49 protein-coding genes, 5 pseudogenes and 2 riboswitches are annotated in these 50962 nt (G+C 50.0%); of the genes and pseudogenes, 41 read left to right on the top strand and 13 right to left on the bottom strand.

The features are described 5' to 3' along the window. The first annotated feature begins 158 nt into the window (after positions 1 to 158). A complete protein-coding gene (locus TJ79_RS04910) occupies positions 159 to 461 on the top strand; it encodes a hypothetical protein (RefSeq protein ID WP_052339279.1) in 303 nt (100 codons plus the stop codon). A 132-nt stretch (positions 462 to 593) separates the two neighbouring features. Next, positions 594 to 1547 carry an L-lactate dehydrogenase gene (locus TJ79_RS04905; RefSeq protein ID WP_040949172.1) on the top strand — a complete coding sequence of 318 codons (954 nt, stop codon included), beginning with the start codon at positions 594 to 596 and terminating at the stop codon, positions 1545 to 1547. Positions 1548 to 1616: 69 nt separating this feature from the next. Here the strand turns inward: TJ79_RS04905 and TJ79_RS04900 are convergent, their stop codons facing one another. Genes TJ79_RS04900 through TJ79_RS04890 form a run of 3 tightly spaced genes read right to left on the bottom strand, consistent with a single transcriptional unit; the run spans position 1617 to position 3063 of the window. Beyond that, on the bottom strand, positions 1617 to 1796 hold the full coding sequence (locus tag TJ79_RS04900) for a hypothetical protein (protein WP_155987776.1): 180 nt from the start codon (positions 1794 to 1796) through the stop codon (positions 1617 to 1619). A 20-nt stretch (positions 1797 to 1816) separates the two neighbouring features. Then, the gene (locus tag TJ79_RS04895) at positions 1817 to 2695 is read right to left on the bottom strand and encodes a hypothetical protein (RefSeq protein ID WP_040949170.1); all 879 of its coding nucleotides are present in this window, start codon (positions 2693 to 2695) and stop codon (positions 1817 to 1819) included. A gap of 29 nt (positions 2696 to 2724) precedes the next feature. After that, entirely contained in the window at positions 2725 to 3063 is a 339-nt protein-coding gene (locus tag TJ79_RS04890; protein ID WP_040949169.1) for a transcriptional regulator, read from the bottom strand. A 57-nt stretch (positions 3064 to 3120) separates the two neighbouring features. Here TJ79_RS04890 and TJ79_RS04885 point away from each other — a divergent pair, with 57 nt between their 5' ends. Next, complete coding sequence (locus TJ79_RS04885) at positions 3121 to 3867, top strand: NAD-dependent protein deacylase (RefSeq protein ID WP_040949168.1); 747 nt, start codon at positions 3121 to 3123, stop codon at positions 3865 to 3867. A 24-nt stretch (positions 3868 to 3891) separates the two neighbouring features. On the opposite strand, the gene TJ79_RS25710 is transcribed toward TJ79_RS04885, so the two are convergent. From TJ79_RS25710 to TJ79_RS04875, 3 genes are all read right to left on the bottom strand, one after another. Next, on the bottom strand, positions 3892 to 4578 hold the full coding sequence (locus TJ79_RS25710) for a phosphotransferase (RefSeq protein WP_052339278.1): 687 nt from the start codon (positions 4576 to 4578) through the stop codon (positions 3892 to 3894). Continuing rightward, positions 4551 to 4904 (bottom strand): phosphotransferase, encoded by a 354-nt coding sequence (locus tag TJ79_RS25705; RefSeq protein ID WP_052339277.1) that lies wholly within the window; start codon positions 4902 to 4904, stop codon positions 4551 to 4553. Before TJ79_RS25705 ends, TJ79_RS25710 begins: the two co-directional genes overlap by 28 nt. A gap of 83 nt (positions 4905 to 4987) precedes the next feature. Continuing rightward, positions 4988 to 5506: a bifunctional (p)ppGpp synthetase/guanosine-3',5'-bis(diphosphate) 3'-pyrophosphohydrolase gene (locus TJ79_RS04875; protein ID WP_202903290.1), complete on the bottom strand. Its 519-nt coding sequence runs from the start codon at positions 5504 to 5506 to the stop codon at positions 4988 to 4990. Positions 5507 to 5722: 216 nt separating this feature from the next. Between TJ79_RS04875 and ppk1 the strand changes: the two genes are divergently transcribed. Then, positions 5723 to 7831: a polyphosphate kinase 1 gene (gene ppk1 / locus TJ79_RS04870; RefSeq protein ID WP_040949167.1), complete on the top strand. Its 2109-nt coding sequence runs from the start codon at positions 5723 to 5725 to the stop codon at positions 7829 to 7831. Here the strand turns inward: ppk1 and TJ79_RS04865 are convergent. Further along, positions 7818 to 9347: a Ppx/GppA phosphatase family protein gene (locus TJ79_RS04865; protein ID WP_052339276.1), complete on the bottom strand. Its 1530-nt coding sequence runs from the start codon at positions 9345 to 9347 to the stop codon at positions 7818 to 7820. The two genes, ppk1 and TJ79_RS04865, sit on opposite strands and share 14 nt — an antisense overlap. A 185-nt stretch (positions 9348 to 9532) precedes the next feature. On the opposite strand from TJ79_RS04865, the gene TJ79_RS27695 reads away from it, so the two are divergent. The 5 genes and pseudogenes from TJ79_RS27695 (at position 9533) to TJ79_RS04845 (ending at position 14168) form a co-directional block, all read left to right on the top strand. Further along, the gene (locus TJ79_RS27695; protein ID WP_202903289.1) at positions 9533 to 9709 is read left to right on the top strand and encodes a hypothetical protein; all 177 of its coding nucleotides are present in this window, start codon (positions 9533 to 9535) and stop codon (positions 9707 to 9709) included. A 180-nt stretch (positions 9710 to 9889) separates the two neighbouring features. Continuing rightward, positions 9890 to 10366, top strand: coding sequence for a DsrE/DsrF/DrsH-like family protein (locus TJ79_RS04860; RefSeq protein ID WP_040949166.1), 477 nt, complete (start codon positions 9890 to 9892; stop codon positions 10364 to 10366). A 182-nt stretch (positions 10367 to 10548) separates the two neighbouring features. Continuing rightward, positions 10549 to 12057 carry an aminotransferase class V-fold PLP-dependent enzyme gene (locus TJ79_RS04855; RefSeq protein ID WP_052339282.1) on the top strand — a complete coding sequence of 503 codons (1509 nt, stop codon included), beginning with the start codon at positions 10549 to 10551 and terminating at the stop codon, positions 12055 to 12057. Positions 12058 to 12190: 133 nt separating this feature from the next. Continuing rightward, positions 12191 to 13154: pseudogene (locus TJ79_RS04850) on the top strand (substrate-binding domain-containing protein). Positions 13155 to 13338: 184 nt separating this feature from the next. Continuing rightward, positions 13339 to 13471, top strand: a riboswitch (cyclic di-AMP (ydaO/yuaA leader). Position 13472: 1 nt separating this feature from the next. Continuing rightward, a complete protein-coding gene (locus TJ79_RS04845; protein ID WP_052339275.1) occupies positions 13473 to 14168 on the top strand; it encodes a CAP domain-containing protein in 696 nt (231 codons plus the stop codon). Between the two features lie 71 nt (positions 14169 to 14239). Here the strand turns inward: TJ79_RS04845 and TJ79_RS04840 are convergent. Next, a pseudogene (locus TJ79_RS04840) lies at positions 14240 to 15558 on the bottom strand (MFS transporter). A 28-nt stretch (positions 15559 to 15586) separates the two neighbouring features. Continuing rightward, positions 15587 to 16096, bottom strand: a complete 510-nt coding sequence (locus TJ79_RS04835; RefSeq protein ID WP_040949165.1) for a PH domain-containing protein — start codon at positions 16094 to 16096, stop codon at positions 15587 to 15589. Between the two features lie 416 nt (positions 16097 to 16512). Here TJ79_RS04835 and msrA point away from each other — a divergent pair, with 416 nt between their 5' ends. Beyond that, the gene (gene msrA, locus TJ79_RS04830) at positions 16513 to 17493 is read left to right on the top strand and encodes a peptide-methionine (S)-S-oxide reductase MsrA (protein WP_040949164.1); all 981 of its coding nucleotides are present in this window, start codon (positions 16513 to 16515) and stop codon (positions 17491 to 17493) included. A 254-nt stretch (positions 17494 to 17747) separates the two neighbouring features. Then, on the top strand, positions 17748 to 19379 hold the full coding sequence (locus TJ79_RS04825; protein ID WP_040949163.1) for a formate--tetrahydrofolate ligase: 1632 nt from the start codon (positions 17748 to 17750) through the stop codon (positions 19377 to 19379). 265 nt (positions 19380 to 19644) lie between these two features. Here TJ79_RS04825 and TJ79_RS04820 read toward each other — a convergent pair whose 3' ends face one another. Beyond that, entirely contained in the window at positions 19645 to 19959 is a 315-nt protein-coding gene (locus tag TJ79_RS04820) for an MTH1187 family thiamine-binding protein (RefSeq protein WP_040949162.1), read from the bottom strand. Between the two features lie 246 nt (positions 19960 to 20205). Beyond that, positions 20206 to 20305: riboswitch (purine riboswitch) on the top strand. Between the two features lie 64 nt (positions 20306 to 20369). On the opposite strand from TJ79_RS04820, the pseudogene TJ79_RS04815 reads away from it, so the two are divergent. The 8 genes and pseudogenes from TJ79_RS04815 to TJ79_RS04780 all read left to right on the top strand — a co-directional run bounded on the left by TJ79_RS04815 (position 20370) and on the right by TJ79_RS04780 (position 31653). Further along, a pseudogene (locus TJ79_RS04815) lies at positions 20370 to 21806 on the top strand (NAD(P)/FAD-dependent oxidoreductase). 80 nt (positions 21807 to 21886) lie between these two features. After that, complete coding sequence (locus TJ79_RS04810) at positions 21887 to 23020, top strand: aldo/keto reductase (protein WP_040949161.1); 1134 nt, start codon at positions 21887 to 21889, stop codon at positions 23018 to 23020. Between the two features lie 246 nt (positions 23021 to 23266). Continuing rightward, entirely contained in the window at positions 23267 to 25102 is a 1836-nt protein-coding gene (locus TJ79_RS04805; RefSeq protein ID WP_337588924.1) for an LTA synthase family protein, read from the top strand. 567 nt (positions 25103 to 25669) lie between these two features. Continuing rightward, complete coding sequence (locus TJ79_RS04800) at positions 25670 to 27685, top strand: acyltransferase family protein (protein WP_040949160.1); 2016 nt, start codon at positions 25670 to 25672, stop codon at positions 27683 to 27685. Positions 27686 to 27841: 156 nt separating this feature from the next. Continuing rightward, positions 27842 to 28912, top strand: a complete 1071-nt coding sequence (locus TJ79_RS28505) for a GNAT family N-acetyltransferase (RefSeq protein WP_081756707.1) — start codon at positions 27842 to 27844, stop codon at positions 28910 to 28912. A 135-nt stretch (positions 28913 to 29047) separates the two neighbouring features. After that, complete coding sequence (locus TJ79_RS04790) at positions 29048 to 29773, top strand: DUF4199 domain-containing protein (protein ID WP_040949159.1); 726 nt, start codon at positions 29048 to 29050, stop codon at positions 29771 to 29773. 211 nt (positions 29774 to 29984) lie between these two features. Beyond that, positions 29985 to 30509, top strand: a complete 525-nt coding sequence (locus TJ79_RS04785) for a sigma-70 family RNA polymerase sigma factor (protein WP_052339281.1) — start codon at positions 29985 to 29987, stop codon at positions 30507 to 30509. Next, positions 30496 to 31653, top strand: coding sequence for a hypothetical protein (locus TJ79_RS04780; protein WP_040949157.1), 1158 nt, complete (start codon positions 30496 to 30498; stop codon positions 31651 to 31653). The genes TJ79_RS04785 and TJ79_RS04780 overlap by 14 nt, the downstream gene beginning before the upstream one ends. Positions 31654 to 31715: 62 nt before the next feature. On the opposite strand, the pseudogene TJ79_RS04775 reads toward TJ79_RS04780, so the two are convergent. The 3 genes and pseudogenes from TJ79_RS04775 to TJ79_RS27060 form a co-directional block, all read right to left on the bottom strand. Further along, positions 31716 to 32354: pseudogene (locus tag TJ79_RS04775) on the bottom strand (cyclase family protein); the annotation flags it as partial. A 51-nt stretch (positions 32355 to 32405) separates the two neighbouring features. Further along, positions 32406 to 32651 (bottom strand): annotated as a pseudogene (locus TJ79_RS28500) (hypothetical protein); the annotation flags it as partial. A gap of 9 nt (positions 32652 to 32660) precedes the next feature. Continuing rightward, positions 32661 to 32801 (bottom strand): hypothetical protein, encoded by a 141-nt coding sequence (locus TJ79_RS27060; protein WP_155987775.1) that lies wholly within the window; start codon positions 32799 to 32801, stop codon positions 32661 to 32663. Between the two features lie 283 nt (positions 32802 to 33084). Here TJ79_RS27060 and TJ79_RS04770 point away from each other — a divergent pair, with 283 nt between their 5' ends. The 22 genes from TJ79_RS04770 to TJ79_RS04665 form a co-directional block, all read left to right on the top strand. Continuing rightward, complete coding sequence (locus tag TJ79_RS04770) at positions 33085 to 33537, top strand: MarR family winged helix-turn-helix transcriptional regulator (RefSeq protein ID WP_040949156.1); 453 nt, start codon at positions 33085 to 33087, stop codon at positions 33535 to 33537. Positions 33538 to 33564: 27 nt separating this feature from the next. Beyond that, positions 33565 to 34083, top strand: a complete 519-nt coding sequence (gene paiA, locus TJ79_RS04765; protein ID WP_040949155.1) for a spermidine/spermine N(1)-acetyltransferase — start codon at positions 33565 to 33567, stop codon at positions 34081 to 34083. A 230-nt stretch (positions 34084 to 34313) separates the two neighbouring features. Continuing rightward, entirely contained in the window at positions 34314 to 35261 is a 948-nt protein-coding gene (gene trxB, locus TJ79_RS04760) for a thioredoxin-disulfide reductase (protein WP_040949154.1), read from the top strand. Positions 35262 to 35446: 185 nt separating this feature from the next. Beyond that, the gene (locus TJ79_RS04755) at positions 35447 to 36013 is read left to right on the top strand and encodes a GNAT family N-acetyltransferase (protein WP_040949153.1); all 567 of its coding nucleotides are present in this window, start codon (positions 35447 to 35449) and stop codon (positions 36011 to 36013) included. A gap of 75 nt (positions 36014 to 36088) precedes the next feature. Then, positions 36089 to 36286, top strand: a complete 198-nt coding sequence (locus TJ79_RS04750) for a hypothetical protein (RefSeq protein WP_040949152.1) — start codon at positions 36089 to 36091, stop codon at positions 36284 to 36286. Positions 36287 to 36323: 37 nt separating this feature from the next. Next, positions 36324 to 36677: an ATP-binding protein gene (locus tag TJ79_RS04745; RefSeq protein WP_040949151.1), complete on the top strand. Its 354-nt coding sequence runs from the start codon at positions 36324 to 36326 to the stop codon at positions 36675 to 36677. Further along, positions 36674 to 36997: a response regulator gene (locus tag TJ79_RS04740; RefSeq protein ID WP_040949150.1), complete on the top strand. Its 324-nt coding sequence runs from the start codon at positions 36674 to 36676 to the stop codon at positions 36995 to 36997. The genes TJ79_RS04745 and TJ79_RS04740 overlap by 4 nt, the downstream gene beginning before the upstream one ends. Before the next feature lie 40 nt (positions 36998 to 37037). Then, entirely contained in the window at positions 37038 to 37316 is a 279-nt protein-coding gene (locus tag TJ79_RS04735; protein ID WP_040949149.1) for a HesB/YadR/YfhF family protein, read from the top strand. Positions 37317 to 37489: 173 nt separating this feature from the next. Then, a complete protein-coding gene (locus tag TJ79_RS04730) occupies positions 37490 to 37999 on the top strand; it encodes a ferritin (RefSeq protein WP_040949148.1) in 510 nt (169 codons plus the stop codon). A 127-nt stretch (positions 38000 to 38126) separates the two neighbouring features. Beyond that, positions 38127 to 39302 carry a winged helix-turn-helix domain-containing protein gene (locus TJ79_RS04725; RefSeq protein WP_040949147.1) on the top strand — a complete coding sequence of 392 codons (1176 nt, stop codon included), beginning with the start codon at positions 38127 to 38129 and terminating at the stop codon, positions 39300 to 39302. A 26-nt stretch (positions 39303 to 39328) separates the two neighbouring features. Then, a complete protein-coding gene (locus tag TJ79_RS04720) occupies positions 39329 to 40336 on the top strand; it encodes an LLM class flavin-dependent oxidoreductase (protein WP_040949146.1) in 1008 nt (335 codons plus the stop codon). A 71-nt stretch (positions 40337 to 40407) separates the two neighbouring features. After that, positions 40408 to 41337, top strand: coding sequence for a manganese-dependent inorganic pyrophosphatase (locus TJ79_RS04715; protein WP_040949145.1), 930 nt, complete (start codon positions 40408 to 40410; stop codon positions 41335 to 41337). 119 nt (positions 41338 to 41456) lie between these two features. Continuing rightward, positions 41457 to 43016 (top strand): spore germination protein, encoded by a 1560-nt coding sequence (locus TJ79_RS04710; RefSeq protein ID WP_081756706.1) that lies wholly within the window; start codon positions 41457 to 41459, stop codon positions 43014 to 43016. 19 nt (positions 43017 to 43035) lie between these two features. Continuing rightward, on the top strand, positions 43036 to 44205 hold the full coding sequence (locus TJ79_RS25700; protein ID WP_052339272.1) for a Ger(x)C family spore germination protein: 1170 nt from the start codon (positions 43036 to 43038) through the stop codon (positions 44203 to 44205). 6 nt (positions 44206 to 44211) lie between these two features. After that, complete coding sequence (locus tag TJ79_RS04700; protein ID WP_040949144.1) at positions 44212 to 44430, top strand: hypothetical protein; 219 nt, start codon at positions 44212 to 44214, stop codon at positions 44428 to 44430. A 16-nt stretch (positions 44431 to 44446) separates the two neighbouring features. Continuing rightward, a complete protein-coding gene (locus TJ79_RS04695) occupies positions 44447 to 45562 on the top strand; it encodes a GerAB/ArcD/ProY family transporter (protein ID WP_040949143.1) in 1116 nt (371 codons plus the stop codon). Between the two features lie 308 nt (positions 45563 to 45870). After that, entirely contained in the window at positions 45871 to 46647 is a 777-nt protein-coding gene (locus TJ79_RS04690) for an ABC transporter ATP-binding protein (RefSeq protein ID WP_081756705.1), read from the top strand. 3 nt (positions 46648 to 46650) lie between these two features. Continuing rightward, a complete protein-coding gene (locus TJ79_RS04685) occupies positions 46651 to 47466 on the top strand; it encodes an ABC transporter permease (protein WP_040949142.1) in 816 nt (271 codons plus the stop codon). Next, the gene (locus tag TJ79_RS04680; RefSeq protein ID WP_238322794.1) at positions 47463 to 48404 is read left to right on the top strand and encodes an ABC transporter permease; all 942 of its coding nucleotides are present in this window, start codon (positions 47463 to 47465) and stop codon (positions 48402 to 48404) included. Before TJ79_RS04685 ends, TJ79_RS04680 begins: the two co-directional genes overlap by 4 nt. 138 nt (positions 48405 to 48542) lie before the next feature. Next, complete coding sequence (locus TJ79_RS04675; RefSeq protein WP_040949141.1) at positions 48543 to 49583, top strand: ABC transporter substrate-binding protein; 1041 nt, start codon at positions 48543 to 48545, stop codon at positions 49581 to 49583. 49 nt (positions 49584 to 49632) lie between these two features. Next, on the top strand, positions 49633 to 50514 hold the full coding sequence (locus tag TJ79_RS04670) for a nitrilase-related carbon-nitrogen hydrolase (protein ID WP_040949140.1): 882 nt from the start codon (positions 49633 to 49635) through the stop codon (positions 50512 to 50514). Between the two features lie 137 nt (positions 50515 to 50651). Further along, the coding region (locus TJ79_RS04665) for an aldehyde dehydrogenase family protein (protein WP_040949139.1) at positions 50652 to 50962 on the top strand (311 nt) is incomplete at its 3' end.

The following is a 50962-nucleotide window of genomic DNA, read 5'->3' as shown; positions in this document are numbered from 1 at the left end:
AAGCCTACGCTTCTTTCGAAGAAGAAGTGGAACGCCGCTGGAACGTATTGAAGGCGAAAAACGAAAATCCGTATCTGTAAGCGAAAGATCGCGGAAGGCACTTTCCTTAAGGGACAGTGCCTTCTTGTATGTTTTATCCACATTGAGCGGAGGGAGCGATGGAGATGCCCTATATTTTGCGGAAGCGGGCAACAGGAGAAGTGTTCACCCGGCTGATGCGGAATGTGTACGATTTGGAGTATTATGGCGCTGCGGCTTGGGAGACGAATGAGGCGGCGACTGCGGCATTAAGCGAAATGGAAGATAATGAGGATGCACCGGAGGCTTATGAACCTGTGGCGATTACTGACAACCAGTTGAAGCTATGCAACGTCAAGCTAAACAACAACCTGAATCTGCGGCTGTTTTTAGAGGATGATGGGAAATTGTCGGTACGGCCGGCAAATCTGGATCTTCACTAACGGATGATCGCATCAAGATTTTGGCAAACCTGCGGTTAATCTGGTACAGTAATCATGTGGCAGACGACATGCCTGCGCTTTACGCTTGACTCTATTTTTTTTATAAAAATACGCAGGGAGGAAATCTGCAAAATGACGCAATATGATGTTCGGAAAGCGGAAAGGGTCGTACTAATCGGCTCGGGAGCTGTAGGTGCAAGCTACGCGTTTGCTTTGCTTAATCAGGGTATCGTGGATGAACTGGTCATCATCGACAAAAATGCTGACAAGGCCATGGGAGACGCCATCGATTTAAATCACGGCATTCCCTACGCACCGCCTATGAAAATTTGGGCGGGCGATTATTCCGATTGTAAAGACGCGGACATCGTCGTCATTACCGCCGGAGCTAACCAAGCACCGGGAGAAACCCGGCTCGATTTGGTAGGCAAAAACTCGAAGATTTTCAAAGGGATCGTGGAGGACGTAATGGCCAGCGGGTTTCAAGGCATTTTCCTCATCGCAACCAATCCCGTAGACGTATTGTCTTACGCCACATGGAAATATTCCGGTTTGCCGCCGGAGAGAGTGATCGGCTCGGGGACGATTCTCGATTCGGCGCGGCTGCGATTCCTCATCAGCCAGCATTTCAGCATCGATGCCCGGAACGTTCACGCATACATAATCGGGGAGCACGGAGATACGGAGTTGCCCGTTTGGAGCCACGCTTCCGTAGGTGCGCAAGCTATTGCCGAATACTTACGGGGGACGGGAGGGTCTTGGGAAGACCTGGAGAAAATCTTCGTAGAGGTCCGGGACGCGGCGTACAAGATTATCAAGCTGAAAGGCGCCACCTATTACGGAATCGCCCTCGGACTTGCCCGACTGACGAAAGCCGTGCTGCGGGATGAAAATTCCATCCTCACTGTTTCCACGCTTTTGCGCGGTGAATACGGCCTGAACGACTTGTATATCGGAGTGCCGGCTATCGTATCCCGCAAAGGTATCCGTGACGTTGTCGAGCTGCGCCTCACCGGCGACGAGCATGCCAAGCTGAAGCATTCGGCAGACGTATTGCGAGACATCACCAAATCCATCGCTTTCTAAATAAAACAACCGGCCGATTCAGCGCTTGACGGGATTAATGCCCCTTTTGCAGCAGAACGGCCGGTTTTTTCAGGTAGATGGTTCAGAACGGTAGTCGATCGGCGTGAATGAAGTCTGATCGCCGAAATGTTCTTTTACCGCAGCGGTAAGCTGATCAATCCAATCCGGGTGAATCTCCGGACTGACATAAGAAGGAGCAGGAGGCGGAGCCATGGCGTCGCTTTCTTTCACAAAAACTTTACCCAGCATACGGTAAACAGTGTCGGCAGTCACCGCCAAGAGCTCGTTTTATCAAAAAGCAGATTTCCCGCAACCTCGGCTGGAATTTCATATCCGGTGAACGGACCGGCTTTAATGGAAGCTGTATCGTAATCGGCAACAGCTAGAACCGAACGGTTCTCAGCCGTATTGTGTTTCCAAATCGCGAACTGGCGGAGATCCGGCGAGATTTTCGCATCGATGATGGTTTCGTCGGGGTTATCAGTGGAATACAGGTTACGAATTCGCTCGTTGCCTTCAGGGAGCATGACCGCTACATTCGCCGTAGGCTCCGGGAAGACATGGGGTGTAAGCTGGAATAACATTGTTCTCTCGTCAGCCAGCACTTGGAAAAATTCGCCGCCGCAATAATTGATCTCTTGCCCGGTTTCGGCATCGTAGAGCACATAACCTTCCACGGAAGGATTGACGTGTCCCTCTACGATAAACTGACGGTTATTCCGCCAAGAGGCATCCATGAATTGCTCCCCGTATTGGTTTTTCACGGGAATGTCGAGGGTTAGGCCTTCATCAGGTGAGTAGATTCCCATCACCGGCTCCTGAGCCGGACCGGAAAAATAGCGGAACAGCAGTTTGCGGCCGTCCGGAGAGAAGCCGATGGTCAGCATGTCCTCGTCTTTGTTGCCAATCGCTTTAAAATCACCGGTCCCGCTTTGGTACCGGTATAGCCTTTTATTCACTTCCAGCAGGGCGAAGAAAGAGTCGGCGAGAACCGGCGCAGCGCTTGGCACGGAAGAGACAGATATGACAGAAGAAGATGAGGGAAGAACTTCCGCTGCTTTTGGACTGGAGAAACTGCCGCAGGAGGACAGAATAGCGGATAAGCTGATCAATGCCGTTACGCTTACACCTAACAAGCGTTTGTTCATGGAAAATAACCCCTTTTCTCCGGGCATCGTTAACCGATCGTTAACACTTCATGTTCGGCAGCAAGGTTGACGAATGCCTTCATCGTCGAGATTTCACCGGCGACGAGCTTATCTCCGAGGTCATAGAATTCGATACAGGTTTTGCAGGCAAGGACCGGAACGCCAGCATCATTCAATTCTTTTAGGTGCAAGGAAGCGAGAGAGCTTTCCGTCAGTGCAAAGACGCCACGGTTTAGGCAAAAGACGGCGGCAGGCAGCTCGTCTTCCTGCTTCAGAAGCACGAAAAAGGTTTCCAGAAGCGTTTCACCCAGTTCAGGCGCGCCGTTTCCAAGTTTATCGTTTGTTAGCAATATCACTTTTTTCTTCATCGGGCATCATCCTTATCTAGTGGAGTGGTATCAAATCGAGAAGCATGGAGGGTATTGATGAGAGAGTTGGATTTGCGAGAAATTTTGCAAAACGGGAAACGGATCGTTTTCTTCGGCGGGGCTGGAACATCTACGGAAAGCGGCATTCCCGACTTCCGCTCCGGAGACGGATTGTATAATGCCGATCATACATCCCAGTACACGCCGGAAGAAATTCTGAGCCGCAGCTTTTTTGAACGGTATCCCGAAGCATTTTATTCCTTTTATAAAGCGAAAATGATATATCCAGACGCCAAACCCAATGCAGCTCATCGAGCGTTGGCAAGGATGGAGCAGGATGGCCGGCTTTCCGCCGTCATCACGCAAAACATCGACGGCCTGCATCAGGCGGCAGGCAGCCAAAAGGTGTTGGAACTGCACGGCTCCGTGCACCGCAACCGATGTATACGCTGCGGGAAAGCATTTAGCCTCACCGAGATGCTTGCTAGAGAAGAGACGATACCGCTCTGCCCGGCATGCGGCGGCGTCATAAAGCCAGATGTGGTCTTGTACGAAGAAACTTTGAACATGGCGGTATTGGATAAAGCGATTCAAGCCATCGTAGCGGCAGATGTCCTGATTGTAGGCGGCACATCCCTCTCGGTGAATCCGGCTGCCGGGTTAGTCCGATATTTTCGAGGAAACCCGCTCGTATTGATCAACAAATCGGCGACTCCTTATGACAATTCGGCAGATCTCGTTATCCGCGAGGGAATCGGCAAGGTGTTAGAAGAAGCATACCCGCCTCCGACTGAAACAAGATAACGCCTTACTCTGAAGCGCACACGATCAGCAGGTTTCGAGCAGATGACGATCAAGGATATCTTGAAGCTCTGTGTGGTGATCCTCTACAAATCGGCACACTTGGGTGGAAAGATGCATTTGTTCCACTAAAACACCAATGGGATCAAGATCTGCGGAGAACCGTCCAAGAAAATGGACAAACACATCCAACCTCCTCAGCTTGACCAGATCAAGAAGATGATCCGTCTCAGCCTGAGTCAGCATCATCTTGCTGCCGTATCCGCAAACAAAGCGCTCGAAGTCATCCAGCAAATTGCCGCCTAGGTCTGCAAGCAATTCGCCCAAGCAAACCGCTAGCTCCATTGCCCTTACATCTACCGTTGCAAATTCGAGGTCAAGAATACCGGTAATCCGATGGCCGGAGGCTGCCGCATTGCTGAAATTGATATCGCCATGGATGATCTGGTGGGGGAGCCTGCTAATGGCTTCGGCAGTCGGAAGGAAGTTCCTCAGCTCTGCGAGCAAGTTTTCTGCCTCTTGCAGATTAGGATGACCCACTGCTTCTTTTTCGCATTTCCGTATAACGTCGGCCAATAGCGCATCATCCGGATATTCCAGCTGATAATAGGGGGGATAGGCGCAGACCGGCCCGTCTTCCTTGTTCATAGTGGCCAAGGCGGCAGTCAATTCTCCGGCGGCTTCGCCTAGCGATCGGATGTGACCGGATTGCATCTAGACGGCCGTTCGCCGGGGATATAGACGAATAAAGCAGCTAACTTCCCGTCGGCAGTCACAGTAAACGTTTCTCCATTCAAAGTACGAACGGCTCGCGGAACGGAGAACGAAAGGTCGGCTTGTGACAAGCCATCCAAAATGTAGTGCTCGAATCTGAGCTTGTTTTCGTCCCGATGGTTTTCATAAACCCGCAGCACATAAGTTTGACCGGCCGTATGAATAAACCGGGTTGTATTATTGAAGCCGGCGTCTTTTTCCTCCAGCGTCCAAGCTTCAATGGGATAGTTGGTTAGAATCTGTTGACATATCGCAAGTACATTCATCGTTGTTGGGCACATCCATTTCTATTGAATAAAAACCCCGGCCGCAAAGGGACCGAGGTTTTCCACTCATGCGTTCCATGTTTTTAAGCGGTTACTTTTCCGGCAGCGGCTTCTTCTTCAGCGGATGGAACAGCTAGCTCAGCATCGGCTGGAGCAGAGACGGCGGCGGAGTCCGAATAGCCTAACAAGACATCCAACGCATTGCTGTATTTCTTCAGCCGTTCCTTTTCTTTATCGTTCCGTTTTTTCATCCTTAATGCCGCCATGTTGTCCTGCAGATCCAGGATTTTTACGCGGCGAGCCAATGCATTCTGTTTAATGCGACGGATGAACTCTTCGTAGGATTCTTTTTTGCGGCGAGAGAGAGTGTCGATGGCTTCAACGATTTTTTCGCTGAATCCTTCCTCCCTCAGCTTGTCCAAAGTAAGTTCCGTCTCTTCTATGGTGTCGTGGAGAACCGCAATGATCTGCTCCTCCTCGGATAAGGCATTCATCATCAAACGTAAAGGGTGAAACAGGTAAGGTTGATTTCCCCGGTGACCGTCTTTTTGTCCGTCATGATACTTTGCAGCAAGTACAATTGCACGGGTGAGGCCTGCCATTTTCGATCATCCTCTCTCAGTTTCGAATCAACTTTCCAGCTTTCTATCATTTTCGCACATTCTCGTAAGAAAAGAAATTGAAGATATAAAAAAAAGTAAAGATTTTCAAATAATCCCTATTAAGTTTAAAAGCTTTTAACATTGGCTTAACAATTACGTGTCATACTAAATTTATAAAAAAAATGCGAAGACGCTAAACCGAAACGGGGAGCCGTTATGAAAACGGAAGACAATCTACAGGAATTAACCCGCTATATCAACAGGGATCTCAGTTGGATTGAATTCAACCGCCGGGTGTTAGAAGAAGCCCAGGACAAGGAAACGCCTCTCTTGGAGAAAGCGAAGTTTCTTGGCATCACTTCAACGAATTTGGACGAATTCATGAGCGTACGAGTGGCGGGCTTATTGGACCTGCAAAAGAGCGGCTACAATAAAAAAGATTTTTCCGGTTACGCGCCAGCCAGTCTTCTGCGGCGAATCTTCAAGCGCACGACGGGATTCGTGACCGAGCAGTATAAAGTGTACAAAGACATCGTACGCCAGCTTTCCAAGCATGGCATCCGGATACATAGCTACAACGAGCTTTCTCAGACTCAGCAAAAAGCGGCCAACCAGATCTACCATCAAATCGTCTATCCGGTGCTGACGCCCATGGCGATAGACCAAGCCCGGCCATTTCCGCTGATCACCAGCCTCGGTCTATATCTGGCAGTCGTATTGGTCCGTAATACGGATGCAGGCAAAGAGGATGCGCAATTGCATTTTGCCATTGTTCGCGTTCCCGCGAATTTTTCCCGGCTCGTTCAGGTGCCTTCACGAGGCGCGTCGAAAGCGCATTTCATTTTTCTGGAAGAGCTGATGAAAGAACATATCGTCACTTTGTTCAACGGCTATACACCGGTATCCGTTCACGCCTTCCGGCTTACCCGCAATTCTGACTTGACCCTGGACGAAAGGGCGGCAGAGGATCTGCTGGAGGAAATTGAAAAAGAAGTGCGCCGGAGAAGATGGGGAACGCCTGTCAGACTCGAAGTGGAAAAAGGCATTCATCCCTACGCTTTGGAGCAGCTGATCGAAGAGTTTGAAATATCCGGGTCTGTCTTTGAAATTGAGGGCCCACTTGATCTCGGATGCTTGACCAAGCTGCCCGATCTCATTCATGACAACGCGCCATTGAAATACCCGGAGGTTCAACCGGCTTATCCGCAAGAGTTTCTCGAAGAGGATTCCATGTTTGACGTCATCCGCAGACAGGATGTCTTGCTTTATCATCCCTACGAGTCCTTCGAAGCCGTCAATGACTTTGTTATCGAAGCGGCGGAAGATCCGTATGTACTCGCCATCAAAATCACTCTGTACCGGGTGAGCGGCAACTCCTTGCTCGTACGGGCGCTGGAAAGAGCTGCGGAAGACGGCAAGCAGGTTACAGTTGCCTTGGAACTGAAAGCCCGCTTCGACGAGGAACGCAATATCGCATGGGCGAAGCGGTTGGAAAAAGCCGGCTGCCACGTGGTTTATGGGTTGGTCGGATTGAAAACACACGCCAAGGTCACCCAGATTATTCGCCAAGAGGAAGAAGGATTGCGCCGGTACATGCACGTTGGCACCGGGAACTATAACGAAAATACAGCTCGCCTCTATACAGACGTCGGCTTGTTTACATCCGATGCAGAAATCGGAGAGGACGTATCGTCCCTTTTTAATGAAATAACCGGTTATTCGTCAGCGCCAAAAATGAATCAGCTGATTGCAGCCCCGACCTACCTCTCGGAAGAGCTGGCTCACCTCATTATGAGGGAAACGCTCAATGCTCGGCAGGGAAAACCGGCAAGAATTATTGCCAAAGTGAATTCCCTTTCCAATCAGGAGATAATCGATCATCTCTACGAGGCTTCCCAGGCCGGGGTGAAAATCGATTTGATTATCCGTGGGGTCTGTTGTTTGCGTCCGGGAGTACCAGGACTCAGCGAGACGATAACGGTGCGCAGCATCATCGACCGGTTTTTGGAACATTCTCGATTATTTTATTTTGAAAACGGTGGCGCGCCCGAGGCTTATTTGTCCAGCGCCGATTGGATGACGCGGAATTTGACTCGCCGGGTGGAAGTCATGTGTCCTGTACGCAATACGCATACCCGGGACACCCTTTTCAATATTTTAAAGCTCCATTTGAAGGATTCGGCGAAAGCGCGCCATCTTCAAGCAAACGGAAGCTTCACCCGTCCAGAAATTAAAACGACTTCATTCCGCAGCCAATTCGAGGCAGCGAGAATCAAGTCGTGGAAGAAAGTCGTAAAGAAAACCGATCCTCTCAGTAAGGACTGACGATAAATCGCAGGGGAAAATCCCAGCTTTTGCGGAAGTCGTCGGCCAAGTCTTTGGCCGCTTCCAGTTCTGTCGCCGGATGCTCTCTGCAGACGAGTTCGATAACCGGACTGTTGCTAGCGGAGTGGAGAACCCGGATCTGTTCGACCTGGTTTTGCCTTCCGGCATCAAGTCTCACTGCCAGTTGTAAAAGTGTACCTAACGCTACCGCCGCAGACAAATCCTCCTCATTTAACAAATCTTGATAGGGGAGATATGCTTTGCGGCTTTTCTTTTTCCCGGAATGAGCCGCGATCAAAGCGGCAAGGACGATCTCCCGGTGTTCCAGCCCGTTTAAGCCGGCATGGGTAATCCAATAGAAAGTATGCGCCGGGTAGGTATAATAATTGATGACCGTTCCCAGCCGATAGAGCCTGGATGCCGCATACAACGTTTTTCTTAAATCGTCGCCATAAGAATTACGTTCTTTCAAGCCCTCAAAGAGTTGCATCGCCAGTTGGTGAACCTGCTCCGTGTGAGGAGTGGCGGTTGATCCGGCATTATGCAGCAGGATCTCGGTGCTGTGAGTCAAAACGTGCTCTACTAACGGTTTATCCGGCTGTGCCGTCTCGTAGTATACGCCTTCCCGCAAGCCTGTGCCGCTGACAATGCAGCAGGTCGCTTCCGTATGCTGCAACGCGGTATGCAGAAGAATAAGACCCGGCACCAAAATATCGGCCCGGTCGGCGGAGAGGCCGTCCAGCTTTAACCGCTGCGCCAAACTCATTTTACTGAGGGAATCGATGGTTTCTTGAACCACTTCAGGGGTTATCCGATAATTATGAGCGAGAGGCAGGGAGTACGTCGCTTTCCTCTGGGATAGCTTGGCTAGGGATCGAATCGTTCCACCCAGCCCAATAAGGGGGAGACCGGGATGCTGCCTAAGCCACGGCTCTTGTTCAAACAACGTTTCCGCCATTACGTGAATGTCGCGGAGATTGCCGGAATTGAATTCTCCGTCCGGGGAAAAGCGCTTGGTGGTGTTAACAGCGCCAAATGGGAAGGATACGGAATGGACGATTTTACGGTTTAAAAACAGCGAGATTTCTGAACTGCCTCCGCCGATATCCATCAGAAAACCGTTGGCAACATCCATCGCGTTCATCACGCCGACAAAACCGTACCGGGCTTCGTCTTCATCGCTAGCAATTTCAATGGTCAAACCGGTAGCGGCCTCCAGCGCATCAACCACTTCCCGGGAGTTGGCTGCATTGCGGATGGCAGCGGTAGCGACCGATCGTATAAAATCGACGTGGTTGGCAATACATTGAACACGGAAATGATTTAAAGTCCGGATGAGCTCGTCCAGCTGATCCAGCGGCAAGCTTCCATCCTTGGCTACTTTATCGATAAGCCGAATCGTGTTCTTGCTTTCTTCTATAACGCGGTGAATGCCGTTTCCCGCATCTTCATACAGTACCAGCCGCACCGAGTTGGAGCCGATATCGATAATTCCGAAAAGTTGAGTGTTCATCATGCTGCAGCCTCCAGTCGACAATTCGATTCCCCTATTTTACCATGTACAAGCCACATACCCAAACAGGAATAATCTTAAACCAAATATTCTCTATCGTGTTGTGAAATAATTCACATTATCTAAAGCGAGGGTATGATATATTTCATACATAGAGATCAGCAAACAAACTTTGAGGAGTGATTACAATGACCGTTCAAACCGACACCGTAACCAGAAATTACCTTCAATTTTGCTATACTTGCGATGATGCCAGACATTGCGATAGTGAAGAAACATGCCGCAGCTGCTGGGCAGAACAAGGAATCGCTTTAGAAGACGAACGAAATGAAACGGAAATTTTGCTCCATGCTTATTATGAATAAATCGCTTCAGACAATCAAACCTTCGTAGTCACCTGCTTCAGGTGAGCGCGGAGGTTTTTTTGTTTTAACGGCTCTTTGCTGTATTCACCTGTTGCATGCATCACACTTCCGGCGAGAGTTGGTAAAAAAAATTAGTGAGGGGAGACTAAACGCGACTGTTTACAACCGAGGAGGATGGGAATGGGCAAGCGCGTGAATTTGCTGATGTTCAGCGGGGAGTACGATAAAGCACTGGCTGCGCTTATTTTAGCCAACAGCTCTAGAGAATTGGATGCTGAAGTGACGATCTTTTTCGCTTTTTGGGGCCTCATGCTGATTCGGGATCCCGAACGGATGAGCGATGAGGACAAAAGCCTTTATGAAAAAATGTTCGCTGCCGCTACGCCGAAAGGACCGGAGGAGCTGCCTCTGTCCCGGATGAATTTTGCCGGTATGGGGAAGAAGATGCTCATGAAGATGATGGAAGAGGAGGGAGCGCCGACTTTAGCGGATTTTCTTAAAGGTGCGCGAAAAAAACAAGTGCGCTTCTACGCTTGCAAGCTTTCTGTAGAAGTCATGGGCTTTCACCCGGAAGAGCTTTTACCGGAAGTGGAAATCGTCGACGCTAAAACCTATCTCAAAGATGCATTTGAATCGGATATTCAGCTGTTCATCTAGAATGCGGCGATCTCCCATAACCGTAGGCGCCTATCCTGCATACATTGGCTAGGTAGGGAAGGGAGAAGCGCGGTATGCCAGTGTTGGATCAATGGGGGGTCGACGCGGAATCCGGAATATCCGGCGTGTCCAGGCGATATGGAGCATGGGGCGCAAGGGCGATAATGTTGGATGGGCCGCGAATGGAGGAAGAGAGCCACAAAGATCTCAATGAAAACTTCAGGCCTGCAGGTGAATTGGAGGCCTATTTCGCTCCGTTTCGTCAGATGATCGCAGGTGCGGGTGCCCGTTTCCGTTCACCATGCGGCATTCAGCCGATCCTCTATGCAGATTGGGCAGCTAGCGGCAGGATGTACCGGCCTATCGAGGAAAAACTGCTGCGCGAATTTGGCCCCTATGCCGCCAATGTCCACAGCGAAGCAACCGCAACCGGCGCCGCTATCACTCTTTCTTACCGCGAAGCGAAAGACATCATCAAGAAGCACGTTCATGCCGGTCCGGACGACATTCTGCTGTTCTGCGGCAACGGGATGACCACGGCTGTGAACAAGCTGCAAAGAATGATGGGGCTGCGGTTGCCAGAAAAATGGAGAGAGCGCCTGTCTTTACAGCAGCAGGAGCGGCCCGTTGTTTTTGTGACCCATATGGAGCATCACTCCAATCACACCTCCTGGCTGGAAACCATTGCTGACGTTCATATCGTTGAGCCGGGGAAAGACGGACAGGTGGATCCCCGGAAACTGGCCGAGGCGTTGGAGCTTTACCGGGAGCGCCCGATGAAAATCGGCGCTTTCACCGCTGCCTCCAACGTCACGGGCATCCTGCCGCCGCTCCGCGAGTTGGCGGAGGTGATGCACAGGGCGGGCGGCCTCGCCTTCGCCGACTGGACCGCCGCCGCTCCTGTCAACGGCCTCGACATGCACCCGGCCTCCCCATGGGAGAAGCTGGACGCCGTCTATTTCTCCCCCCACAAGTTTTTGGGGGGACCGGGGTCAAGCGGCGTCCTGCTTCTCGACTCCCGTCTGTCCGCATCCGCCGTCCCGGATCATCCCGGGGGCGGCACGGTGCTGTGGACAGACCGTTGGGGAGGCCGTACTTATGTCGAGGACATGGAGGAGCGGGAGGACGGCGGCACGCCGGGCTGGGTCCAGGCGGTGAAGGCCGCCCTGTGCATCCGCCTGAAGGAGCGGATGGGCATCGCTGCCCTCGGCGACCGGGAGCGGGAGCTGACGGAGCTGCTGCTGTCCGGGCTTGGCGATATTCCCGGCATCCGCATTCTGGACGGCCATCGGAAGGATCGTCTTGGAATCGTGAGCTTCTATGCGGAGCATGTCCATTTTCCGCTCTTTGTTCGACTGCTGAACGACCGATTCGGCATTCAATCCAGAGGCGGTTGTTCCTGCGCCGGCACGTACGGTCACTTTCTTTTCGGCCTTAGTAAAGAGGAGTCGGATAAGATCCGCAAACAGGTCGAAGGCGGCATTCTTGATCGGAAGCCAGGCTGGGTTAGGCTTTCTATACATCCGGTTATGACGGACGCGGAGATTCGCCGCATCATTTTTGCCGTTCAAAGTATAGCGAAATACGCTAATCTGTGGGGGCGCGATTACCGGTATGACAGTAAAAACAACGATTATGTACATAATCGGGCAAACCCAAAAGGAGTTCCGATGCTTACTTTTGATATTTAATGCCGTTAACCACATACAACTCGCATCGAATAAAGTAATCTGAATGTGAGTTCGTTTATGGAAAAATGTGATAAACTATGAGAAGCTTGAAAGAATGGCGAAACATCGCGAATGATCGTAAAGGAGACCCCGCATGTCCCAGGATGTATCGTATACGACAGAGGAAATTGCCAATCTGTTGAAAATATCCAAGCTCACCGTCTATGATTTGATCAAAAAAGGGGAGCTCACTGCCTATCGCGTTGGCAAGCAAATGCGAATAGATGCCGCAGACTTGGAAGCCTACAAACAGCGGGCGAAGGGTTTATCGGCAAGCGAAAAAAAACGTGCAACCTTTGAATGAACCGACCATCTCTTACGGAGCCTCAATCCCATCGACCATCGCCGGCTTACGCCCCTTAGTGATCACCGGCCAAGATGTCAGCTTGGACATTCTCGCCAAGCATATCGAGAAAAACATCTCCGGTGTGCGGCCTTTGCGTGCCTATGTGGGCAGCCTTGACAGCTTGATATCCATGTACCGAGGTGAATCGGATATCGTCAGCACACATCTTCTGGACGGCGATTCCGGTGAATACAATATCCCCTATATCCGCAAGATACTCGTCGGCTTCTCTTATCTGGTTGTGAATTTGATAACGCGTCGGGCCGGGTTTTATGTTCAAAAGGGTAATCCCCATAATCTGAAAGGGTGGAAGGACCTGGCTACCTCCGGTTTGCGCCTTGTGAACCGCGAGATCGGATCAGGAGCCCGCATCCTGCTGGATGAGCAGTTGCGTTTAAACGGCATCCATCCCAGCCGATTGATAGGTTATACGGTCGAGGAATCCAATCATATCGGGGTAGCCGGCAAAGTGGCTTCAGGTGAGGCGGACGTCGGGGTGGGAATTGAAAAGGCCGCTTCCATAGTGGGCAATGTCGACTTTATTCCGCTGATTCAAGAGCGCTATGATCTTGTTTTACTGAAAAACCCGCAAAACCTAAAATGGATCGATTCCGTCCTGCGGATTTTACAATCCGAATCCTTTAAACATGAACTTGGCGTAATTTCCGGTTACGACTTGACGCAAACGGGCCGAGTCCTTTATGAAACCTAAACTCATCATAAAGCCGATTTGACGCATCTTGCCTTTAAGGCGAGGTGCGTTTTTTTGCGCCGAAATCCATATCAAAATAAAAAAATCTGCACGGCCAAAGCCTTGCTCCATGCGGACTTCAGTAAGCTTCATGGATTTACCAGGCCAAGTTAACATAATCCTGTGTTATACTGATCGGGTCAAAAAAATACGAAGGCCAAAGCCCGAACAGTGGGCACGGGGAAACCAATCCTTTGGGGTGAAATCGCCGTAAGGCGATCGGGGAACTCCCTCTCCGAATCCGACAGCTAACTCCGTAGGCCGAAAGGAGAAACATCAATGAAGAAAACCAATCTGTTGCTCTCAGCCGCTATTGCCGGTTCTCTCTTTGCCGCTCCTTTGTTTGGTGCAGGCACAACCCATGCAGCCACCGGATACACCGTCAAGGATAGCGATACATTGTGGAAAATCTCCGTCAATCAGGGCATTACCCTGCAATCATTGATTAATGCCAATCCGCAAATCGCCAATCCTAATATCATTTGGGCAGGCATGACGATCAATCTTCCGCAAAAAGCATCCGCACCGGCTGCGTCTGCTCCTGCGAAGACAACGACTTCGACTCCTGCTGCTTCGAATAACACGCAAAATACGACGGCTTCCGTCTCTAGCTACGCTCAACAAGTAGCCAGCCTAGTAAACACGGAACGGTCGAAGAACGGTCTGTCGCCTCTTACCTTGGACTCCGCTCTCAGCAATATGGCGCTGGTGAAGAGCAAGGACATGTACAACAACAACTATTTCGACCACACATCGCCGACTTACGGATCGCCTTTTAATATGATGACATCTTTCGGAATTTCCTATTCCTATGCCGGTGAAAACATTGCCAAAGGCCAACAAACCCCGCAAGATGTTATGACCGCCTGGATGAATAGCCAAGGCCACCGGGCAAACATCCTGAACGCAAACTACAATAAAATCGGCGTCGCTTATTACAACGGCGTCTGGGTGCAAGAGTTTATTAAGAACTAATCCCTGAAACTCCTCGCACAGAAAAAAACCGAACCCACAAGGTTCGGTTTTTTGTTTTAACTCTTATGTCTTTATGAATCCCCACCGATCTTGCGAATGGGAAACGAAGTGGCCAAAGCTGCTAAGCTTACAATCAAACCATATAAGAACAAATGACGGATCCCCAGCATAAATCCTTCCGCATGGGTGAGCAAGCTTCCCATGATGGTGACACCGACGGCTGTGCCGATATTCCGCGAAAAGATGACGATGGAGGTGGAAATCCCTTTCTGGGTACTTCCCACGAGCTCCTGGGAACCGATCGTCGAGACGGTGAAAAGCAGCCCGAAAGCGACGCCCTGTACGGTCATGGCCGTTGTTACATACAGATAGCTGCTGTCAGGCTGCAGACAAAACAGCATGATTCCCGAAAGAACAAGAAGACGTTGCCTACAACGGTCAGTCGGATATAGCCGTAACGACCGATCCATTTACCAGCGGGCACCGCTACCAGCATCCAGCCTGCCGATTGGCCAAGCAGGACAAGGCCGCTCAGAAAGGTGGAATACCCTTGATTTTGCAGGAAGAATGGAATATAGCTGGATGTCCCGAATAACGCCGCACAAGAGAAAAGAGCGTTCAGTATAAACCAAAGGATTGCCGGATTTTTCAACAGAGACAAAGGAATGATCGGAGAGCTGTGCCGTTTCTCGAATAGGACGAAAACGACCATGAACGCGAAGCCCCCGAGCAAATAGAAAAAAATGTCCGAATCCACAACGGTAGCAGTCAGCAACAGGCCGATCCCCGCTGTAAAAAGGATCGCTCCGCCGTAGTCAATGGATGACCGCTTTGGTACATACTCTTCCTTATACGAGTATAAAAACAGCAGGCAGAGGATGCAGATGGGCACATTGATATAGAAAATCCATCGCCAGGTGGCATAATCCGTGAATAAAGCGCCGAGCAGGGGGGCGATGACAGCTGAAATTCCCCACATAGTCGAGAAAAGCGCCTGAATTTTACCTCGTTTTTCCACAGGGAACAGATCCCCGGCAATGATGATCGGAAACGGATTCATGATACCTGCTCCGATGCCCTGTATCCCGCGGAAAATCACTAATTGAAGCATGGTGTGCGACAATCCGCAAAGCAGGGAGCCCGCCATAAAGAGAAGAATGCCGATGGCGAAAATCGTTTTTCTGCCATGGATATCGGATATCCTTCCGGCAATGGGCGCCATAACCGTTGACATGATCATGTAGCTGGCAAACGTCCAAGCGAAGAGATGAATTCCACCCAGTTCCTCGGAAATAATCGGCATGGTCGTATTCATTATCGTCTGATCAAGAGAGGCCACGAGCATAGCGAGAACAATACTGATCAGGACCTGGATTCTTTTTTTCTGCATGACTTGCAACACGAACTCCTATCTCTGTTTAAAGATTGATGTCATCCCGGTAAACGATTTTATGCATTGCTTTTTCTTCCCGCACAGCTTTACGGATTATATCTTTAACGGTTTGGACGTCTTTTACATCCTCCAAAATCAACTCGGGCGTACGCGGGTCATCGGATAAGATCGAGATATTGCCGACTCCGAATACCCGTTCCTTTATCGACTGTTGGATGGACAGGTCTTTTACCCGGACAAGCTCAATTTCTTCTACTTTTTTGCCAATTAAGCCGGATTTGCGGATGACCCTCTGGTTGGTAACGGTATAACTGGTCGTATTCAAATGGGCAATGTCTTTCAGTCGATCCTCAATGTCTGCAGGTTTACCCTCCCACAGTACGATCTCTTCATCAGGTTTCTGCTGGGCAGCCACCGGAACGGCTTGTGAAGGAGGAGAGGCGGTACGCTGCGCGCTATCCACCTGCGTCCCGCAGCCGCTGCAAAATTTGTCGCCCTCCAGAAGTTCTTTTCCGCATTGATAACAAAAGGCCATACTAAACACCCTTTCTGTTCAGATAAATTCAGATAAATGGAAGCGAGGGGTTCGTGTGAACGTTCACTATCTATGAACATGCCTAATGATTTCGGCGCCGAATAACCGAACCCGGACTGTTGGTACAAATGATCCGCCGGTACTTTTGCTAGCAGGCTTACAAAGGCCTTTGAGGCGCATGTTCACGTATTCCTGCGGAGTCGGAACGGCATTCATGATGACCACATTCACACGAAAATTACCCTTTCCCTTTTACGATCGGACTCCACCAGTATACACATCTTGCCTTCCTTGCGTAAACCAACCAATCGCTCGCAATTTTAATCCTTCATCGTTTGACCCAAACCACGTAGTGGTATACTTTAATATTAGAATAATTACGAAGAAAGACCAAATCGAAACGGAGGGAGCTTATAATGGAAACGACAAAGGACTCCGCTAAAGAAAAAAGAGAGCTGGCTACTTTTGCAGGCGGCTGTTTTTGGTGCATGGTAGCTCCATTTGAGGAGCAGCCGGGCATCTTTCAGGTGGTTTCCGGCTATACCGGCGGCCATAAACCGAACCCTACCTATGAAGAGGTTTGCTCCCACACGACCGGACATACGGAGGCCGTGCAAATCGCTTTTAATCCCGAAGTTTTTTCTTACGCCAAGCTAGTTGAGCTGTTTTGGCAGCAAATCGATCCAACAGATGCCGGGGGACAATTTCACGATCGGGGAGATTCTTACCGGACAGCAATTTTTTATCATAATGAAGAGCAACGAAAGACGGCAGTGGAGTCCAAAAAAGCGCTGGAAGCAAGCGGACGCTTTTCCCATCCCATCGTTGTGCCGATCCTTCCTGCGGTTACATTCTATCCAGCAGAAGAGTATCATCAAGATTTTCATCACAAAAATCCGACTCACTACAAACGCTACCGCAGCGGATCTGGGCGAGATGCTTACATCAAACAGCACTGGGACTATAAAAAGGATGAAGCGGACCTGCGCAATCGGCTGACTCCGATGCAATTTGAAGTCACCCAGAAGAACGCCACGGAGCCGCCGTTTCGCAATGAGTTTTTCGACCACCATGGGGAAGGGATCTACGTCGATATCGTTTCCGGCGAGGCACTCTTCAGTTCTCTCGATAAATACGATTCCGGCTGCGGTTGGCCCAGCTTTACGAAGCCTTTGCAAAGCGGTTCCGTTGTGGAAAAACACGACTACAGCCACTTCATGATCCGTACGGAAGTGCGCAGCCAGCATGCCGATTCCCATCTCGGCCATCTCTTCGAAGATGGACCTCAGGATAAAGGCGGATTGCGGTACTGCATCAACTCCGCTGCCCTGCGTTTCATCCCGAAAGCTGATCTAGAGAAAGAAGGCTACGGCGAATACCGTAAGCTTTTTGCTTAAGCCATCATTTCAGAGCCTGCAGAGACGCGGGCTTTTTTTGCTACATAAGGTTTAATAGGTTTGCCACTATAAATAGCCTTATTCCGCTACGGTAAGAGTCCCTCGTCCATCAAGGACGGCATTTGCCGTTTAACCTTGCCTATAACGCAGTTCATTGCTTTTCCCGATAAAGCTGAATATAATAAATCCTTGGATATTTTCGTCAATTCGACAAAAAACTCTTGTACTCGGCTGCAAGGAAAGGACATGACTGCATGAAGCCCATTAAGGAGATCGCCGCCATGCTTGACATTGCGGAGGATGAATTGGAGTATTACGGCAAATTTAAAGCGAAAATCGCTCCCGAAGTAATGGAACGGGTGAAGGAGCAGCCTGACGGGAAGCTGGTTCTTGTTACATCCATGAACCCGACTCCGGCAGGAGAAGGAAAGACACTAACCACTATTGGGCTGTCTCAGGCATTGAACCGGATCGGCGTCCGCACCATCGCCGCTCTGCGCGAGCCGTCCCTTGGTCCTTGCATGGGCATCAAGGGTGGTGCTACAGGGAGCGGACAGGCTCAGGTTATGCCGATGGAAGATATCAATCTGCATTTTACCGGCGATCTTCATGCCGTTACCGCCGCCCATAATTTGCTTGCTGCTATGATCGATAACCATCTGTATCATGGCAACGCCCTGTCCATCAACCCGTCCACGATCATCTGGAAACGGGCCATGGATATGAACGACCGTTCCTTGCGGCAAATCGTAACCGGACTTGGAGCCGGAAACGGCAACCCTAGGGAGGCAGGTTTTCTCATTACGGTTGCCTCAGAAGTAATGGCCATTCTGTGCTTAAGCGAGAACCTCGCAGATTTGCAGGAACGGATCTCTCGCATCATCATCGGCTACCGCTACGACGGACAGCCCGTTACAGCAGGGGATTTGCAAGCCGACGGCGCCATGGCTTTGCTTCTGAAAGATGCCATCAAACCCAATTTGGTGCAGACCATTGAAGGCACGCCTGCTTTTGTTCACGGCGGTCCCTTTGCCAATATCGCCCACGGCTGCAGCAGCGTCGCTGGCACGAAGTTGGCGCTTAAGCTTGCGGACTGCGTCGTTACTGAAGCTGGCTTCGGAGCGGACTTGGGAGCCGAGAAGTTTTTTGATATCAAGTGCCGGAAGGCGGGGCTCAAACCCGATGCAGCCGTTATCGTCGCTACCGTCAAGGCGCTGAAATATAACGGGGGAGCCGCATTAAGCGAACTTTCCGCAGAAAATCTCTCCGCTCTTAAAAACGGATTCGCCAATTTAGCTAAGCACATTGAAAATGTGCAAAAATTCGGCGTGCCGGTAGTCGTTGCTATCAATCGTTTCTTCACCGATACCGAAGCCGAATTGGCATGCGTGAAAGAGCTGTGCACGGCTGCTGGCGTCCAAGTGGAATTATCCGAAGTTTGGGAAAAAGGCGGAGCAGGCGGGGAAGCCCTTGCCCGCACACTCATTGGGCTTTTGGAGAGCGGAGCTTCTCATTATCAGCCTATTTACGCAACTACTTTGCCTATTAAAGAAAAAATAGAGATCATCGTGCGTGAAATCTATGGAGGCGCAGATGTTACGTATTCACCTGCTGCCGAAAAAGCGATCCGCAAAGCAGAAGATTTGGGCTTTGGCGACTTCCCGGTTTGCATGGCCAAAACCCAATATTCCTTATCCGATAGCCCGAAGCGGTTAGGCCGCCCCGAAGGCTTTACCATTCATATCCGCGAAGTCAACCTGTCGGCAGGTGCAGGATTTCTCGTAGCGTTCGCCGGCGAGATTATGATTATGCCCGGTTTGCCGAAAGTTCCAGCCGCCGTCCGCCTTGGCGTCGATGCTTCCGGTAACGCAATCGGATTATTTTAATCAAAATCGTTGCATGTTTGTAAGGAAAACGTCTATCGATGTACAATCAAAGAAGCCAGACCGCATTTCGATGTCGTTTTTCTTGCGATATCAGGATGTCGCTGCTGCGAAGTTAATCCTTTCTGATATCTTAAGGAAAGGACGCTTTTTCTCCTCCGGATGGGAGGGAAAAGAAGCGTCCTTTTTTATTGCGGGCATCTGTTAGAATCGCATTTGATTCAGTAAGCGCACTATGCTTTCGGAAGCTACGCGCTCCTGCGAGAACTTAGTCGAGTTCCTTCAATTTTTCTTGAACGGAACGGATTTTTTGCTCCATTGAGCCGGCGATATCCCGGCGGTCGTCGATGCGGATGGAGGTGGATACCCGCTCAGCCCCTTTGGTAAAGGGAACCTCATGCATCCGCCGAATCACGGCCAGAATATCGTTCAGATCTCCTTCGATAATGGTGCTCATGGGCGTCATTTGAAATTTGACGGCTTCCTCAGCCTGCTCCAAAACTTTATGAACCTCGGCCACATATCGGCTGACACTGGGCGTAGCGGTTCCAAGCGGGACAATGGTCACTTCGGCTATTGCCATGAATTACAGCTCCTTTATATGGAAGTACTTTAGCATAAGAATAGTACATTCGGCGTCAAGGGGCAAATGCAATACGAAACCACATGAGCAAAATCCGAACATTAACCACATTAATCATTAGATATCCCACTTGGTGATAAGCGTTTTTTTGAATCACTAATAAAATTTAGTAAATATCAGAAAAATAATGGGCTAAATCCGAACATTAAGTTTGACAAAAGCGCAGATTCGATGTAGGATCTAAAAGGTGACTTCACCACTAACGTTCGTATAGCCTCACAATTAGGGTTGAGGGTATCTACGAGAAGCCGTAAACTTCCCAGCTACGAACGGGCCGCCTTTGGCGTACCCGCAGAGCTGGGTTTTTTATCGTGTGCACGGATATTCTAATCTTCTAAGGGGATGACGGAATGCAAGAAAATCATTACGACCTGATCGTGGTAGGCGCAGGCCCTGCCGGAATATTTACCGCTTACGAGATGACGCTGCTGGCCCCGCAGGCCAAGGTGCTGCTGATCGATAAAGGGCATACGATTTATAAGCGAAATTGTCCGATATTGGATGAAAAAATCAAGCTGTGTCCGCCAGCCGCCGGCCGAAAGGAGTTTGCCGGATGTCTGCCGGCCTGTTCCATCACCGCCGGATTCGGCGGAGCCGGGGCATACAGTGACGGTAAATTCAACATCACCACAGAATTCGGCGGTTGGCTAACCGATTATTTGCCGCCCTCCAAGGTACTTGAGTTGATCCAGTACGTAGATGAGATCAACTTGAATCACGGTGCAACCGAACAGATCACCGATCCGACGACGGAATCGATCCGGCTTATCGAACAGAAAGCTTATGCGGCCGGATTGAAACTGCTGCGCGCCTAAGTTCGTCATCTGGGAACCGAACAAAACCTGATGATCTTGAAATCCATCTTTGAGTACTTGAACACTCGCATTGACATGCGCTTTGGCGTTGAGGTGGAAGATATCATCACAGAAAAAACCACCGCAGGCCACGAAATCAAAGGCGTTGTTTTGAAGAGCGGTGAATCCATTCATGCCGCAAACGTTGTGATCGCTCCAGGTCGGGACGGTTCCGTTTGGCTGGGGCAGATCCTCAAAAAGCGCCGCCTAAAGCTGCAAAACAATCAGGTGGACATCGGCGTTCGTGTGGAAACCTCCGATATCGTGATGCGCGAAATCAATGAGCATCTATATGAAGGGAAATTTATTTTCAACACGTCGGTTGGAACCCGGGTTCGCACTTTCTGTAGCAATCCGTCCGGGCACGTCGTCGTGGAAAACCACAGCGGAATCATGGCAGCCAACGGCCACTCCTTCAAGGACCCGCGGCTCGGTTCCCGCAACACTAATTTTGCGCTGCTCGTCTCCCACAAATTCACCGATCCCTTCGATAAGCCGAACGAGTACGCCCGCGAGATTTGTAAACGGGCTAACGATTTGTCCGGCGGGGGAGTCATTGTGCAAAAGTACGGCGACATCATCCGCGGCAGGCGGTCCACCGCAGGACGCATCAAAGAGGGATTTCTGGAGCCCACCTTGCCGGAAGCCGTTCCTGGCGATTTGGGCCTTGTGCTTCCCTATAATACAATGAAGAGCCTTGTGGAAATGATGGAGGCGCTGGAGAAAGTGACCCCCGGGATCGCTTCGGAGCATACGCTCTTTTATGGAGTGGAAGCCAAGTTCTATTCCGCCCGTCCCAAGCTCACCGAGAATCTGGAAACGGAAATCGTCGGGCTGTTCTGCGGCGGTGACGGAGCGGGCATCACCCGAGGCTTAGCCCAAGCCGGAGCAGCGGGAGTTCACATCGCCCGCAGCATCGCCGAGCGTTTGTGACCCATTTAATAGCAATCCAATAGGCAGTCCTTTACAGTTTTCTTATTCGTTTGCGATTATGAATACTGTGAGGGATAGCCATGATCTATAAAACTTTGGGCAAGACCGGAATCCAAGTTTCCGCTCTCGGTTTTGGTGCCATGCGCCTGCCGATGATCGAGAGGGGCAACGGCAAAATCGTGGACGAGGACAAGGCAATCCCCCTTATCCATCGGGCGCTGGATCTGGGAATCAATTATGTAGACACTGCACCCGGCTATTGCGACAGGCAAAGCGAAGCGGTCGTTGGCAAGGCAATCAAGGGGAGAAGAGACTCCATCTATCTTTCGACTAAAAATCCCATTGAGGACGCATCCGGTGACAACTGGCGTAGAAGGCTGGAAAACTCTCTGACTCAGTTGGATACCGACTATATCGATTTTTATCATATGTGGGGCATCAATCTTCACACTTTCGAGAATAAAGTGGATGTGCCGGGAGGGCCGATGGAGGCCGCCTGGCGGGCAAAAGATGAAGGGCTGATCCGCCATATTTCTTTCTCTTTTCATGACGAGCCCGGCAACATCTTCAAAATCATCGATTCCGGCTATTTTGAAACGGTACTGCTGCAATACAATCTGCTGGATCAGTCTCTTACTGCCGGGATGGAGCACGCTTACAACAAAGGCATGGGCGTCGTCGTCATGGGACCGGTGGGGGGAGGGCGTTTGGGCGCGCCTTCGGAAGCGATCCGGAGCATGCTTGGCCATGTGAGGAGCACGGCTGAAATGGCACTGCGTTTTGTCATCGCCAATCCTTACGCAACCGTAGCCTTATCCGGCATGAGCGACCTGACCATGTTGGAGGAAAATGCTGCAGTCGCTTCCATTCCAGGAGGTCTTACGGAGGAAGAGCGGATTCGTGTGGCGGATATGCTGGAAGAAAACAAGCGCCTTGCCGATCTCTACTGTACGGGCTGCAATTATTGCATGCCTTGTCCCGTTGACGTCAACATTCCGCGGGTTTTTCAACTGATGAATTATAGCCGGGTTTATGGGCTGCACGATTATGCCAAACAGGAATACCGCAAGCTTGCAGACGGGGACATTAAAAACGGCCGCAACGCCGATGTATGCGTCGAATGCGGCAGCTGCGAAGAGAAATGCCCGCAGGATATCCACATCATTCACCAATTGAGGGAAACCTCAGCCGCATTGGGAGTAGCTGCCGGATAGGTGGTCCCGCACCGAAACAAAAAAAGGTTGAGTCTGGATTCGCTCCAGATCTCAACCTTTCATTTTGCCATAAAACTTTAAAATTTGAATCTGGTTGTTTCTGGTTTTTGGTATCCTTTCGGCCGATATTTTGTTAAAATATTGTTTATGATTGTTAGGGGAATATAAAGTTAGAAAGGATCTGCCATCATGTCATCCTCCATATCAGAAAAAAAGCCTGGACTTTCTTTCAGCCATTTTCTGATTGTGACCTTGCTGATTGTGCTTAAATTGCAGCTGTATCGCGGAATTGTCTTCCATGAAACAGGTATCACCCAGTTGCTGACAGATATATTCAGCGTAGTCATGATCACCGCTCTTGTTGAATTGATTATACCGAAAAAAATAAAGGGAACGCTGTATGTTGTCGGCTTGCTGCTGATTTCCATTGTTTTGTTCGCCGCAGCCGTTTACTATCACTATTTCGGCACGGTTCCTACCTATACCACTTTATCGGGAGCCGGTCAGCTGCCGGCAGTCAGTTCGTCCGTTCAGTCCGTGATTCAATTGCGGGAATTTCTCTTTTTTGCTGACTTCGCCATTGGTATTGTGCTGTTTATCGTTCTCAAGGTCATTGGTCGAAAACCGGCTTTTGCCGATATCGCTCGTCTACCCCGGATGATTGCAGGTTCTCTCGTCATTGTAGGACTTGCCTATGGCTTGACCACCTGGTTCGTATCAGGCGATACGGTCAACGAAATGAAAAGGGCGGAGCTGCTCGGATTTCCTAACTACCAAGCATCTGTCATCCTTAAAGATATAACGGAAAAGAAAAAGGATTCCCAAGAAGTGCTGAGCCAAATGCCCATGGAATTGAAGGAGCTATCCTCAAGTACGGTTCCTACGGCAACCCCGACGAATAGCAAGCCGAATGATTTTGGCGTAGCGCAGGGAAAGAATCTGCTGATCATTCAAGTGGAAGCTTTGCAGAACTTCCCGATTAATCTGGTGGTGAACGGTCAGGAGATTACGCCGAACCTGAACAAACTGACGAAGGAAGGGCTTTATTTCCCTCACGTGTTCCAACAGATCGGACAAGGCAACACCTCCGACGCCGAGTTCATGTCCAATACGTCGATCTATCCTACCGGGACGGTTGCTATGTCCACCGGCTTCGGCAACCGTGACATTCCTAGCCTGCCTAAAGTGATGGCGGGTCACGAATACACGACGATGACCTTCCACGTCAACGACGTCACCTTCTGGGACAGGAACAAACTGTACCCGGCCCTTGGTTTCGAAAAATACTTCGACAAGCCGAACTTTGAAAACGACCATTTCAACGCTTTGGGCGCTTCTGATGATGAACTCTACAAAGTCGCCATCCAAAAGCTGACGGATCTGCAAAACGCCAACCAGCCTTTTTACGCCCAGTTTGTCACCCTGTCCAGCCATCATCCTTTTAAAATTCCGGAAAACTATCAGACTTTGAACCTCCCGGACTCTTTGAAAGGCAAGCAGTTGGGCGACTATCTGCAAGCCGTCCATTATACGGATGAAGCCCTTGGCCGAGCCATCCAGAAGATGAAGGACAACGGTTTGTGGGACAATACCGTCGTCGCCATTTACGGAGACCATTTCGGGTTGCAACCTGCCGACAACAAGCCGGATGATGTAGAAGCCGAAATTGGCATTAAATATGATCCTAAACTGACCCGTTTCAACATTCCGTTGATCATTCACGCACCAGGCGCGGAAAGCAAGGTTGTCGATCAAGTCGGTGGACAAGTGGATATTATGCCGACGCTGGCCAATCTGCTTGGGATATCTTTGGAAGATGAAGGCTATGTCGCATTCGGCCATGACCTGTTGAACATTAAAGAAAATGTCATCGGGATGCGCTACTACTTACCGACAGGCTCCTTCTTCAACGATAAAATCCTCTTTGTTCCGGGAAAAGGATTTGATGACGGCACTGCCATCGACATCCGGACGATGGAGCCGGTAACGGATTTTTCGCAATACCGCAAAGATTACGATTATGTGCTCAATTTGGAGAAGCTGTCGGATACCTACGTAAGTGCTTTGCCAAAACGGGAATAACAGATTTGGTGACATTAACAAATATGCACCTACGAGACCCCTGCCAAGAGCAGGGGTCTTTTCTTGTTTATGGATATTTTGTCCAGTATCACAGGCGAATCAACCACGAAATTTTAATTCCTGTAATTCCCAGTCAAAAACACCGAAAACTCCGCGCATTTTCTCTTAAAATGTTGAAACTTCTGTTCTGGGTGCGGCGTCTATTTAGGTGAAAACAAGCGGTGCTGAACATGACCAAAACGATAACAATTATTGATTATCGGTCAAGCCTGTAAGCATATAGTAGGTAATGGCGGCGCAGGCAACACCGTGGAAACCGATCGGATGGATTCGCGCTAGTTTGAACGCATTTCCTCTCATTTTGGGATAACAAGGGGGGCTGGTACCGGTTTAGTTTTGTCGAAAATTGTCGAATTGAGTTAAGGGACGTTTAAAATTAGAGAGAGAAAGGCAGATTCAGCATGAGAGAGAAACGGTGGAACCAGCTAGAGCCAACTGAGAGAAAATCGCAGCAATCCATTCCGCCCGATAGGTACTTGGTATTTCCGCAAAAAGGGGGATACCCTCATGCCTGATCCGCTGAAGGAGAACCGCCGCTATATGACTGGTCTTGACGGCTTGCGGGCTATCGCTGTCTTGGCGGTCATCGCTTATCATCTGAATCTAAAATGGGCTCCTGGCGGTTTATTGGGAGTTGGCATTTTCTTCACCTTGTCCGGCTATTTGATTACCGACCTGATGATTGCGGAGAAGCAGGATACAGGACGAATCGACCTTAAGCAATTTTGGTTCAGAAGAGCAAGGAGACTGCTGCCGGCGATGTTCGTTATGCTGGCTGTCGTTTGCGTGGTGGTCGCCCTTACGGGAATCCGTCAACCATCGCTGCATGGTGATGCATGGGCAGCCGCAGGTTATATCAGCAATTGGTGGCTTATTTTTCATAAGGTTTCCTATTTTGAAAGCTTTGGACCGCCGTCGCCTTTGGGCCATCTTTGGTCGCTGGCTGTCGAGGAGCAGTTTTACTTGCTGTGGCCGCTATTGCTGGCACTCCTGCTGCGGATAAGCAAGCGGAGAGGCATATTGTTCAGTCTCACCTTAGCGATAGCCGCGTTGTCCGCTTTGGCGATGCTGTTCCTTTACACGCCGGGAGAAGATCCCAGCCGGGTCTATTACGGCACTGATACCCGCGCATTCGGGCTGTTGATCGGAGCGGCTCTTGCCGTACTATGGCCCAGCCGGAAACTAAGAGCGAATATATCGGCAAAGAGCAGGCGGATGCTGGACACCGCAGGGATTGGCGGTCTGTTGGCAATCTTCTATATGATTTGGCAAACCGATCAGTACGGAGCCGGATTATACAAGGGCGGTCTAGTTCTTTTATCCGCAGCCACTGCCATGGTCGTCGCTGTTCTTGCTCATCCTGCCAGTCAACTTGGAAAACTGATGGGGTCGAAGCCTCTCCGTTGGCTGGGCGCCCGCTCCTATGGGATTTATCTGTGGCATTTTCCAATCATTGTCCTGACTTCGCCAGAAGTAAATACCAATGGCTTTGACTTGACTCGCTGCCTGCTGCAAATCGCTGCAAGCGTCAGTCTGGCTGCTATATCCTATAAGTACATTGAAGATCCCATTCGCAAGGGAGCCATCCAAACGGCTTTCCGCAAATGGAGATCGACAGGAGGCAAGCCTATACGTCTTGCAAGCCGTACGGGACTCATGGCCGTCACACCGTTTCTTGCCATCGTCCTGATCGGCGTCGGTATGATCAAGTTGAATCCGATCGTCTCGGCAAGTGCAACGTTGCCAACGGGGACAGCCGCAAACCAACCTGCCGCAACCGCAACGTCTACACCCAATAAGATTGTTCAAAACGACAACCAAACCGTTAAAATGACCATTACGCAATCGCCTGAAAAAGAAACGGCTTCATCCACTTCTGGTAAAACGGCTCCTCCTACCGCCACGCCGCACACACCGGCAAAGACGGCAAAGCCAAAGGCCACGGTATCCACACAGCCAACGGATCAGCCAAAACCAAACCCAACCGATACTCCTAAGCCTACCTCAACGGTTGAAAGCACCAGCAAACCTGACCCGATATCCGGAAAAGGAATGATCGCCATCGGCGATTCGGTTATGCTGGATATCGGCCCTTATCTGGAGAAGTTGCTGCCGGGCATTCATATCGACGGCAAGATCGGTAGGCAAATGTCGGAAGGGGCAGAGATCCTCATGGAACGCAAAGCTGCAGGAACGTTGGGGGACTTCGTCATCATCGAATTGGGCACCAACGGAACCTTCAGCAAAAAGACGCTGGAATCGTTAATGAGCTCTCTCGAAGATGTTCCTCATGTTATGCTGATAAACACCCGCGTTCCTAGGCCGTGGCAGGATTCCGTCAATGAATCACTGGCAGCAGCCGCTGCAAAATACTCAAATGTCACTTTCTTGGATTGGTACAAAACCAGCGCCGGGCACGATTCGTTCTTTTATTCAGATGGTGTGCACCTGACTCCAGACGGCTCGGAGTTCTACGCATCTTTCGTCGCGGAGGCTATTCGAAACTGTCAAACCGAGTCTTAATCCAGCACGATTACGCTATTGTCGAGATACGCTTTTTCCGTCGTAAAAAGTCTTTTCCGATAAAGCGGAAAAGACTTTTTTTCTTGACGATAAGGGGTGGCGCAGCCCGCGAGACTATGGAATAATAAAGAGAGGAAAGCGAACAGGAGAGAGAGAATGGACCGCTTGCGAATCAAACAGCAAATGGATTTTATTGTCGAAATTGACAAGATGAAGCGCATTTTACGGAAAAGCAGAATCATCGGCGGTCTCCGTTATGAGAACGACGCAGAGCATACATGGCACCTAGCCGTCATGGCTGTGGTGCTGCAGGAATATTCGAACAGCGACAGCATTCAACTCTTTAAGGTACTGAAGATGCTGCTGATACACGATATCGTGGAAATTGACGCAGGCGATACTTTCGCTTATGACGAAACCGGGTATTTAGATAAAGCGGAGCGGGAGGAGAAAGCGGCCGAACGGATCTTTGGACTGCTGCCGAATGACATTGGCGAAGAATTTATGGCATTGTGGCACGAATTCGAGGAGAGAGAAACAGCCGAATCCCGCTACGCTAACGCCATTGACCGGCTGGAGCCGATGCTGCTGAACAGCCGCAACCGTGGACAATCCTGGCGTGAAAACGATGTAACCAGCACGCAAGTGTTGAAGCGGGCGGTCTGGATCGATGAAGGAGCCACAGGGCTTTACACTTATATCGCCGAATTGATCCAGGAGGCAGTTGATCGGGGCTATATTAGCGAAAAAGGCGAGGACCTGCCGCAAAAGAAAGGGGTTCGTCCCCTCGGACCTCATGAAACGCCTCCGTACGATCTGTTGCTACTGGCTGATCCGTCCCGGGACTTGGTGGAGAGCAGCCTGAGTACCGGCAAGTGCTTTGTGATCGAGTTGGATGACTGCATCGCCGGCGAATTCGTCTTATCCCATACACAAAATGGCGTTGCGGAAATTACCAATATTGCCGTCCGTGAAGACTTCCAGCGGCAAGGCATTGGCAAAAAACTCTTGCAATCCGCTATTCAGATCGCGAAGGAACAAGGATGCGCCAGCCTGCAAATCGCAACCGGCAATTCCAGCGTAAATCAACTCATGCTGTACCAAAAGGTCGGCTTCCGCATTGCCTCGGTAGAGCCTGACTATTTTACCCGGAATTATCAAGAGGCGATTTACGAGAACGGTATCCTTTGCCGCGATCGTCTTGTGTTAACCATGAATCTCGTTTGAATCGATTAACCGGTACAGGGAGTTTATCTTAACGGAATAGAGCAGACACAGATGACCGACAGCACCCGGAGGCCTTCCTGTTATGGATGTAAGGACCTTATTTTGACGGGAAATTGGCCCTCTGGAGGAAGCTGTATGCTTTGGCTGCTGAACCTGATCGTTTTGTTACTGCTGCTTTTGTCTTTGGTAAATCGTAGAAAAGAGCTAAACCCTGTCAAATGGCTGCTAATCGTCATTTTCTATGCCGCGGCCGCCATGCTGTCCATCCATTTGTTCGGATTTAAGCTGCCTATCGGGCTGCTGCTCGCTCTATTTTTTGCGATCCGCCGGCGGAATTTGAACAAAGAGTACTACTGGAGGGCGCTGCTATTTGGACTTGTCTATTTCGTAATCGTACAATTTGCGTCGAACCCGAGCCTCAAGGAGCTTCGCCAACTGGATGAGCTGAAAAACTACAGTTCCCAATTCGAGCGGGTGGATTCCTTTCAATTTCTTACGGAGCACTCGGCCGGTCAGGATCAACTGCGCAAATATGCTGGTGAACTGAACAACGTAAATGAAAAATCGATGGTGATCGACGAAAAGGATACCCAAGTATTATTTAGGCTTGAGGTTTTGCGTCAGAAAGGCGTCGCTGTCAAAGATCTGGATTGGCTTTGGAATAATTCTCCGCTCGAGCTGAATTATTTCTGGCAATCGACGGTGAAGAACTCGCTGGTGAAACTGGAAACGATCACCTTTGGACAGGAAGGTTATTTTGGCGTATACAAGAGAAAGGATGAGGATAGTCCCTACCGTTTGACCTTATATATCGAATTTACCGATTTCAAAGATGGAAAACGACCCGATATCCTCCCTTGATCGTATCCGTTACTTACGGATTTGCCACTTTAATGACAGACACCGCAGGGTAGATAAGCTGTCTTACGCCTGCGGTTTTTCTATTTTTGTTCAAAATTTTACGATGAAAATAAAAAGATGTGCGAAAAAATGAACCTAATCTACCGATTCGCCGTCTATTTCACAGGAGTAAGGGGATGACATCCGGGTGGAATGGGATTACTTAAAAACAATGGCCGATAGCGACGACCGAAAATCCATCCTTGCCGATCTGATGACCGCCTACGGCAATGATGTCTGGAACTATGCATTCAGCCTCACGCGTAAGAGAGATTTAGCCGACGATATCACTCAGGATGTGTTTCTGAAAGCTTATCGCGGACTTTTTACCCTGCGAAAAGAAGGTTCAGTGAAAATGTGGCTGCTTGCCATCACTCGGAATACCGCCGCCGATTACCGGCGTTCCGCTTTTTTTCGCAGGGTGACACTCTTTGAAAGCTTTGATTATACTTCCTCCCAACCTTCCGCGGAAGAGACGGCCATGGACCGCTTCTCTATAACGGATATATGGGAGAAGGTTTTGCGGCTTCCCCCCAAATACAGGGAAGTATTGATTCTCTTCGGACATCACCAGATGTCGATGAAGGAAATCGCCTCCCTGCTAGGCGTTACGGAAGGAACAGTCAAGTCCCGATTGTTTCAGGCCAGAGCCAAAATTACGAAAATGAAGGAGGGCGAGACTCATGAACCGAAATGATGAAGAATGGTTCGGAGAGCTTTCCAGAAATCCTTTCCCCAAGAAGGGATTTACCCCGGAATTGCAACGGAAAATTATGCGGGAATTCGACCGCAAGCCCGTTAGCAAACGCAGGTTTTATCCCATCGCCGGAGCTGCCTTGCTGCTTGTCATCCTTGTATTTGCCGGTTACAGACTGGCAGTAGAGCCAACTCCGGAAGAAATCAGCCAAACCGCATCGGTAGCGATTCACGAAATCGCAGGAACGCCGGAAAAAACTCCGGATATCCGTTCCGTCCTCATGCTTGGACTCCGAAGCGACGCAAAATCGTCATCTCCGGCTTACCGAACTTTGGTCATCGCCGAACAGGAAGGAAAGATGAAAACCGTTGCCGAAGGCGGCGGCATCCTCATGCCATACGGTCAGCAATTTTGGCGGATTACCTCTAACGAGAATGCATTGGGAACCGGAGCTGCTCTCCAGGCCCGGAGGATCGATGCCGATTCGGCGTCAGTATCAGCTTCGGCGGTTAATGCCGTATCAGCTGCCAATACCGTCGTCGAGCCTACTGTCGTATCCCAAGCGCTGTTGTTTGCCGGCAATCGCTATTTAACGCTGGAGGAAAAAGATCAAAGTGCAAACCAAGGTTCGCAGATCCATACGCGAACAGTGGATTTAAAGGCTTATGCCGCATCGACGACGGGCGCCACAGGCTTCCACCTGGATGAAGTCGCCGGGATCACCGGCACATCTGCCCTTGCAGACTGGATGCTGTTCCGCAAAGAAGGGCGCTGGCAGGTAGCTGAGGAAAGCTCGGGCGGCGGGATTTTCAGCCCGAGCGGGAAAGAATTTTCCCTGATTCCGGCAATCTTGCCGGAAAGTCTTACGGCATATGACAGCTTGAACCTGACATGGGAACAGGTGCTGAAGTTGGAACCGGACGCAAAAGATGCCGTCTCTTCGCCGGATAAAGACATGCTGGCAGTTCTCACGACAGACAAAGTAGTGATTTACACCTTCCCTTCGGAAAAGGATAATACGGCTAAAAAACTGTTGACGGTAGACAAGAGTAATTTAGAAAGCTTAGTCATGTCCGAATGGGCGACGGAGAAATATGCCGATAAGTGGATTAAAGCCGGTATTGATGCATTGGGAGCAAAATGAGGTCTGTGCAATAGTGAAGCCCGGTCAGCTTGAAAAGCTGATCGGGCCTTTTTTATCCTGTATTAAGTTAATCTCGCCCATGCGCGTATTGGAAAAGAAGTCATTCCTTTCAGCTTCATCGGAGCCGCCGTAAAGCGGAATCCTTCCGTAGGGAGCTGATTCAGGTTGGTCAAGTTTTCCACAATGGGAACACCCGCTGCCAGCAGGATCGAATGAACAGGCCGGTTTGGATCGCTGGTATCGTCGATGTTCAGGCTGTCAATAGCGACGAGGGCAGCTCCTTCGGTTACCAGGAACTCCGCTGCATCCTTGGTCAAGTAGGGATGCTCCGCAAAGTAGGGGGGAGAGCCCCATTGCGTGCTCATCCCGGTCTCGATGAGAACCGCTTTACCGCGAACGCTTCCGCTTGCAGCCAACGCCTGCCGCGTAACGGCCCGGCCGGACATTCCCGCTAATCGGATGACGATGCCTTCGAGATCCGCCACGGATTCGAGGGGCATTTCGGCGATATCGGGATGGTTTTCATACCGGTGTGCGGGACTGTCGATAGCCGTCCCCGATGTGGCTACCATATCAACGCGGCCGATATTAAACGTCACTCCAGGGGCATAACGCTCTTTCGAAGCCTCGTAGCTTAAATGATCGGTAACCTGCGGCCGCGGCATGTTTGGATAGGTTTCCATGCCACTCTCGACGCGGTGACTGAGATCGACTAATGTGGAGGTCTGCGAGGTGCCATCGACAGCTGCAGCCGCTTTGCGCTTATGCCGTTCCGAAAGGATCGTTTTATTGAGAATCCGTATTTCTCCCACCATGAGAAGGCGCAGGTCCTTAACGATATAGTCTGCCAACTCCGCATCGGAAATGTCGTCGCCATCGATGTCGAGGCGGAAGCCCTGCCCCTGGATTCCTCCGCCGTTGGAAAAATCCACTTCAAAATCAAATTGTACGCGCTTGTCCTCAATTGTGATCTTTTCTGTCACTCTACATTCCTCCATACCGACGAATTACTTTGAAAGCTCTAGCCATTCCATTACAACGACAACCAAAACTTCAATGAAGCAAAAAAGGGCGAATAGAGCCATGATCCCGATAACCAGCCATTTCCCCGTTATCATACTGATTCGTCGGAAAGTGAACTTATCCATACAAGACAACTCCCTCACAAGTCATCACCACCCGCGGAACTGGCTCTTCGTCCCGGGAAACGGTTGATTTTTTTCTATTGTAAGGAAGGAAATGGAAATAATAAAGAACGATTTGCCGCGAAATCCAAGTGCGGGAACCCGTCAAGATAAGAACATCAGGAGCGATGATTAGGATACCAAGTAAGTTGAATAAGTTTTATATTTTGTTGCAAATACAACAATATTGCATTATTGTATTTATGAAAAGCCAGTGGATGGTATAAGAAAGGATGGGACTGCCTATATGAAGGAAATCCTACGAGAAATTGGAATGATCGCCAGGGCATTAGATTCCATCAGCAATATCGAATTCATTGAATGTGATCTTACAAAAGGGCAGTATTTATACCTTGTTCGAATATGCGAAAACCCAGGAATCATTCAAGAAAAGGTAGCTGAAACGATTAAAGTTGACCGTACAACCGCAGCCCGTGCCATACAGAAGCTTGAAATGAACGGTTTTATAGAAAAGAAAGAGGATGAACACAACAAAAAAATAAAAAAACTCTTTCCAACCGAAAAAGGGGAGAAGGTATATCCTTTTATAAAAAGAGAAAATGATCATTCGAATCGTATCGCTTTGGCTGGATTTTCCGAAGGAGAAGAAGAGACCCTTTTTAAACTTCTACAAAGAGTCAGAAAAAACATAGAAGTCGACTGGGAATTCGTAAAAAAGGGTAATAAGAGAAACTATTAATTATATAAAAAGGAGCTTAATATTTTGATGGCAGTAAAAATAGAGAAGTGCAGCCGTGAAGATTTGCAAACACTCCAAGAAATAAGCATTGAGACATTCAACGATACTTTCAAAGATCAGAATTCTGCTGAAAATATGAAGGCCTATTTGGAAAGAGCATTTAACTCTAACCAGTTGGAAAAGGAATTGTCCAATCTCTCTTCGGACTTCATTTTCATCTGGTTCAATGAAGAAGTTGCTGGATACTTAAAAATGAATTGGAATGAGGCTCAATCCGAACAAATGGGTGGTGAGTCACTCGAAATTGAGAGGATTTATATAAGGCACCAATTTCAAAGAAAAGGGCTTGGAAAATATCTAATAAACAAAGCGATGGAAATGGCTGCTCGTCAAAATAAAAAGAAGATTTGGCTGGGAGTTTGGGAAAAGAATGAGAATGCAATGGACTTTTATAAAAAGATGGGTTTTGTTCAAACCGGAGCTCACTCTTTTTTTATGGGTGATGAAGAACAAATTGATTTTATATTGACCAAAACACTGTTATAAAGGCAGAACTAATTCATCGACAAAGAAAAAGTGCCCAATTATAGCTATTGGCTATGCTGATCGGAACCGACCTGCTGCTGGGTCTTCGCAAAAAGCTTGTGTTTGAACAGGACTCGGAATTAGCGTTATAAATCCCCGTCAAGGTCCTTCATCAAACCTTCATGCAAAATCTGTTTGCAGCTTGTATGCTGAAAAAAAGACAATGTAAACGTTAAACGGAGGCTAACGCTATGTATAAAGCGATCATTATCGGAACAGGGCCAGCCGGTCTGACGGCAGCTATTTATTTGGCAAGGGCAAATCTGAATCCTTTGATTATTGAAGGACCGCAGCCCGGCGGACAATTGACGACCACAACGGAGGTTGAGAATTTTCCCGGTTTCCCAGACGGGATCATGGGGCCGGAACTGATGGATAACATGCGCAAACAGGCAGAGCGCTTCGGTGCGGAATTCCGTACCGGCTGGGTCAACTCGGTAGATACATCCAAGAGGCCTTTTACGCTCGTGGTGGAAGGTCACGGAGAACTGCAAACGGAGTCGCTGATCTTGTCTACCGGCGCATCGGCGAAATATTTGGGCATTCCCGGCGAGCAAGAGAACATCGGCCGCGGCGTCAGCACCTGCGCCACCTGTGACGGCTTCTTTTTCCGCAACAAAAAGATCATTGTCGTGGGTGGGGGCGATTCCGCCATGGAAGAAGCCCACTTCCTCACCCGGTTCGCATCCGAAGTGGTGCTGGTACACCGCCGCAGCGAGCTGCGGGCATCCCGGATCATGCAGGATCGGGCACGCAACAATGCTAAAATCACCTGGAGCCTCAACCACACGCCTCTCGAAGTGCTGGCGGGCGAGCGCGGCGTAACCGGCCTGAAGGTGCGAAACAATGAGTCCGGCGAGGATGAAATCATCGCTACCGACGGCATCTTCATCGCCATCGGGCATACGCCGAACACCAAGTTTTTGCAGGATCAACTGCCTACAGACGAGCAAGGCTACCTCTTAGTGAAACCTGGCACTACAGAAACTGGCATCCCCGGCATTTTCGCCTGCGGCGACGTTCAGGATACCCGCTACAAGCAAGCCATCAGCGCAGCAGGGACCGGCTGCATGGCGGCGCTGGATTGCGAACGTTATCTTGAAGCAGCGGAAGATGCGGCCGCAACCGTTACCGCTTAACCGCCTCTTAGCAACTATATCCCATACCATCTCATGCGATAGACGATTAATGGCGCAGCCCTCGGGCTGCGCTTTTTCTCAACTGACAAAACTCGAGAAAATCGGCAGGAGTTGACGAAAGAGCGGAGAATTGTCAAACAAGACGAAATATCTTGTAGAGGCTATTTGCAAAGGGGATAGGTTGCATGCTTGCACATTGCGGTACGAAGCGGATCGAAACGGAAAGACTTCTTTTACGTCCATTTGAGCCTCATGACGCTGAAGACATGCTGATGTATTGGATCAGCGATCCGCTGGTCCAGTCCATGTATTTTGAACCGGTGTACTCTTCCATACCCGAAGTCCAGGAAATGCTGGGGAAGATCATCTCATCCTACAACAAAGACGATTACTATAGATGGGCAATCATCGAAAAAGAAACGCAGATCTGTATCGGTCAAATTGCTTTCTTTCTCGTAGACAGCGGTAATCACTTCGGAGAACTTGAATATTGCATTGGCCAATTGTTTCAACGCAAAGGGTATGCAACGGAAGCGACCAAAGCGGTAGTGGATTACGGCTTCCGTAAAGTGCATTTTCACAAGATTCAAATCTGCCATGCAGATAGCAATTCCGCCTCGAAAGGCGTCATTTCAAAATGCGGATTTACTTATGAAGGGACTTTGCGCGATTATTTCTTTATCGAGGGAAGGTACGCAAGCAGGCTCTATTATTCCATGCTTAGGGATGAATGGGAAGCTCCGGTCGTTTAGTCTGGATAGGCGGATAACGAAAAGAACCTGTATAATAGAGTCGAGGTCGTTCAGTCCAAATAGGGGAGGGTATATATGGGGATCGATAAGCCACAAGCGGAAGCACCATCGCCTGCGAAAGATGAAATGCTCCGGCTGATTTTTGAGAACATCCAGGATATCATCTGCTATTTTTCACCGGACGCTATTTGCCGCTACTGTTCACCTTCCCTTTTTCGTCAAGCTGGTAGAGGAACCCTTTTTGTTAAGGGAATTGATTATAGAGACCTGTGATTTATTCCTGGCTCAAGTCCGGGAAAAAAGCCTCGACATGCAGTTATCCATTGCACCGGAAGCGGATATGACTTACATTGGAGATGCATTGAAGCTCAAGCAGATTCTTACCAATCTCATTGGCAACGCCGTAAAATTTACCGATTCCGGAAGCGTGTGTCTGGAAGTGCGGGTGCATGAAGTTGAAGCGGAGCGGATGAACCTGCATTTTCTCATCAAGGATACTGGGATCGGCATTCCGAAGGATGCTATCAACCAGTTGTTCGAGCCCTTTAATCAGTTGGACAACTTCATGACGCGAAAGACGAAAGGAACCGGCTTGGGGCTTGCCATCAGCAAAAAAACTGGTGGAACGGATGTGCGGACAAATCGGGCTATCGGATACCGATGATCCGGGAACGACCTTTAACTTCACCGTTCCGCTATCGCTTCCAAAAGATGCTGAGAGAATCAGTCCTTTTACCACATATCTTCGATATTATTCTCATGGATATCCGTATGCCGGTGTTGGACGGACTTGATGCAACCAAAGCGATTCGCGGGCTGACCGCTGGCGGCGTCCGTCCCTATATCGTAGCGGTGTCGGCCAATGCTCTTAAGGGAGATCGGGAATCTTATCTGGCCGCAGGCTTGGATGATTGCATCAGCAAACCGGTCAGAACCGATACATTAAATGCTATCATTCATCATTTTAAGCAAGTACGCGCATAATAATGGAGGACGAATATTCTAAATTCAAGGAGGGATTCCCATGAAAATCTCAGTCACTGACGGTGCGATGAACAGCTTTCAAAAGGAATGGGGTGTGAAGGAAGGCGACCATATGCGGGTATTCGTCCGTTACAACGGAGGCGGAAGCGATCCTTTTTGCCTTGGGGTTACCCGGGATCATCCTCAAGACCCTCGCTTGTTAACGGAAAAGCAAGGGATATCTTTTTTCATGGAACAATGGGATTTATGGTCATTAGACGGCAAAGATCTGGAAATCGACGGTGACGGCGAGGATATTTCTTTTCGGATGACGCCCTAATATGCGAAGAGCCGGTGGATTTCCGTCGGCTCTAATCTTCGTTTGAAATTTGGACAAGATTACCCGCCTCATTCGCGAAAAAAACTTCCCATTTTACACCTTTCGATATATAATATATTTATTATTATATTAGAATAATTCTAATTAAGATGTCTTGAAAAGGATGGGATTGTATGTTGAACGATGAATTGCTGGCTAAATTAAACGACCAAATGAATTATGAGTTTTATTCTTCTCAAGTTTATCTTTCCCTTGCCTCCTATTGCGCTTCCGAGAGCTGGGATGGCTTTGCCAACTTCTTTACCGTTCAAGCGGAAGAGGAAAAGTTCCACGGGATGAAGATGTTCCATTTTATCAACGACATGGGCAGCCGCGCCTTGGTCACGGGGATGAAGGATCCTGAGACGGACTTCCGCTCCATTTTGGAAACCTTCGAAACCGCATATGCCCATGAAAAAGAAGTTACCCGCCGCATTTATGAACTCTCCGACATCGCTTTGGGCCAACGGGAGCATGCCACTTTGCAATTCCTAAACTGGTTTATCAGCGAGCAAGTGGAGGAAGAAGCGACCTTCGACAACATTCTGCAAAGGCTGAAACGAATCGGAAACGACAGCCAAACGTTGTTCATTCTCGATGCTGAAATGGCTAAGCGCACTTTCGCACCAGAAGCCGGAGCTTAAACGATATTGCATTGTAACCCTGACCCTCTCAATGGTCAGGGTTTTTATTTGTTTTCCGGAAAAGATTTGGTATAATCTGGACAGGAACAAATGTTTGCACGTGATAACCGTGGGAGTTGATCGTCCGATGAGTCGTTTTGTTTTGAGCAAAGATCAAGCCAGACAGTATTTCATCGTTTATCATCATCTGCATCCTGACTACTGCCTTCGCAATAAGGAAGACATCCTTGAATTCGTACGCCGTGTCGGCTGTATTCAGTTTGATCCTCTTAACGTAGTCGGTGAAAACGCGAATTTGGTGCTTCAGGCGAGAGTGGAGGACTACAGGCCAGCGTTGCTCGCTGAACTCCTCTATCAGGACAGGGAGCTCATCGATTTTTGGGATAAAAACATGGCCATCTGCCTGACAGAGAATTGGCCGTATTACGCCCGCTTTCGCGGTGTATATGCGGGCTGGCTTGAGGAAAATCGGGAGACGGTACAGTTTGTACGTAGGCAGATAGAAGAACATGGCCCCCAGTCTTCCGGAGACTTTGAGTTAAATCATAAAGTGAATTGGTACTACGGAGATACCCGTTTGGCACGAGCCGCATTAGAAGGCATGTATTATTGCGGCGATTTGATCATCCATCATAAACGCGGAGTTCGCAAGTTCTACGATTTGGCGGAACGGCATATCCCTGATGCATATCGCATGGCTGCAGATCCCAATCGTTCAAACGAATCGTATTATGAGTGGTTTGTATTGCAGCGGGTCGGCAGTGTCGGGATGCTATGGAATAAGCCAAGTGATGCCTGGCTGGGAGTGCGGGGTTTTCGCAGCGGGGAGCGAAATCAGGCCTTTCAAGGATTGCTGGAAAAGGGTTATCTGACCGAGATCGAAGTCGATGGCATCGGGCAAACGCTCTACATGCGGACGCAAGATTTGCCGGTTTTGCAGATAGCGTTGGAACGAGCGGCAGAAAGCAAGGAGGTGCGGATTCTCGCGCCTTTGGACAATATGCTTTGGGATCGCAATTTGATTCGCGAGCTGTTTCATTTCGAATACCGTTGGGAGGTTTATAAACCTGCCAAGGAGCGTCAATACGGCTATTACGTGCTGCCTGTTCTCTATGGCAACCGTCTGGTCGCCCGGTTGGAAGCCGAGCACTATAAAGGTAAAGGGCCTCTTGTGATCAAAAATTGGTGGTGGGAGCAAACGATTGAGCCTGATGATCCCATGCGGGCGGCGGTAGAAGCCGGCTTGAACCGGTTCACCCGTTATTTAGGTGCCGCATCGTTTGATCTGCCGCCGTCCTTTTGATACAGTCAAAAGACGAGGTGAGAATGATGATCAAATTAGGCGTTTTGGACCACACCCACATCGGCGAAGGTCGCACGGCAGCTGAAACATTAGAGGAAGCCGTTCAGTTGGCACAAGAAACGGAAAAGCTTGGGTTTTCCCGTTACTGGGTATCCGAGCATCACGGATCACCGTCGCTGGCCTCGTCCAGTCCGGAAATCCTTATTGCCCATTTGGCAGCTCATACTTCGCGCATCCGCGTCGGCTCCGGCGGGATCATGCTTTCCCACTACAGCGCCTATAAAGTCGCAGAAAACTTCCGTCTGTTGGAAGCCCTGTACCCAAACCGCATCGATCTCGGACTGGGACGCGCTCCTGGCGGAATGCCGATATCAACCCGAGCGCTGCAGGCCGGCAAATATAGCGGCGTTGACGTCTATCCGGAGCAAGTGGCAGATCTGACCGGCTATTTGCATGACGCACTGCCACCCGGCCATCCTTTTGCAGCTTTAAAAGCCGCTCCGGTCATCGATACGGCGCCTGAGCTCTGGCTGCTTGGCTCAAGCGACGGCAGCGCGCGGATAGCCGCGTATCAAGGGCTTCCTTTCGCTTATGCCCAATTTTTCGGCGTACCAGGGGGAGAGCGGGCAATGGAGCTTTACCGCAGCCAGTTCCGGCCTTCCTTCCACTATAAGGAGCCGAAAGCTATGGTCGCCGTCATGGCGATTTGCGCAGATACGGAGGAAGAAGCAAACCGGTTGGCTTCCAGTGTCGGGCTGTTTTTTCTCAAGCTGGAGCAGGGGATGGAGTTATCCGCCTATCCGTCGGCTGAAACCGCAATGCATTATCATTATTCGGAATTTGAGCGGGCGCGCCTGGACATGGGCAAGCACCGGAGAGCCGTAGGGACACCCGAACAAGTAAAGGAGCAGTTGACGGCCATCAGCGATTTGTATCAAACTGACGAAATTGTAATCGCATCTCCTATCCATAATTCGCAAGCAAGGCTCCATTCCTATCGGTTAATTGCCGAAGCATTCGACATTTCGACTTGAAGCGGGCCTCGTTTTGGGATATACTTTTCTCGCCTAAAGTGAGAGAAAATTAACCAGTAAGGAGTAGAGTCATGGAAAACGTGCTAGTATTCGGCCACAAAAATCCAGACACGGATACCATTTGTTCCGCTATCGCTTATGCGGAATTGAAGAAAGCGCTGGGATGGAATGCCGAGCCCGTTCGACTGGGCAACATCAACGGCGAAACCCAGTTTGCTCTTGACACCTTCGGCGTTCAGGCACCTCGTTTGATTGAGGCGGCCAGCCCGGAAACGAAAAGCGTCATTTTGGTTGACCATAACGAACGGCAGCAAAGCGTATCGGATATCGACAAGGTGAAAGTGCTGGAGGTCATCGACCACCACCGTATCGCCAATTTCGAAACAAGCGGCCCGCTTTACTACCGCGCCGAGCCTGTGGGTTGCACCGCAACCATTTTAAAAAAGCTGTACAAAGAAAACGGAATCGCCATCAAGAAAGAGATTGCCGGACTTATGCTGTCCGCCATTATTTCGGACTCGCTCTTATTCAAGTCCCCAACCTGTACGGAAGAGGACGTAGCCGCTGCCCGCGAGCTTGCGGTAATCGCCGGAGTGAGCGCCGATAGCTACGGTCTGGATATGCTGAAAGCCGGTGCGGATCTCAGCGATAAAACCGTCGCCCAACTGATCACTCTCGATTCGAAGGAATTTACCATGGGCAACGTTAAGGTAGAGATCGCTCAAGTCAATGCGGTTGACACCAATGACGTTCTGTCTCGTCAAGCTGAAATTGAAGCGGCTTTGAACGACATTATTGCCGCTAAGGGGCTCGACCTGTTTGTCTTCGTTGTGACGGATATCTTGAACAATGATTCCGTGGTCCTCTCCTTGGGTAAGGAAGCGAAAGCAGTAGAACAAGCGTACAACGTAACCTTGGAAGACGGCAAAGCAACGCTGAAGGGCGTCGTTTCCCGCAAGTCGCAGGTCGTGCCTGTGCTGACCGATCTTTTCACGAAATAATAAAACGCATCGCGATACCTATAACCCGGTTGGACCTTTTCGGTCCTCCGGGTTATTTTCCGTTTTTTGGGGATAATACGCCGTAGATATAGCCAAAAAAGGGATGGGGAGGAAGAGCGATGCACTTTTGGGGACAGAAGCTGTTGGTCAAACTTATCGAAGCCGCCTCGACCGCAAATCGGCAGAAACCTAATGAAGCGGTGGCAGCTTCCGTCGATCGCCGGAATTCCCCAAACGATTCCCTCGGCGAACATGAAGGGTTGGAAGCGCTGCGGAAGCAGTTAACTGGCATCGCCGACGTCGTATTCCAAACCGGGAAGACCGTAAAGGGAACGACGTTCACCCTCGTCTACGTGGAAACGATCACCGACAAGAAGGCGTTGCGTGAATCGCTGCTGCAGCCGCTTCTCTATCAGCCGGAAACGGTAAGCGGCCAAGATTTGGACCCTTCCGCACTCGCTTTGACTTCCACATCCGTTGGTACGAATGCCACGGAAAGAATCGTTTTCGCCATGATGGAGGGGAAAACCGCGGTTTTCAGCGCAAAGCGGGTGCTTCTGTTCGACTTAAAAAACATCCAGTCCCGGGGGATCGCCGAAGCCCGCAATGAAATGGTCATCGTCGGCCCGCAGGAAGGGTTTAACGAAAATCCGGAAGACAATTTGAGTCTGTTACGCGGGATTTTGCAACATCCGGATCTCAAAGTGGAGAAATTTATTTTAGGCAGGTACACAAGAACTCAAGCTTTTTTGATATACATCGAAAAAATTGGTAACGTCCAGGTACTGGAAGAAATCCGTGGGAAGCTGCAGACGATCGACCGTGATGCGGTCATGGGAGCGAGCCTGGTTATCGAATACTTGGAAAACTATCCGTTTTCACCGTTTCCGGAGCTTCAGTATACGGAACGGCCGGATACGCTTGCAGCATCGCTTCTTGAAGGACGCATCGGCCTGTTGGTCAGCGGTACGCCGAACGCTATTATCGCTCCTGTCAGCTTTTTCACTCTTATGCAAAGTGCGGAGGATTACTATCAGCGGTTTTTATCGGCAAGCTGGATAAGATGGATCCGCTACTTTTTCGTGTTGGTATCCTTTTTGTTTCCGTCCGTGTATGTAGCCATCACGACCTTTCATCCGGAACTGCTGCCGGCGTCCCTGCTGCTCACCATTGCCGCCGCCCGGGAAAACATTCCTTTTTCGTCGTTAATCGAAGCGTTCATCATGGAAATCACCTTCGAGGCGCTGAGGGAAGCCGGGATCCGGATACCGAAGCCCATCGGCCAGACCATCTCGATCCTTGGAGCCATCATCATCGGCCAAACCGCCATTCAAACAGGCATCGTTTCCGCGCCGACCGTTATCGTCGTATCTATGACCGGCATCGCTACGTTTATCATTCCGCATTATGAACTGGGTCTCTCGTTCCGCATGCTTCGTTTTCCCGTCCTCCTCCTCGGGGGAACGTTGGGGCTTCTCGGCGTCATTCTCGCCGTTTTCCTGATATATTTGCATATGGTCCATTTGAAATCCTTTGGGAGCCCTTATATGGCACCGTTATCGCCTTTGACGACAGACGGCATGAAAGACGTTTTCATACGCGCCAACTGGCGGGCGATGGACAAGCGCCCCAAAGTATTTGGTACCGGAAATTTGAAGCGAACCTCAAGAAAGAAATGAACGTAGATGAGGGGTTGCCATGAGGAAAACCGTCGGGCTAATGCTTCTAACGCTTATTGTTCTGGTCCAGGGCGGCTGCCAGCAAGGGGCGGACTTCAATAACCGAGCTTTCGCCACAGGTCTTTTCGTGGATCGGACAAAGGATGGCCAAGTGGAAATGACCCTTGCTTTTCCGCTGGTTAACCGCCTCGGAGTGGGGTTGCCCGGCAGCTCCGGCTCCCAAACGGGAAAACCGTTCGCAGGCGTCACTAAAATTGCACCCACTTTGTCGGAAGCCGCCTATGCCATACAGCTGGATTTATCGCGGAGGATATCCTGGGGGCACACCCGGGTGGTCGTCATCGGTCAGGACTATGCCAAAAGCGGTATCAATGACTTATTGGAATGGATCGTGCGTCTGCCTTCCTTTCACATGCAATCTTATGTGCTCGTCGCCCCGGGAAAAGCAAGGTCCATTTTGGAACTTACACCGGTTTTCGAAAGGACGGCAGTGGAAGCGCTGCTGAAGATTTTGAAACAAAATATCGTTCTGGACACTAATATTCTGGCTTTCGTGTCATCCAGTCCCTATACCGATACGGCCGTATCCAATTTAACTGTAGGGAATGTCAAAATGATCAGCGAGAACAACAAGAGAAGCCCCTGGGTCGGTACCTCCGGTGCTGTGCTGTTTCGCAATAATCGGATGGTCGGCAGCGTCAACCGTGATCAGGCTATCGCTCTTTCGCTGTTTTCCACCCCTTCGCCCCTCGACCTTTATTCCGTTCCGAAAGGAAAATCGAATGAAATCTTCAGCGCCCGATTATATGAAACGAATACGAAAATCGAAACGAAAAAAGATGGGGAACACATCCATTTCCGGTTAAAGGTGAGAGGCCACGCGATGTTATCACAAGTAAAAACACCGCTTAACCTGTTTAACCGCGAAACTCTAAACAGCATGGACGAAAAATTGAGCCAAAGAGTGAAAAGCCTGTTGGACCAAGCGATTCGGGAATCCAGGGAAAAAGAAGCGGACGTGCTGGGACTGGGGAATTACGTGGAATGGCGGTATCCGGATTATTGGGGAAAGATCAAGAATAATTGGCGGCAAGAGTATGGCAAAGGGGTCGAGATCGAGTCGGATGTGAAGCTGGAAATCAAGCATAGGGGAGAAGAGAATAACCCGATCTGGATGAACGAGGGGTGAACCGGCTTGAAAATCGCGCTTTTTATCATCTTTTATGCCGTGCTTGCTTACTACGAATACCGGACATCGGTCAAGAAGGAAAAAGGCTCGTGCAAAAGCATCGCTGCCGTGTGGGTTGCAGCGCTCTTGTATCAGCTTACCGTCCTGCCATTCTACAGAACCATGAACCCGATGATTCTTATTAATTGGACCTTCGGCTGGGTGGATCACTGGCTAAAATTCTAACGATCAGGGTGATGTTGTGGATCTCCGTCATTTGAACCGCGGTCAAATTTTCCGGCTTTGGACGCTGCAGCTGGCTTCGACTCCCATTGCGTTCATGGTTTCGCCAATCATCAAGTTGGCAGGTTATCAAGGTTGGGTAGGTATTTCCTTGGCGATGCTATTCGGTCTTGGTATCGGATACTTCGCCCTTCGGACGGCCCGCCTGAATCCGGAGCGGAATTGGGTTCAATTCGGCCACTCCATCGTTGGCAAGCCTTTACATATTTTGTGCGTTTGCTTGGTTCTGTTTTTCATGACGTTCATCAACGCCCTCAATATCATGAGCTTCACGGAATTTTTCAGTTCCGTTTACTTGCGGGAGACATCAACGCCGGTCATTGCCTGGGCCGTCGGTATCACGGTCTTGTTTGCCGCCCGCAGTGGATTGATGTCCATCTCTTACGTTGCGGACGGTTTCTTCATTCTGACTGCACTGTGTTCAATTCTGATCGGCACCTTCATTACGAAAAAAGTGAATTTCGACATGCTCATCGCATTCGTCAACCATTACGACATGAATGGCATCATGAAATCGGCTCTTTTTACTTCCAGCTGGGCGGGAGAATTTTTTCTCTTCCTGCTTTTTTATCCCGCTATTCAAAACAAAAAACACGCCTTCTTAACCATGTCGGTAACGGGTATCATCACAGCGGTGTTTCTTATCATTTATTGGATGGTTTGCATCCTAATCCTGGGCCTACGGTTGCCGACCTTCTTGGAATATCCGATGCTCAATGTCATCCAGGCGGTCCATATTGGCGATCCTCTGGATAACATTGATCCACTCCTTCTGTCGATCTGGTCTACGGCCCTGCTGGTTAAGACTAGCCTATTCCTGTTCCTAACAGCACAAGGAGTCGCCCATTTGATGAATAAAAACGATCATCGACCCTTTGTCGTACCCATGGCGATATTCATGATGATCCTTGCCTACATTATGGACAAAAATGCTCCGATGACGTACAAATTCAGCACTGAGGCATTTATGAGCTCCATCGAGTGCATTCCCATCCTCTACCTGATCGTTTATGCTCTGCGGAAGAAGCTGTCCAAAGCATATACCCTGGAGCGACAGGCGGATTCGACTCGCTAAGTAGTAAGAAATCAAGAAGAGGAAGATCTCCAGACTGTGATGCCCGGAACCTTTTGGTTCCGGTTTTTTCGGGTTATGAGATGGAAGCTGTTTGTTAGATTGATGGAATCGACGACCTGTAATCGGCATACCTTTCGTGGGTTATGGACATTTTGACCAATGAACTCGATATGGGTTTTACTTTGTGTCTAATGTGTCCGGCATAACACACGTGTATGATGTAATAAAATGTAACACACCACAAGGTAAATGATGATCGAGGGTGAATGTGCGTCAAGTTAACTGATGAGGAAGGGGGTTCGGGGAAAATGACCTTGACCATGGTACCTGAGATTGAACTGAATGATGTCACCATGAAATATCGAACAGCAGCCTCTGATGTGCTAGCTGTTGATCACGTCAGCCTGAACATCGGAAAAGGCGAGTTCGTTTCCCTGCTAGGTCCTTCCGGCTGCGGCAAGACGACGCTATTGCGGCTGATGGCGGACCTTCTGGCTCCGTCTGACGGTACGCTGAAAATAGCAGGGAGATCGGCCAAAGAAGCGAGGCTGGCCCGGAAGTACGGCATTGTTTTCCAAAGTCCGGTGCTGTATGACTGGCGGAAGGTCAAGCATAATATCACCTTGCCCCTGGAAATGATGGGGGTAAGCAAAGCCGCAAGAATGCAGAAAGCCGAGGTATTGTTGGATTTGGTTGGTTTATCCGGCTTTGGCGACAAATATCCGTGGCAGCTTAGCGGAGGGATGCAGCAGAGGGTGGCCATCGCTCGCGCACTCTCCATCGAACCGGAAATTTTGCTGATGGATGAGCCTTTTTCTGCGCTAGACGAATTTTCCAGAGAGTATTTGAATGAAGAGCTGCTGCGCATTTGGAGCAATGTAAAAAGCACCGTCGTTTTTGTTACCCACAGCATCCCGGAAGCTGTTTTTCTCTCCGATCGTATCTTTGTCTTATCTCCTCATCCTGGCCGGCTCTCCGCCGTCGTCGACATCCCCCTCCCAAGACCGCGAACGAAAGAATTACGGAATCACCCCGATTATTTCAAGCTCATTGCTGACATCCGCGACCGTTTCGAAGGAGTGTGACGGATGAAAAACTTCAGCTTAGCGCCAACCCGTTCCGTCGCTGTATTTTTGGCATGGGTCTTGTCCCTTGCAATCCTATGGGAAGCTGCATCCTGGCTCATGTTGAACGCGGCTCATGCCCCGATGGCTCAATCCAAGCTGCCCTATTTGCATGAAGTTTTGCGGACATTCGGCAAATACGGCGACACCTTGTTGAAGGAAGGGGGAGCTACTTTTACCAATGCCGCATTAGGTTTCGTTTTTGGTGCTACCGCCGGTGTCTTGCTGGCCGTACTCATGAGCCTATCGAAGCGCATCGAAGAGCTGGCTTTCCCCTACGCCGTCGCTTCCCAGATGATCCCGATACTAGGGCTAGCGCCAATCCTATATGGGATCGTTCGTGACGAACAAGCGGCGCGGGTCATCATCGCCGGTTATATTACCTTTTTCCCGGTATCTCTTAACATGCTGCGGGGACTGCGCAGTACCCAACCTGCCGCTTTGGAATTGATGCATTCGTATGCGGCGAAGCCGTGGGAGATTTATTGGAAGCTGCGCTTTCCTGCAGCTCTTCCCGGATTATTCAGCGGACTGAAGATTGCCGCACCGCTGGCGGTAACCGGCGCCATTCTTGTGGAATTGATGGGAGCCCAGCACGGCATCGGCGTCATCATGCTGCGTAACCTGTACTATGGTCCGTCCCATGTCTACATGTTCTGGTCTACCGTATTGACCGGTGCGCTATTAGGGGTCTTTTGCTATGCTGTCACCGGCTTGGCAGAGCGGCTGGCGGCTCCTTGGCAACCTGAATTCCGCCCCCACGGAGGTGACCGGTCTTGAGTGAGCCGCAAACTAACATAGCTGGAACGACAGTTTCCCCAAATTCCGCCATGCCGATGATTAAAGCCGTTAAGCCGATGAGTGAGGCCGATCTGCTTGATGAAAGAGAGGAAGTGGAGGGACGGGCTAAGAAGGGGACTTCACGCTCAATCTCTAAACTCCTGGCAGCGACCCTTGGAAGGGGCAGCCGAATCTGGCTTCCCGCCATCGCCGGTTTATTGTTTCTTGGCCTTTGGGAAGGCAAAGTTTTTCATCGCTTGTTTCACTTGAAAACCTATCAACTGCCTATTCCATCTGCTATCGTATCCGCAGCGAACGAAAATGCGTCCGTGCTGGCGGCTTATGCTGGATATACGCTAAGCGAAGCGGTACTCGGCATGCTCCTCGGTTCGGCCGTCGGCTTCCTCCTTGCCTTGGTCGCTATCGCCTGGCCGAAATGGGCTGGCGGCAGTATATTGCTGGTCGCCGCCGTCAATGCCGTTCCCATCGTCGCTTTGGCACCGATCATGAACTTGTGGTTTGGCGACGGCATCGGCTCACGAATCGCCATCGTCACTTTAACCACTATGGCGGCCATGGCTATAAACGCTCACAAAGGGATGAGCATAGTAGACCCGTTAGCCCTTGACTTGATGCATTCTTACGCCGCGAAAAAGTACGAAGTGTTCCGTTATTTACGCATTGTCAACAGCTTACCGTATTTATTTACGGCATTAAAGATCAATACAACCGCCAGTATGATCGGAGCGATTGTCGGTGAATTTTTCTTTTCCTCCAAAGGGCTGGGCTATCTGCTTTCCAATTCCATCAAAGTAGCAAAAATGCCTGTGGGCTGGTCCTGCATCGTCGTCGCCGCGATTGCGGGGGTCATGTTTTATCTGCTGGTGGAACGGCTGGAGCGAGTGTTCATTCGCTGGCATCCGTCAGGCAAACCCTGATCCACAGCCGGTTGCTGCCGGTCGCCGCTGATCCTGCGGATATCTGCCGATCGTCTCAGCCGATTACATAGTCCCGCATATGCGAGATTTGCTGTGAGCTGTTTTGAAAAAATGAAAAGGAAAAGGGAGAGATGAACCATGGGAAAGAAGAAGAGAGGGTTCCGTGGAGCGGCGCCGCTCGTATTGGCCCTGCTGCTGAGTCTTGCAGCTGCATTGTCCGCCTGCGGGGATTCCGGCAAGTCTGGGGATAAAGCGGCAGTACCTGTGAAGCTGCAGTTGAAATGGGTGCCGCAAGCTCAATTTGCCGGCTACTTCGTCGCTCTGGACAAAGGCTATTACAAAGATGAAGGATTGGATGTCACGATTCTCCCCGGCGGGCCGGACATCGTTCCGGAACAACAAGTAGCAAATGGTGCGGCGGATATCGGCGTCGATTGGGTGGCAAGTCTGCTCGCTCACCAGGAGCAAGGGCTGCCTCTTGTGGAGATCGCGCAAATCTATCAAAAGAGCGGAATAGTATTAGTGTCGAAGAAATCGTCAGGCATCGCCACCCCAGCGGATTTGAAAGGAAAGAAAGTGGGCAACTGGATGGGCGGCAACGAGTTTGAAGTGCTCGCGCTTTTCGATAAATACAAACTGGATTCCAACAAAGATTTAAGCTTCGTCAAGCAAGGCTTCACCATGGATCAATTCCTATCCGGAGAGCTGGACGCGGCTTCAGCTATGACTTATAACGAATACCAGGTTGCACTTGAGCAAGGGATCCCGGCAAGCGATCTCTCCGTCATCGACATGAACAGCGAAGGCGTCGCCATGCTGGAGGATAACCTGTTTGCCAACAAGGAATGGCTGGATAAAAACAAGGACACCGCCGCGAAGTTCATCCGCGCTTCTTTGAAAGGCTGGAAGGACGCCATTGCCAAACCGGAAGAAGCCGTAGACATCGTCTTGAAAAAAGTCGAGGATGGCAGCACCAGCAAGGATCATCAGGTAAAAATGATGGAGGAAGTCGCGAAGCTGATTGCCCCTAGCGGCTTTGATCTTTCCAAGCTGGGCTATATTGACAACGCCGCGTTCAAACAAACGGCGGATATCGCCTTCAAGTTCGGTGTGATCAAGAAGGAAGCGGACTTGAAGTCGGCGTACACCAACGAAATCGTGGAAATGGCAGCGAAATAGCGGGTGGATTCGTAATTGATCCGAACTGAGATACTGGAGATGAGATTGCATGGATATGGTAAAAATCGGCCTCATTCAAGCGAAGCACGAACTTAGCGGTGACGAGTCAGTGGAGGCACACAAAGACGCGGCTGTAGAGAAGCACATCCGTCTGGTGCGGGAAGCCGCAGCAAACGGCGCGAAAATCATATGCCTGCAAGAGATCTTCTTCGGACCCTATTTTTGTGCCGAACAAACGCCAAAATGGTATGCGGCTGCAGAAGAAGTTCCCGGCGGTCCGACTATCCGGAAATTTCAAGAGCTGGCCAAAGATTTGGCGGTAGTGCTCATCTTGCCCGTTTACGAAGTGGAGGGCATCGGCGTTTATTACAATACCGCCGCCGTCATCGATGCGGACGGAACCTATCTCGGAAAATACCGAAAGCATCACATCCCTCACGTAGGAGCCGGAGACAAAGGGTATGGCTTTTGGGAAAAGTATTATTTCAAGCCCGGTAATCTGGGCTATCCCGTATTTGATACGGCATATGCTAAGGTGGGCGTCTACATCTGTTACGACCGCCATTTTCCAGAGGGGGCACGGATTCTAGGCTTGAACGGGGCGGAGATCGTATTCAACCCTTCCGCCACTGTCGAAGGCACATCCGAATACCTGTGGAAACTGGAGCAGCCCGCCCACGCCGTCGCTAACGGCTATTATGTGGCAGCCATAAACCGGGTGGGAGTGGAAGAGCCTTGGAGCATGGGCGAGTTTTATGGGCAGTCCTACCTGGCTAATCCACGGGGTGAGATTGTCGCCATCGGCAGCCGGGATCAAGATGAGGTTGTCATCGGAGAGATGAGCAAATCGAAGATTCGCGAGGCAAGAGAAAGCTGGGCATTCTACCGGGACCGAAGGCCGGAGTCTTATCAGGAACTGGCCCGGCCATAAAAAAATCATCTATCGATATACATTCAAAGAAGCCAGACCGCGTTTAGAGGATGCTTTTCTTGCGATATCAGGAAGTCTCGGCTTCGAAGTTTAGACTTTCTGATATCTAAAAAAAAATCAGGACAGGAGCGATGACGGTGACAGAGACGCGAGAAGCCGATGTGAGGAAGATCGCCAACCGGATAGGCGGGAAATGGGCAGCCCCATCTTCACCCCACTATGAAGAGGTATATAACCCGGCTACCGGTAAAGTCATCGCCAGCGTTCCTTTGTCCGGAGAGGCCGATATCAAGCAGGCGGTAACGGTGGCAAGCGCCGCATACGAAATCTGGCGTGGAGTTCCCTCTCCCCGGCGGGCGCGTTGTCTTTTCCGTTACCAGCAGTTATTGATGGAGCACACCGATGAACTGGCGGCAATCATCACGACGGAAAACGGAAAAAACCTCGA

Source organism: Gorillibacterium massiliense (assembly GCF_000455485.1).
Lineage (GTDB): Bacteria > Bacillota > Bacilli > Paenibacillales > NBRC-103111 > Gorillibacterium > Gorillibacterium massiliense.
Note: the sequence above shows the minus strand (reverse complement) of the source record. Positions and strands in the feature narration are given on the sequence as shown.

Coding starts and splice junctions, on each gene's coding strand:
- TJ79_RS04720 (WP_040949146.1), top strand. CDS start 39,329: ATGATCAAATTAGGCGTTTTGGACCACACCCACATCGGCGAAGGTCGC.
- TJ79_RS04740 (WP_040949150.1), top strand. CDS start 36,674: ATGATCCGGGAACGACCTTTAACTTCACCGTTCCGCTATCGCTTCCAA.
- TJ79_RS04900 (WP_155987776.1), bottom strand. CDS start 1,796: ATGCTGGGTAAAGTTTTTGTGAAAGAAAGCGACGCCATGGCTCCGCCT.
- TJ79_RS04730 (WP_040949148.1), top strand. CDS start 37,490: ATGTTGAACGATGAATTGCTGGCTAAATTAAACGACCAAATGAATTAT.
- ppk1 (WP_040949167.1), top strand. CDS start 5,723: ATGAAAACGGAAGACAATCTACAGGAATTAACCCGCTATATCAACAGG.
- TJ79_RS28505 (WP_081756707.1), top strand. CDS start 27,842: ATGGACCGCTTGCGAATCAAACAGCAAATGGATTTTATTGTCGAAATT.
- TJ79_RS04725 (WP_040949147.1), top strand. CDS start 38,127: ATGAGTCGTTTTGTTTTGAGCAAAGATCAAGCCAGACAGTATTTCATC.
- TJ79_RS04895 (WP_040949170.1), bottom strand. CDS start 2,695: ATGAACAAACGCTTGTTAGGTGTAAGCGTAACGGCATTGATCAGCTTA.
- TJ79_RS04780 (WP_040949157.1), top strand. CDS start 30,496: ATGAACCGAAATGATGAAGAATGGTTCGGAGAGCTTTCCAGAAATCCT.
- TJ79_RS04685 (WP_040949142.1), top strand. CDS start 46,651: ATGAAAAACTTCAGCTTAGCGCCAACCCGTTCCGTCGCTGTATTTTTG.
- TJ79_RS04770 (WP_040949156.1), top strand. CDS start 33,085: ATGAAGGAAATCCTACGAGAAATTGGAATGATCGCCAGGGCATTAGAT.
- TJ79_RS04735 (WP_040949149.1), top strand. CDS start 37,038: ATGAAAATCTCAGTCACTGACGGTGCGATGAACAGCTTTCAAAAGGAA.
- TJ79_RS04810 (WP_040949161.1), top strand. CDS start 21,887: ATGATCTATAAAACTTTGGGCAAGACCGGAATCCAAGTTTCCGCTCTC.
- TJ79_RS27695 (WP_202903289.1), top strand. CDS start 9,533: ATGACCGTTCAAACCGACACCGTAACCAGAAATTACCTTCAATTTTGC.
- paiA (WP_040949155.1), top strand. CDS start 33,565: ATGGCAGTAAAAATAGAGAAGTGCAGCCGTGAAGATTTGCAAACACTC.
- TJ79_RS04800 (WP_040949160.1), top strand. CDS start 25,670: ATGCCTGATCCGCTGAAGGAGAACCGCCGCTATATGACTGGTCTTGAC.
- TJ79_RS25700 (WP_052339272.1), top strand. CDS start 43,036: ATGAGGAAAACCGTCGGGCTAATGCTTCTAACGCTTATTGTTCTGGTC.
- TJ79_RS04910 (WP_052339279.1), top strand. CDS start 159: ATGGAGATGCCCTATATTTTGCGGAAGCGGGCAACAGGAGAAGTGTTC.
- TJ79_RS04885 (WP_040949168.1), top strand. CDS start 3,121: ATGAGAGAGTTGGATTTGCGAGAAATTTTGCAAAACGGGAAACGGATC.
- TJ79_RS04855 (WP_052339282.1), top strand. CDS start 10,549: ATGGAGGAAGAGAGCCACAAAGATCTCAATGAAAACTTCAGGCCTGCA.
- TJ79_RS04785 (WP_052339281.1), top strand. CDS start 29,985: ATGGCCGATAGCGACGACCGAAAATCCATCCTTGCCGATCTGATGACC.
- TJ79_RS04860 (WP_040949166.1), top strand. CDS start 9,890: ATGGGCAAGCGCGTGAATTTGCTGATGTTCAGCGGGGAGTACGATAAA.
- TJ79_RS04715 (WP_040949145.1), top strand. CDS start 40,408: ATGGAAAACGTGCTAGTATTCGGCCACAAAAATCCAGACACGGATACC.
- TJ79_RS04865 (WP_052339276.1), bottom strand. CDS start 9,347: ATGATGAACACTCAACTTTTCGGAATTATCGATATCGGCTCCAACTCG.
- TJ79_RS25710 (WP_052339278.1), bottom strand. CDS start 4,578: ATGCAATCCGGTCACATCCGATCGCTAGGCGAAGCCGCCGGAGAATTG.
- TJ79_RS04845 (WP_052339275.1), top strand. CDS start 13,473: ATGAAGAAAACCAATCTGTTGCTCTCAGCCGCTATTGCCGGTTCTCTC.
- TJ79_RS04825 (WP_040949163.1), top strand. CDS start 17,748: ATGAAGCCCATTAAGGAGATCGCCGCCATGCTTGACATTGCGGAGGAT.
- TJ79_RS04670 (WP_040949140.1), top strand. CDS start 49,633: ATGGATATGGTAAAAATCGGCCTCATTCAAGCGAAGCACGAACTTAGC.
- TJ79_RS04690 (WP_081756705.1), top strand. CDS start 45,871: ATGACCTTGACCATGGTACCTGAGATTGAACTGAATGATGTCACCATG.
- TJ79_RS04875 (WP_202903290.1), bottom strand. CDS start 5,506: ATGGCAGGCCTCACCCGTGCAATTGTACTTGCTGCAAAGTATCATGAC.
- TJ79_RS04905 (WP_040949172.1), top strand. CDS start 594: ATGACGCAATATGATGTTCGGAAAGCGGAAAGGGTCGTACTAATCGGC.
- TJ79_RS04745 (WP_040949151.1), top strand. CDS start 36,324: ATGCAGTTATCCATTGCACCGGAAGCGGATATGACTTACATTGGAGAT.
- TJ79_RS25705 (WP_052339277.1), bottom strand. CDS start 4,904: ATGAATGTACTTGCGATATGTCAACAGATTCTAACCAACTATCCCATT.
- trxB (WP_040949154.1), top strand. CDS start 34,314: ATGTATAAAGCGATCATTATCGGAACAGGGCCAGCCGGTCTGACGGCA.
- TJ79_RS04890 (WP_040949169.1), bottom strand. CDS start 3,063: ATGAAGAAAAAAGTGATATTGCTAACAAACGATAAACTTGGAAACGGC.
- TJ79_RS04755 (WP_040949153.1), top strand. CDS start 35,447: ATGCTTGCACATTGCGGTACGAAGCGGATCGAAACGGAAAGACTTCTT.
- TJ79_RS04750 (WP_040949152.1), top strand. CDS start 36,089: ATGGGGATCGATAAGCCACAAGCGGAAGCACCATCGCCTGCGAAAGAT.
- TJ79_RS27060 (WP_155987775.1), bottom strand. CDS start 32,801: ATGGATAAGTTCACTTTCCGACGAATCAGTATGATAACGGGGAAATGG.
- TJ79_RS04675 (WP_040949141.1), top strand. CDS start 48,543: ATGGGAAAGAAGAAGAGAGGGTTCCGTGGAGCGGCGCCGCTCGTATTG.
- TJ79_RS04820 (WP_040949162.1), bottom strand. CDS start 19,959: ATGGCAATAGCCGAAGTGACCATTGTCCCGCTTGGAACCGCTACGCCC.
- TJ79_RS04835 (WP_040949165.1), bottom strand. CDS start 16,096: ATGGCCTTTTGTTATCAATGCGGAAAAGAACTTCTGGAGGGCGACAAA.
- TJ79_RS04710 (WP_081756706.1), top strand. CDS start 41,457: ATGCACTTTTGGGGACAGAAGCTGTTGGTCAAACTTATCGAAGCCGCC.
- TJ79_RS04790 (WP_040949159.1), top strand. CDS start 29,048: ATGCTTTGGCTGCTGAACCTGATCGTTTTGTTACTGCTGCTTTTGTCT.
- msrA (WP_040949164.1), top strand. CDS start 16,513: ATGGAAACGACAAAGGACTCCGCTAAAGAAAAAAGAGAGCTGGCTACT.